The organism is Cupriavidus sp. 05N39 (assembly GCF_056397325.1).
The window spans coordinates 1-47,231 of sequence record NZ_JBFTNE010000101.1 but is presented as its reverse complement, the minus strand read 5'-3'; the positions used below and the strand labels follow the sequence as shown (position 1 = coordinate 47,231).

The 47,231-nt window shown below is 67.3% G+C and carries 33 protein-coding genes; 14 read left to right on the top strand and 19 right to left on the bottom strand.

Annotation, left to right across the window (positions count from 1 at the left end; translation table 11 throughout):
- The first annotated feature begins 119 nt into the window (after positions 1-119).
- Both AC1DN0_RS33140 and AC1DN0_RS33135 read left to right on the top strand, forming a co-directional pair.
- Positions 120-13,760: a filamentous haemagglutinin family protein gene (locus AC1DN0_RS33140; RefSeq protein WP_477146317.1), complete on the top strand. Its 13,641-nt coding sequence runs from the start codon at positions 120-122 to the stop codon at positions 13,758-13,760.
- Positions 13,761-13,923: 163 nt separating this feature from the next.
- On the top strand, positions 13,924-14,355 hold the full coding sequence (locus tag AC1DN0_RS33135; RefSeq protein WP_441626934.1) for a hypothetical protein: 432 nt from the start codon (positions 13,924-13,926) through the stop codon (positions 14,353-14,355).
- Here AC1DN0_RS33135 and AC1DN0_RS33130 read toward each other — a convergent pair.
- From AC1DN0_RS33130 to AC1DN0_RS33120, 3 genes are all read right to left on the bottom strand, one after another.
- The gene (locus AC1DN0_RS33130; protein ID WP_441626932.1) at positions 14,352-14,897 is read right to left on the bottom strand and encodes a GNAT family N-acetyltransferase; all 546 of its coding nucleotides are present in this window, start codon (positions 14,895-14,897) and stop codon (positions 14,352-14,354) included. The genes AC1DN0_RS33135 and AC1DN0_RS33130 overlap by 4 nt on opposite strands.
- 70 nt (positions 14,898-14,967) lie before the next feature.
- The gene (locus AC1DN0_RS33125; protein ID WP_160172222.1) at positions 14,968-15,117 is read right to left on the bottom strand and encodes a hypothetical protein; all 150 of its coding nucleotides are present in this window, start codon (positions 15,115-15,117) and stop codon (positions 14,968-14,970) included.
- Between the two features lie 128 nt (positions 15,118-15,245).
- Positions 15,246-16,040 carry an IclR family transcriptional regulator domain-containing protein gene (locus AC1DN0_RS33120; RefSeq protein ID WP_477146316.1) on the bottom strand — a complete coding sequence of 265 codons (795 nt, stop codon included), beginning with the start codon at positions 16,038-16,040 and terminating at the stop codon, positions 15,246-15,248.
- A 161-nt stretch (positions 16,041-16,201) separates the two neighbouring features.
- On the opposite strand from AC1DN0_RS33120, the gene AC1DN0_RS33115 reads away from it, so the two are divergent.
- Positions 16,202-17,830, top strand: a complete 1,629-nt coding sequence (locus tag AC1DN0_RS33115) for an acyl CoA:acetate/3-ketoacid CoA transferase (RefSeq protein ID WP_441626928.1) — start codon at positions 16,202-16,204, stop codon at positions 17,828-17,830.
- A 165-nt stretch (positions 17,831-17,995) separates the two neighbouring features.
- Complete coding sequence (locus AC1DN0_RS33110; protein ID WP_441626926.1) at positions 17,996-18,994, top strand: Bug family tripartite tricarboxylate transporter substrate binding protein; 999 nt, start codon at positions 17,996-17,998, stop codon at positions 18,992-18,994.
- Positions 18,995-19,088: 94 nt separating this feature from the next.
- Here AC1DN0_RS33110 and AC1DN0_RS33105 read toward each other — a convergent pair whose 3' ends face one another.
- A complete protein-coding gene (locus AC1DN0_RS33105) occupies positions 19,089-20,057 on the bottom strand; it encodes a LysR family transcriptional regulator (protein ID WP_441626924.1) in 969 nt (322 codons plus the stop codon).
- A 107-nt stretch (positions 20,058-20,164) separates the two neighbouring features.
- Here AC1DN0_RS33105 and AC1DN0_RS33100 point away from each other — a divergent pair, with 107 nt between their 5' ends.
- Positions 20,165-21,142: a Bug family tripartite tricarboxylate transporter substrate binding protein gene (locus tag AC1DN0_RS33100; RefSeq protein ID WP_477102277.1), complete on the top strand. Its 978-nt coding sequence runs from the start codon at positions 20,165-20,167 to the stop codon at positions 21,140-21,142.
- 76 nt (positions 21,143-21,218) lie between these two features.
- Here the strand turns inward: AC1DN0_RS33100 and AC1DN0_RS33095 are convergent, their stop codons facing one another.
- The 4 genes from AC1DN0_RS33095 to AC1DN0_RS33080 form a co-directional block, all read right to left on the bottom strand.
- Positions 21,219-22,985: a flotillin family protein gene (locus tag AC1DN0_RS33095; RefSeq protein ID WP_477111516.1), complete on the bottom strand. Its 1,767-nt coding sequence runs from the start codon at positions 22,983-22,985 to the stop codon at positions 21,219-21,221.
- 80 nt (positions 22,986-23,065) lie between these two features.
- Positions 23,066-23,725: an OB-fold-containig protein gene (locus AC1DN0_RS33090; RefSeq protein WP_441626918.1), complete on the bottom strand. Its 660-nt coding sequence runs from the start codon at positions 23,723-23,725 to the stop codon at positions 23,066-23,068.
- A 52-nt stretch (positions 23,726-23,777) separates the two neighbouring features.
- Positions 23,778-24,470: a PspA/IM30 family protein gene (locus tag AC1DN0_RS33085; RefSeq protein ID WP_477111515.1), complete on the bottom strand. Its 693-nt coding sequence runs from the start codon at positions 24,468-24,470 to the stop codon at positions 23,778-23,780.
- A 64-nt stretch (positions 24,471-24,534) separates the two neighbouring features.
- Complete coding sequence (locus AC1DN0_RS33080; RefSeq protein ID WP_441626914.1) at positions 24,535-25,029, bottom strand: hypothetical protein; 495 nt, start codon at positions 25,027-25,029, stop codon at positions 24,535-24,537.
- Between the two features lie 525 nt (positions 25,030-25,554).
- Between AC1DN0_RS33080 and AC1DN0_RS33075 the strand changes: the two genes are divergently transcribed.
- The gene (locus AC1DN0_RS33075) at positions 25,555-27,048 is read left to right on the top strand and encodes a DEAD/DEAH box helicase (RefSeq protein ID WP_441626912.1); all 1,494 of its coding nucleotides are present in this window, start codon (positions 25,555-25,557) and stop codon (positions 27,046-27,048) included.
- 166 nt (positions 27,049-27,214) lie between these two features.
- Here the strand turns inward: AC1DN0_RS33075 and gluQRS are convergent, their stop codons facing one another.
- Positions 27,215-28,147 (bottom strand): tRNA glutamyl-Q(34) synthetase GluQRS, encoded by a 933-nt coding sequence (gene gluQRS, locus AC1DN0_RS33070; RefSeq protein ID WP_477146315.1) that lies wholly within the window; start codon positions 28,145-28,147, stop codon positions 27,215-27,217.
- Between the two features lie 12 nt (positions 28,148-28,159).
- The gene (locus AC1DN0_RS33065) at positions 28,160-29,083 is read right to left on the bottom strand and encodes a LysR family transcriptional regulator (RefSeq protein ID WP_035869784.1); all 924 of its coding nucleotides are present in this window, start codon (positions 29,081-29,083) and stop codon (positions 28,160-28,162) included.
- 151 nt (positions 29,084-29,234) lie between these two features.
- On the opposite strand from AC1DN0_RS33065, the gene AC1DN0_RS33060 reads away from it, so the two are divergent.
- The gene (locus AC1DN0_RS33060; RefSeq protein WP_477111514.1) at positions 29,235-29,933 is read left to right on the top strand and encodes a pirin family protein; all 699 of its coding nucleotides are present in this window, start codon (positions 29,235-29,237) and stop codon (positions 29,931-29,933) included.
- Positions 29,934-30,092: 159 nt separating this feature from the next.
- A complete protein-coding gene (locus tag AC1DN0_RS33055) occupies positions 30,093-31,085 on the top strand; it encodes a CobD/CbiB family protein (protein ID WP_441626906.1) in 993 nt (330 codons plus the stop codon).
- A gap of 94 nt (positions 31,086-31,179) precedes the next feature.
- Here the strand turns inward: AC1DN0_RS33055 and AC1DN0_RS33050 are convergent, their stop codons facing one another.
- The 3 genes from AC1DN0_RS33050 to AC1DN0_RS33040 are packed head-to-tail and all read right to left on the bottom strand — an operon-like array spanning position 31,180 to position 33,790.
- Entirely contained in the window at positions 31,180-31,488 is a 309-nt protein-coding gene (locus AC1DN0_RS33050) for a putative signal transducing protein (protein WP_441626904.1), read from the bottom strand.
- 38 nt (positions 31,489-31,526) lie between these two features.
- Positions 31,527-32,546 (bottom strand): ribosome small subunit-dependent GTPase A, encoded by a 1,020-nt coding sequence (rsgA, locus tag AC1DN0_RS33045; protein WP_441626902.1) that lies wholly within the window; start codon positions 32,544-32,546, stop codon positions 31,527-31,529.
- The gene (locus AC1DN0_RS33040) at positions 32,543-33,790 is read right to left on the bottom strand and encodes a M48 family metallopeptidase (RefSeq protein ID WP_441626900.1); all 1,248 of its coding nucleotides are present in this window, start codon (positions 33,788-33,790) and stop codon (positions 32,543-32,545) included. The genes rsgA and AC1DN0_RS33040 overlap by 4 nt, the downstream gene beginning before the upstream one ends.
- A 196-nt stretch (positions 33,791-33,986) precedes the next feature.
- Here AC1DN0_RS33040 and orn point away from each other — a divergent pair, with 196 nt between their 5' ends.
- Entirely contained in the window at positions 33,987-34,640 is a 654-nt protein-coding gene (gene orn, locus AC1DN0_RS33035; protein WP_441626898.1) for an oligoribonuclease, read from the top strand.
- 66 nt (positions 34,641-34,706) lie between these two features.
- A complete protein-coding gene (locus AC1DN0_RS33030) occupies positions 34,707-35,588 on the top strand; it encodes an AEC family transporter (protein ID WP_477102271.1) in 882 nt (293 codons plus the stop codon).
- Between the two features lie 18 nt (positions 35,589-35,606).
- Here AC1DN0_RS33030 and mog read toward each other — a convergent pair whose 3' ends face one another.
- Both mog and yjgA read right to left on the bottom strand, forming a co-directional pair.
- Positions 35,607-36,260: a molybdopterin adenylyltransferase gene (gene mog / locus AC1DN0_RS33025; RefSeq protein WP_441626894.1), complete on the bottom strand. Its 654-nt coding sequence runs from the start codon at positions 36,258-36,260 to the stop codon at positions 35,607-35,609.
- Between the two features lie 28 nt (positions 36,261-36,288).
- Positions 36,289-36,906, bottom strand: a complete 618-nt coding sequence (gene yjgA, locus AC1DN0_RS33020) for a ribosome biogenesis factor YjgA (RefSeq protein WP_414629473.1) — start codon at positions 36,904-36,906, stop codon at positions 36,289-36,291.
- 57 nt (positions 36,907-36,963) lie between these two features.
- Between yjgA and pmbA the strand changes: the two genes are divergently transcribed.
- Positions 36,964-38,331: a metalloprotease PmbA gene (pmbA, locus tag AC1DN0_RS33015; RefSeq protein ID WP_441626942.1), complete on the top strand. Its 1,368-nt coding sequence runs from the start codon at positions 36,964-36,966 to the stop codon at positions 38,329-38,331.
- Between the two features lie 55 nt (positions 38,332-38,386).
- Here the strand turns inward: pmbA and AC1DN0_RS33010 are convergent, their stop codons facing one another.
- The 3 genes from AC1DN0_RS33010 to AC1DN0_RS33000 form a co-directional block, all read right to left on the bottom strand.
- Complete coding sequence (locus AC1DN0_RS33010) at positions 38,387-38,887, bottom strand: dihydrofolate reductase (protein WP_441626892.1); 501 nt, start codon at positions 38,885-38,887, stop codon at positions 38,387-38,389.
- Positions 38,884-39,678, bottom strand: a complete 795-nt coding sequence (locus AC1DN0_RS33005) for a thymidylate synthase (protein WP_477146314.1) — start codon at positions 39,676-39,678, stop codon at positions 38,884-38,886. Before AC1DN0_RS33005 ends, AC1DN0_RS33010 begins: the two co-directional genes overlap by 4 nt.
- 174 nt (positions 39,679-39,852) lie before the next feature.
- Positions 39,853-40,551: a TerC family protein gene (locus tag AC1DN0_RS33000; protein WP_045239580.1), complete on the bottom strand. Its 699-nt coding sequence runs from the start codon at positions 40,549-40,551 to the stop codon at positions 39,853-39,855.
- Positions 40,552-41,184: 633 nt separating this feature from the next.
- Between AC1DN0_RS33000 and egtD the strand changes: the two genes are divergently transcribed.
- Positions 41,185-42,276, top strand: coding sequence for an L-histidine N(alpha)-methyltransferase (gene egtD, locus AC1DN0_RS32995; RefSeq protein WP_441626888.1), 1,092 nt, complete (start codon positions 41,185-41,187; stop codon positions 42,274-42,276).
- 141 nt (positions 42,277-42,417) lie between these two features.
- Positions 42,418-43,677, top strand: a complete 1,260-nt coding sequence (locus tag AC1DN0_RS32990) for an SUMF1/EgtB/PvdO family nonheme iron enzyme (RefSeq protein ID WP_441626886.1) — start codon at positions 42,418-42,420, stop codon at positions 43,675-43,677.
- Between the two features lie 122 nt (positions 43,678-43,799).
- On the opposite strand, the gene AC1DN0_RS32985 is transcribed toward AC1DN0_RS32990, so the two are convergent.
- Positions 43,800-45,743 carry a DEAD/DEAH box helicase gene (locus tag AC1DN0_RS32985; protein WP_276286664.1) on the bottom strand — a complete coding sequence of 648 codons (1,944 nt, stop codon included), beginning with the start codon at positions 45,741-45,743 and terminating at the stop codon, positions 43,800-43,802.
- 992 nt (positions 45,744-46,735) lie between these two features.
- Here AC1DN0_RS32985 and AC1DN0_RS32980 point away from each other — a divergent pair.
- Positions 46,736-47,122 (top strand): YXWGXW repeat-containing protein, encoded by a 387-nt coding sequence (locus AC1DN0_RS32980; protein ID WP_441626884.1) that lies wholly within the window; start codon positions 46,736-46,738, stop codon positions 47,120-47,122.
- The last annotated feature ends 109 nt before the right edge of the window (positions 47,123-47,231 follow it).

The following is a 47,231-nucleotide window of genomic DNA, read 5'->3' as shown; positions in this document are numbered from 1 at the left end:
GTCTAGATCCCAGGAGCATCGACAGCAAACCGTCGGTGGACACAATCGCAGGACCGGTTCGCCAGGCAATACACGCGAGCGGGACTCGCCGAATTTGCTTGACGGGGATGAAAGCCAGAATGGATAAGCGCGTTCACTACAAGAAGATGCCTTCGCGACAGACGGAGCGATTCAGCAGGACGGTACTCACGATCAGGCCCGTGGCCCACGCCATCGCACTGCTCGTGGCGGCGGGCGGGACAATACACAGCGCGCATGCGCAACAGGCGTTCAGCCGCGCCTGGATGGCGCAGAAGAACATGATGCAGGACACGGCCGCTGCAACCGGCCGCCTGCCCAACGGCCAGCCGGCAGCATCGCTGACCAACCCCCTCGCACAGCAGCAACGCGCCAACGAACAACTGCGGCACTCCATCGATAACCTGAATGCGGCGGCGCGCGGCATCGCCGCCATGCAGGCGACGCAGGCGGCGGCACGCCAGGCTGCGATGAATGACCCATCGGTCCCCGACGGCCTGGCAGAAGGCGGCCTGRAGGTGGACACCAACAGCCTCACCGCGGGCTGGATCAATGCGCGGCCGCTGGACAAGGAAACCGGGCAGAAGGTCGTCGACGGCAGGACGCAGGTTGCCGTCCAGCAGACCGCCGACAAGGCTATCCTGAACTGGGAGACGTTCAACGTCGGCAAGAGCACCACCTTGCGCTTCGAGCAGCAGCCGAGCTGGGCGGTGCTCAACCGCGTCAACGATCCGCACGCGCGTCCCAGCCAGATCCAGGGGCAGATCAAGGCTGACGGCACGGTAATGATCGTCAACCGCAACGGCATCGTGTTCTCGGGCAGCAGCCAGGTCAATACGCGCAACCTGATGGCCGCAGCGGTGGGCATGACCGATTCGCAGTTCCGCAAGGGGCTCTACAGCGACGCATTGGGCGCGTCCTATGTGCCGACGCTCGCCAACGACCTGGTCGTGGGCACTGCGACTTCCTCGCATGGCAATGCCACAGGCGACGTGGTTGTGGAAGCCGGCGCGCGGATCGAAACGCGCAAGCCGCAATCGGTGACGGAAGGCGGCGGCTACGTCCTGCTGGCCGGGCGCGAGACGCATAACCGCGGCACCATCGTGACGCCCGGCGGCCAGACCACGCTGGCGGCCGGCGACAGCTTTATCATCCGCAAGGGCGTGGGCACGGACGCCAACCAGGATTCGAGCACGCGCGGCAACGAAGTCGATGTGCGGCGCAATGCCGGCAACCTGGCCGGGCTCGTCAGCAACAGCGGCTGGATCCAGGCCGCGACCGGCGACATCACCCTGACCGGCGGCAACGTGGAGCAGAAGGGCGTCGCTCTCGCGAGCACCTCGGTCAACACGCGCGGCACGCTGCACCTGAAGGCCACGGGCGACACCGGGAGCCGCGTGACACTGGCGCCCAACAGCGTCAGCGCCATCCTGCTCGACGACAGCAACGCCACGGCCCTGGATGCGCAGCGCGACGCGCTGGTCAAGGATTCCACCCGGCTTAGCGACAGCGCCTACAACCGGCGCGACCAGTCGCTCGTGAAGATCGATTCCAGCGGCGACGTCGACTTCCAGTCCGATTCCATGACGCTCGCCACCGGCGGCCAGGTGATGGTGGGAGCCGTGCGCCGCACGCGCGTGGCGGACCGCGCCGCGATCGACGTGGCCGGCGCCGTGGGCGTCAGCGTGGCGATGGAATCCAACAACGTCATGGTCAACGTGCAGGGCAACGAGCAGCGGGACTCGCCGCTCAACCGCGACAGCAAGCTGCTCAATAACGCCAATATCTGGATCGACCGCCGCACCCTGGTGCGCGTCGCCGCGGGCACCAACGGCTATGCCACCGAGCGCATGTACACGGGCGGCGGCCTGCTGGAAGTCAGCGGCTACCTGAGCACCGGCGGCCACAGCATCGGCGAATGGGCCGCGCAGGGCGGTACGGTGGGCTTCAGCGGCGGCGAGCTGGTCACGCAGGCGGGGTCCGGCATCAACGTCTCCGGCGGTTCGCTGAACGTGCAGAGCGGCACCATCAGGCAGACCTGGCTCAAGGGAGTGGACGGGCGCCTGTACAACCTGGCCACGGCGCCCGCGGACAATCTCTACACCGGGCTGTATCGCGGCTTCGAGGACACGCACGCGCGCTGGGGCAAGAACACCACGGAATACTTCCTCAGTCCGCTGATCGCGCCGGCCGAGCGGCTGGAGAACGGCTACACGGTCGGGCGCGATGCCGGGCGGGTGGTCGTCGGTACGCGGTCGGCCGTGCTGGAGGGCAATATCGACGCCACCGTATTCCAGGGCGACCGCCAGCGCAATGCGCCCGACAGCGGCCTGGACGGGTACAGGCAATCCCAGGCCGCCGCGCCGCGTGCCGGCCAGTTGATCATCGGCCAGGTCATGCCGGTCTACGACAGCAAGGGCGGTACGCTGCGCGACAGTCCGCAAGCCGTGGCGAAGCAGGTGGATATCGGCGCCGTGCAACGCATTGCGTCCGGGCTGGCCCTGACGGACGCGCTGCCGGAAGACCTGCAAGGCACGATCCGGTTGGATGCCGGCTGGCTCAACGGGCTTGGCCTGGGCGCACTGAGAGTCTATGGCATGGATGGCATCGCAGTGAGCGGCGACGTGCAGGTGGCAACGGGCGGCAGCATCGCGCTGCACGCCACGCAGGTTGACGTCAAGGCGGGCCTCACGGCGCGCGGCGGTGGCATCGCGCTGGGCAACATGATCAACCGGTTCACGAGCGACGCCGGCGGCGGCTGGCTGGCTGTCCCGGTAGCCGTGCCGACGGAAAAGGGCTATGTGCCGGGTGTCACAGTCGGACCGGGCGTCAAGCTGGACGCGCGCGGCCTGTGGACCAATCTCAAGCAGGATCCCACCGATATCCACGGGCTGCCGTACGTGAACGGCGGCACGGTCACGATCAGCAGTAGCGGCGATGTCGCGCTCGGCGCGGGCAGCCTGGCCGACGTGTCCTCGGGCGCGGCGCTGCTGCGGGGCGGCAAGCTCCAGGGCGGGCGCGGCGGCAGCATCACCTTGATGTCCAACCAGAACGACACCGCTGGCAAGGGCTCCGGCGCCTTGCGGATGGATGGCGAGCTGCGCGGCCACGGCGTCAGGGGCGGCGGCACGCTCACCATCGATACCGGCATCGGCGTTGCCATCGGCGGCGGCTTGCTGGCCGACAGCGGCTTGCTGCCGGCGGGTGAATCGGTGTCGGTCAACCTGACCCTGGCGCAGGCCGTCACCCTGGCTGCCGGGACGGTGCTCGCCAGCGATTTCACGTTCGCGTCCGATATCGTCGCGCCAGGGGAGGCGATGGCCGGCAACCCGGGCTTCAGCGCGTCGCGCCCGTACACCCTGAAGGCAGCATGGACCGTGCCGCGCGGAACCAACGGTACTTTCTTCATTCAGGACACCAGGGGCAACTTCTACGCCAACGGTAACGTGATCCCCGCGGGTACGGTACTGAACCGCGTGTCCGGCAGCATGGCGCCAGGCTACGTGGTGCCCGCGGACGCGTTTCCGGACGGCATGCCCGTGCCGGAGTTCAACATCACGCTGGCGGCCGGTACGCCGCTGCCAAGGCAAGTGGTGCTGGCCGAAGGCACCAGGCTGCTGGCAGGCACGAAGCTGCCGGATGCCGTGGCGGTCAAACCGTTGCTGGTGCTCGACAGCGGCTTGTTCCAGAGTGGCTTCTCACGCTATGCCGTGGGCAGCCACCAGGGCGTGCAGGTGGCCAGGGGCGCCGCGCTGGATGTACTGATGCCGGTGCTGCGCTTTGATGTTGCCGCGGGCCACGCCCTGGCAACCGGTGCCGATCCCGCGGGGGCTCTGGAACGCTGGCTCCCCCCGCTGTGGCAGGAGGACGCGGCCAAGGCCAGGCTGACGCAACGCGGCGGCGCGGACCTCGCGCTTTCCGCGGGTTCCGTCTTCACGCGGGCGCCGCTCGTCATCGGAGAGGGCGCGACCGTCAGCGTCGATCCGGGCCATGCGCTGACATTGCAGGGCAATGGCCAGATCACGATCGATGGCCGACTCAACGCCTGGGGCGGCAACATCGCCGTGCTGCCCGGCGCGCTGGGCACCGGCAGCGACGCGGGCCGTCCCAACGGCATCGCCGATACGATGTCGATCTGGATCGGCAACGGCGCCGTGCTCGATGCCGCGGGCCGCGCCGTTACCGCCGTCGATGCACGCGGGCGCGTCTACGGCCATGTCGGCCAGGGCGGCAAGATCGAGGTTGGCGCGCGCCATGACCTCGACGCCACCCAGGTGGACGCCGCCGATGCCTTCGTCGTGGTGCGCCCCGGCGCGCGCCTGGATGCCTCCGGCACCTCGGCCGTGCTGGACCTGCCCGGCCTTGGCGCCACCACGGTGGCGAGCGACGGTGGCGTCATTGCGCTGAGTTCCTACCGCGGGCTGTTCCTGGACGGCAGCCTGCGCGCGGCGTCCGGCGGCCACGGCGCTGCCGGCGGCACGCTGGCGCTGAGCCTGGAGACGCCCAATTACGGCCCGGTGGCCAACCTGACCGAGAAGGGCCCCGGGGTCGAAGACGCGGTGCGCCTGCCGCGCGAACTGGTGCTGGCGCAAGCGCAGGGCGGCAGTGCCCTGGCGGACGGCTTGCAAGCCGGAGACCGCGACGCGGCCCTCGCTTACGGTACCGCGCGCATCGGCGTGGACCGCATCGATGCCGGCGGCTTCGGCAATGTGGCGCTGCTGGCCAACGGGCTCATCAGCTTCGACGGCAATGTGAACCTGGCACTGGCGCAGAGCCTGCGCCTGACGGCCAGCGCCATCGGCCTCGCGGAGCATGCTGGCGCCGCCTCCGCGGTCAGCATGGCCGCGCCCTATGTGCGCCTGGCCGGCGTTTCCCGCGGCCAGCTCGACAACAGCATCATGCCGAACCCCGCAAGGCTCGCGGGGAAGGTGGCGCCGGTGGCGCAAGGGTCCGCGCTGCGGGTCGAGGCGGACTTGCTGGACCTGGCCGGCACGCTCAGTGCCGGCGTGCGTGGCACCATCAATCGCAATGCGGACACGCCGCTGGAGGTGGAGCGCAACGGCTTCGACGACATGACGCTGCGCAGCCGCGGCGATATCCGCATGTACCGCGCGGCATCCCTGACCGTGCCGGGCAACCTGACGCTGGCGGCCGCGCAGATCTATCCGGGCATGGGCGACAGCGGCACGGTGGTGGTCGGGCAGCGCAACTATGTGAACGAGTGGGGCACTCTGCTGCGCGAGTTCGACCCCGCGCGCCATCTCGATATCCAGCGCGTGGGCGATACGCTGCCGGAGGCGCCGTACTCCGTCTTCGGCCGGCTCAGCCTGAGCGCGGCCACGGTGAACCAGGGCGGCGTGCTGCGCGCGCCGCTGGGCGAGATCAATGTGGGTTCCACGGGCACGGGTACGGTCACCGGGCTGGTCAACCTGCTGCCGGGCAGCGTCACCTCGGTGAGCGCCAGCGGGCTGGTCATGCCCTATGGCGGTTCGCTCGACGGGCTCAGCTATATCCATGACGGCAAGGACGTGGAGTTCAAGGGCGTGGGCAACACCCCGGCCATCACCCTGGCTGGCCATGCCATCGATGTGCGGCAAGGGGCGGTGCTGGACATGACGGGCGGCGGCACGCTGACCGGCGCGGCCTTCCTGGCCGGGCGCGGCGGCTCCGTCGATGCGCGCATGAATCCGCTGGTGCAGGTGGGCGCGCAGGGCGGCTTCACCTTGCCAGACCTGGCGACCAACCCGGTCTACGCCATCGTGCCCGGCGCGCAGGCGGGCTACGCGCCGGTCGTCGCCGAGAAGGGGGCCAGCAACCCCTCCATCGGCCGGCAGATCACCATCGGCGCCGGCGTTCCCGGCCTGCCCGCCGGCACCTATACGCTGCTGCCTTCCACTTTTGCCTTGCTGCCGGGCGCATTCCGCGTCGAACTGAACGGCATGGCCGCGGGCGCGATGCCGGCGGGCAGCACCATTGCCATGCGCAATGGCTCGTACACCACGGCCGCGCAGATGGGCATTGCCGGCACCGGCATCCGCAATGCCATGCCCACGCAGGTCTTCCTGACGCCGGCCGATGTGCTGCGCGCCTACTCGCAGTACAACGAGACCAGCTACGCTGCATTCGCGCAGGCCGAGGCGGTGCGCAACGGCGTGCCGCGCGCCCTGCTGGAGCGCGATGCCAAGACGCTGCGCTTCGACTTCGCCTTGCCTGTGAGAGAAGGCTCGCTTGGCGATGCGCCTGCCTTGCGTTTCGCGGGCAGCACGCTGTACACGCCGGGCGAAGGCGGCTTCGGCGGCAGCGCGCTGATGCTCGGCAACAACGGCGTCGACTACGAAATCCTGGCCGCCGGCACGGCGCCGACGCCGGGCTTCAGGGGCATCTCGCTGCACGCCGCGGACATCAATGCCATCGGCGCGTCGCGTATCGGCATCGGCGGCCTGCCCTCGGTCCGCTACCTCGATCCCATCACGGGCACGCCGCAGCGCGCCAACATCGCCACGTTCGACACCGGCGCCGGGAACATTGTCCTGCGCACTGGCGCTGTGCTGAAGGCCGCCGAAGTCTTCCTCGTGACCAACACCAAGGCCGGCGGCATCGTGGTGGAGCAGGGGGCCGGCATCAACACGCTGGGGCAGGGCAAGGCCGCCTGGGATTCCACCCACGGCTTCATCTACCAGCCCGATGCGCTGAGCGTGCTGGCGGTGTCCAACGGGTGGCTGGACATGCTGGCGCCGGGCTACAGCACCGATCCCACCCGCGGCGCCGGGTTCATCGACATTGGCGCCTGCGCGCCAGGTGCGGCTTGCAGCGGCGTGACGCAGCTCTACTCCGAAGGCACGATCGCCGCTTCCACGGACCAGAGCTTCAACCTGCGAGACGCGGCCCGCTACGGCACGCGCAATCTGGTGCTGTCGGTCGGGGGCGTCAACGCCGGCAGCGAAGCCTCGCTCGCGGCCGTCGCCGCGCGCAACGCGCTGCCCGCGGGCCTGACGCTGAACCAGGGCATCCTGGACCGCCTGCTGAAGGGCGACACCAGCCAGGGCGCACCGGCGCTGGAAAACCTGGTGTTGAACGTGCGCGATGCAGTGCGCTTCTACGATTCGGTGGAACTGTCCACCATCGACCCGGCCACCGGCAAGTCGTCGCTGGAACGGCTGGTGCTGGGCACGCCGGCGATCTTTGGCTATGGCAATGCCGATGCGCTGGCGCGTATTCATACCGATGTCCTGGTGTGGAACGGCTCGACCAATGCGCCGGGACTTGTGGCGGCCAATGGCGCCGGCACCGGCAGCGGCCGGCTGCAGGCCGATGCCCGGCAGATCGAATTCGGCTACGGACCTGGCAGCCGCCCCGACACCATCCACAGCCTGGACCGGCTGATCCTGGGCTTTGGCAACGTCGACCTGAACGCCAGCGAGCGCATCACCGCCAACCACAGGGGCTCGCTCGCGGTCTACCAGTCGCAAGGCGCATGGGACGACGCGCGCAAGGGCTACGCCTATAGTGGCGGCAATCTCCGTCTCAACACGCCGCTGCTGACCGGCCACGCCGGATCGGTGAACAAGATCACCGCCGGCGGCGATATCCGCGTGGCAGCGCCCGCCGGTGCGGCCCCGGTGGCGCTGACCGGCAAGACCCTTGCCGACGCGCTGGGTGCGGAGATCGCGCTCGATGGCGGCAGCGTGACGCTGGACAGCACGGTCTTGCTGCCCAGCGGCAAGCTCACCGTGTCCGCCGAGCGCGACGTGGTGCTGGGCGATGGCGCAAGGCTCGACCTGGCCGGCCGCAAGATCGACTTCTACGACGTCAGCAAATACAGCTGGGGCGGCGATGTCGTGCTGGAAAGCCGCAACGGCGACGTGCGCCAGTCGGCCGGTTCCCGCATCGACCTCTCCGCCGTGGAGAACCGCGCCGGCAAACTGACCGCGCTTGCGCTGGGCGCGGGTGCGGGCACCGTCGACCTGGGTGGCAGCATCCTGGGTGGCAGCAGTGGCCACTACGATGCCGGCGGCACGCTGGTGCCGTTCGCGGCCGGCGGCGCGGATATCCGCGGCCAGCATATCGCCGGCTTCACCGGACTGAACCAGCGCCTTAACGACGGCAAGCTCTTCGGTAGCCGCAGCTTCCAGCTCAAACAGGGCGACCTGACGGTGGGCAGTGAAATCAAGGCCCGCGAAGTCAGCGTATCGGTGGACGGCGGCAAGCTCACCGTGGCCGGCACCATCGATGCCAGTGGCGAACAGGTCGGCAGCATCCGCCTGGCGGGGCGCCAAGGCGTCACCATTGCAGGCGGCGCGGTGCTCGACGCCCACGGCACGGTGCTGCGCGTGGACAGCTATGGCCAGATCATCGAAGCGCCCAACCGCGCGACCATCGAAATCAATGCCGGCACCGGCCGGCTCACCCTGGAAAGCGGCGCGCGCATGGACCTGCGCGCCGGCGCCAACGCGCAGACGCTCGGCACGGTAGACCTCAATGCCCGGCGCCTGGGTGGCGCGACCGGCAACGATATCGACATCGACGCCAGCGGCGCGGTGCGCGTCGACGGCGCCCGGTCGATCTCCGTCAACGGCTTCTGGACGTACCGGGACGCGGACGCCGGCACCGACCTGGCGGCGGATGGCCGTCCTTACCAGGTGATCGACCAGGCCTACCTGGACCGCAAGCACGACGACAGCCTGAAGTTCATGGGCAAGGCGCTGGCCAACGGCGACCTGATGAACCGCAAGCTCGCCGGCCTGCGTGGCTATGCGGACGCCTTCCACCTGCGTCCCGGCGTGGAGATCGTCAGCGCCACGCCCGATGGCGACCTGCATATCGATGGCGACATCGATCTGTCGCGCTACCGCTACGCCAGCGTCAATCCGCACACGCAGCAGACCGGCGTCTACGGCTCGGGAGAATCCGGCGCGCTGGTGCTGCGCGCGGGCGGCAAGCTCAATATCTACGGCAGCCTGACCGATGGCTTCGATGCCTCGGTCCTGCCAGTCACGCCGGACGACCAGGGCTGGGTGCTGGTGAAGGGGCGCGTGCCCTGGGGCGGCGATGTGGTGGTGCCGCACGGCGATCTGGTGACATTGGCGGAAGACACCTTCTTCCAGTCGGGCCGCACGCTCAACTACGACTTGCCGATGAAGGCCATGAGCCTGCGGGCCGGCACGGTGCTGGCGGCACGCGCCACGCTGGCGGCGGACCTGGTGCTGCCGGCGGGCAGCGTGCTGGGCGGCGCCGTGCGCGACGCGCAGGGCAATGTCATCCATGCCGCCGGCACGGTGCTGGCCAGGGACGTGCCGCTGGCCGGCGGCATGCAGCTCGATGCCGGCAACCGCCTGCCGGTCGCGGCCAGCGTGGCCGCCATGACCTGGCCTGCCGGCGTGCCGCTGCCGTTCCCCAATGGCACCATCAAGGACTCGGCGGATCCTGCCTTCAACGGCGTGGTCCTTGCGAGCGCGCTCATGCTGCGCAAGGGCGCGGTGGTGCCGAGCGAAACCGTGGTGAAGCTGCCCGGCGGCGCCACCATGGTGGCGCTGCGAACCGGCGACGCGAGCGGCAACCAGGGCCGCAACTGGGCGCTGGCGCCGATGCTGGCCGAGGGCTCGCAGTCGTGGTCGATACGGCTGGTGAGCGGCGCGGACACGCAGGCCGCGGACACGCGCGCCTTGCAGACCCGCAGCAAGCACGCGGGCATGCTGCTGGCCGACACGCACTACGGGCTGATGCCGGGCAAAGCGCTGGTGCCTGGAACGGGCCTGCCATCCGAGTGGGTGTGGGGTCCCGACGTCGTGAATTATGGGTGGGGCGTGCCGGGCGAGCCCGTCGAGGGCTTTGGCGTTGGCGACGCGATCGGCGACCTGAACAACATTGGCTTGGGCGAACTGGTCGTCAAGGTCAAGGACGGCACCCCTGCCGTGTACAAGGATGAGATGCTGCCGGCCCGCCAGCAGATGTTCAGCGTGCTGCGCACCGGCACGGGCGACCTGGACCTGATCTCCGGCGGCGATTTCACCATGACCTCGCCCTTCGGTGTTTATACCGCCGGGACCCAGTCCGCAAATGTGGGCGCAGCCTACAACCTGCCGCGCGCCAAGGACGTGCCACTCCCCAGCGCGCAGGACGGTACGTTGCTGGGCGCGGACGGTGCGGCGTTCGTGCCGTTCGTCGATGGCGGCGGCCAGAGCATGTACCGCGCCTGGTACCCGGAGCGCGGTGGCAATGTGCTGGTACGGGCCCAGGGCGACGTCAAGGGTGACCTGATCGGCAGCGGTACCAGCCAGCAACGCGACGATGCGATCGGCACGATCCGCGCCCACTACGACAACAGCGCCGTAGGCAACTGGCTGTGGCGCCAGGGTACGGGCAGTGCCGTGGCGGGCAGCGAAGGCGTGCCTACCGCCTGGTGGGTCAACTTTGGCAGCTATGTCGCCGGCCCGCGCTCGGCTTATGAACTGTTCGGGAGCGCGCCGTTCCTGGTCGGGTTCACCGGCATCGGCACGCTCGGTGGCGGCAACCTGGTGCTGGAGACCGGCGGCGACGCCGGCATGCTGTCGCCGCGCATGGATGCGACCGGCATCTATCTGTCGCGCAGCCAGGGCCTGAACCTGGCCGTTGCCAGCACGGGCCGGGTCTCGGCCGATGGCAGGCAGCTCACGCTGACCGGCGGCGGCGACCTGGACATCCGCATCGGCGGCGGCCTGAATCCCGTGGCGGAAGTGCGCGCCTTCGCGTCCCCTTCCGGCGAAATTACCCCGCTGACCCGCTACCAGGGCGTGCGCAGCGACCTCAACAGCACCTTCGTCAACCTGCGCGGCGCGTTGCGCGTGGAGGCCGGCTCGGTGGGCGGCATCGAGTTGCGCTTCGACCGCGCCGACCCGGAAGAGTCGCGTGCCTACGACGTCTACAAGGCCACGTCGTCCATCGCCGGCGGCGGGCCGGTGCTGGTGCCGGGCGACGCCGGCGTACGTATCGATACGCGAGGCGACCTGGTGCTGGGCGGGGTCGGCGACGCTGGCCGGATGACATTGAATACCAATGGCACGCCATTTACCGCCAACGGCATCCGCTACAACGGCGAGGGCTGGAGCTGGTTCTCGCTGTGGACACCGGCCACCGGCATCGACCTGTTCAGCGCGGGCGGCAATATGACGCCGTCCACCGCCGCGGCGGATGACCGGCGCGACAGCAACCACTCGGCCACCGACGGGCGCTTCGTCATGCCGTCGATGCTGCGCGCGGTGGCGGCCAGCGGCAGTCTCTACTACGGCAACGCAAGCACCGGCGCAATTGACGGCACGAACAAGCCGGTACAGTCCGCCACCGCGGTGATACTCGCGCCGTCGCCGGTGGGTCCGCAGTATGCCCGCACCGGCGCGGGCCAGCTGGAGCTGCTGGCGGCCGATTCCATCTATGCCGCCGGCTATGCGGTCACGCAGTCGGGCGCCGATCCCAGGGCCTTGCCCAATCCGTTCAACCCGGCCTTCGTGGGCAGCACCGAGAAGATCCACTACGGGACGCTGAAGATCAGCAACATCAGCCCGGACGGGTTGCCGTCCAGCGCGTTCCTGGCGAACATGACGGCCGCGGGCAGCGGGCAGATCTACCCGCTGTTCAGCCTCACGTCGCCGACAGCCTCGGGCTATGTGGCCGAAGGCCGCCAGCCGGCCCGCTTCTACGCGGTGGAGGGCGATATCATCGGCCTGCGCACCGGGACGATCGTCTATCGCGGAAACAACCTTGGCGCACCAGGCCCGTACAGCACCTGGTATGAAGGCGGGGGGCCGGTGGCGATCCACGCGGGACGCGATCTCGTCAATGCCGGGACCTCGCTGGGCGAGTACGAACTGGCGCCGGAGGGGGCACGCGGATGGTACATGCCGGCCCGCCGCGGAGACGGCACGTTCGCTGAAAAACCCACTGCGGTCTTAGGCGGCAGCGCGCGCGGCAACCTGATCGTGCATGACAACGCGGACGATGTATCGGTGGTCTCCGCCGGCCGCGACATCCGCTACAGCAGCTTCTACGTGGCCGGGCCCGGCTTGCTGGAAGTCAGCGCCGGGCGCGACCTGTACATGGCGGACCGGGCCGAGCTCAAGAGCATCGGGCCGGTCGCAGGCAACGTGACGCCGGGCGACCGCAGCAGCGGTGCCGGCATCGCGGTGGCCGCGGGCGTGGGGCGCAACGGGCCGGACTTCAACGCCTTCGCCGCGCGCTACCTGGACCCGGCCAACCTGGCCGATCCGGGCCGGGCGTTCGCTGGTCAGCCGGGCAAGGCGGTGACTATCTACAGCGGTGAACTGAAGCTGATTGACTGGCTGCGCGCGCAGTTCGGCTACGCCGGCGACGAGGCAGGCGCGCCAGCCTGGCTGCAAGCCAAGCAGGCGGAACTCGACCGCGCGCGCCAGCAAGCGGCAGCCAGCGGCGAGCCCGCCGCCAGGCGCGACCTGCAGCGCGAGTACGGGCTGGCCGGTCAGCTACACCTGGTTAACTGGCTGCGCGACCGTTTCGGCGGCCACAACGGCCTGGGGCTGCATTTCGACGCGGCGAGCATGGACGCGCGTCAGTTCTTCGCCGCGCTGCCGCCGGAACAGCAGCGCGCCTACCTGCGCAATGTGTACTACGCCGAGCTCAAGGCATCCGGCCGCGAATACAACCAGGCGGGCGGCCCGCGCGAAGGCAGCTACCTGCGCGGCCGCGAAGCCATCGCCACGCTGTTCCCGACGCATGACGCGCAAGGCAACGCGCTCGCCTACCAGGGCGACCTGACCATGTTCAGCAGCGCCAACTACTACGCCGACCCGACCTATGCCCCCGCGACCAAGCGGCCGCTGAAGGGCGTCACCTACCTGCGGCGCGACGAGCACAACGCAGCCGGCAGGCCCGCCACCATCGGCGTGTACGACCTGCTGGACGCCGGCATCCACACCGATTTCGGCGGCGACATCAACATCATGACGCCGGGTGGCCGCACGCTGGTCGGCGTGGATGGCGGTTTCGTCCCCGGCGAAGGCTCGGGCGTGCTGACGCAGGGGGCGGGCGAGATCCAGATCTACGCCAATGGCAGCATCCTGCTGGGGCAGAGCCGCATTTTCACCACCTTCGGCGGCAACATCCTGGCGTGGTCGGCGCAGGGCGATATCAACGCCGGGCGCGGTTCCAAGTCCACCGTGGTCTACACGCCGCAGCGGCGTGTGTACGACGGCATCGGCCTGGTCAGCCTGTCGCCGACCACGCCGAACACCGGCGCGGGCATTGCCACGCTCAATCCCATCCCCGAGGTGCCGCAGGGCGACATCGACCTGATCGCGCCGCTGGGCACCATCGATGCCGGCGAAGCGGGCATCCGCGTGTCCGGCAACGTCAACCTGGCCGCGCTGCGGGTGGTCAATGCGGAGAACATCCAGGTGCAGGGCAAGGCGACCGGCATTCCCGTGCTGGCCGCGGTGAACGTCGGCGCGCTGAGCAACGCCAGCGCGGTAGCATCGCAGGCGGTGAGCGCCGCGCAGGACGCGATGCAGCGCGAGCGCACCGCGGCGCGCCAGGGATTGCCGTCGATCTTCACCGTGCGCGTGCTCGGCTTTGGGACGGATGGGGACGATGCCACGCCCAAGGCCAGGGAAGGGGCCAGGGCAGCGCCGGCCAGCTACGACCCCAACGGGGTGGTGCAGGTGCTGGGCCAGATGGAGCTGAGCGAAGCGCAGCTCAGCCAGCTGACCGCCACGGAGCGCCGCAATCTCCGGCGTTGACGCGGGGCGGGGCCCATCCGGATGCGGTGCGCGGGTGGGCCTCGATATGGGCGGGGATACAGGGATGGAGCGACTCGCGCGTAGCGCTGCCGCCGGCCGCGAGCTATCGCCCGGCCTGCTCTGGCGCAGGCCGTGGTGGGCGTGGCAAGCCTTGTCCTGCTGCATGGCGACCCTGGCCGCGCCGACGTTCCTCACCATCGGCGTCCTGCTGATGCGCGACGCCCGCAGCGATCATCCGGTCTTCTGGCCGTCGCTGATGGTCATCGTGGCGCTCGCCAATGCCGTGGCGATCCTGCGGATCAACCAGCTGCATCGGCGGGCCGCCTTCGCGCGGCGCGGGATGCTGGCCGTGCGGTACTTGTCTTCGGGCATGTCGGCCGGCTGCGCCATGCTCCTGATCCTGGGCTGGAGCACGGGCGCGCTGCCGGAAATGGTGGCGCCGGTGGTGGCCACGGCCGATGCCTCCGCGCCCGGGATCGAGGCCGCGCTGTGGAGCATAGGTATTGCCCTCGCATTCGGCATCGCTTCGTTCGCGCATGCTGGTGTCTTGCATGCCTGGATCGGCTTTCGCCATGCGCCGCGGCACGGTGCCTAGCCAGCGTTCTTCCGCACCACGGGCCGGGTGAAGATCAGCGCCGTCTCCGTGCCTGCGGTGTCAGGGTCGTACAGATCCCAGTCCAGCCCGCACAGCGAGAATCCCAGCGCGCGGTAAAAGCCGATGGCGGGATAGTTCGTATTCTGCGTTTCCGCGCGCAGGCAGCGGGCTGGCGTAGCTTGCAGCAGGCGGTTGATTTCCCCGAGCAGCACGCGGCCGATGCCGGTACCGCGGAATGACGGGGCGACGAAGATCGCGCTCAGCATGGCCGACCGGTTCCATCGCTCGAGCCTGACGGTGGCAAAGCCGCAGATGGCGCCGTTGGCGCTTTCGAAGACGAGCGCGTGATCCGCCCGCGCGCAATCCTGCTCGAAGCCCGACGCGTCATAGTGGTTGAGTACGGGCTGCCCCAGGATTTGTTCCACCAGCCAGATGCCGAGCGGGCCGCTTCTTACCGCGTAGATGCGATCGGTCCGGTAGCTGGTGTCGAGATTCAGGATGCCGGCGCCGTCGCGCGCCCAGTCGATCGATCTGATAGTCATGCGGGTGGTACGGTCAAACACGGTCCGTGCCGGCCCGGCGGGCCGGCGGCAGGCAATGGCTTCGCGGCGGTCAGCCCCGGCGGTGCGTGAGCCGGTGCCACCAGTACTGGAGGGGGTGGGTGTGCGTGGGGTAGACCACCGACTTGCGGAAGAAAACTGCCCTTACGGCAAACACATAGAGCAGCAGGACGGCTAAAGTCAGCACGATCGAGGCAATCATGGCGCGCTCCTGTGGCAATGAACTGGCCCGCTTTCCATTCTAGGCCGTGCGCGCCTGTCTCGCCTCAGGCTCGGGCAAAGCGTGGTCAATGTGGCTTACGCGCCAGTCCGGCGGCCCGCCGGCGCTATTCAGCGCGTGCGCAGCAGTGCTTCGATTTCCTCCGCGGCGCGCCTGAGGGGCGGCAGGTGGTGGCGTAGCAGGTGCGCCGCGTCGCGGCTGCCCAGCACCATGCTGAAGCCCAGCCCGGCCACCACTTTGCCGGAGGCCGCGCGCAGCGGCACCGAGATGCCCGCGTAGCCGTCCACCAGTTCGCTGACCAGCGTGCAGTAGCCATCGCTGCGTACCTGCCTGAGCGTGCGCGCCAGCGCCGTGCGCGAACTGACCGTGAACGGCGTGAGCTTGCGCAATTGCGCCGTCGCGAGATAGACATCGAGCGCCGCGTCGTCCAGCCCCGCCAGCAGCACGCGGCCGAGCGAGTGCGCGTATGCCGGCATGCGGCGGCCAACTCCCATGTCGACGCGCAGCATCTGCTGCGGCTCCTCGCGGGCCACCAGCGTCACCGATTCGCCGTCGAGCACGCCCAGCGAACACGTCTCCCCGGCTTCCACCGCGAGCGCCTTCAGGTAGGGCCCGGCCAGCCGCGGCAGGTCCATCGAGGCAAAGTAGGCAAAGCCCAGGTCCATCACGCGCGGCGTGATGGAAAAGTCGCGGCCGTCCTGCGCCACGTATCCGTTGTGCTGCAGCGTCAGCAACAGGCGCCGCGCGGCTGCCCGGGTGACGTCGAGTTGCTCCGCCACTTCCTGCATGGTGAGGCTGCCCGTGCAGGAGGCGAACAGCSGGAGCAGCGCCAGGCCGTTGGTCAGCGAATCGAGCAGCTCTTCCTTTTTTTGCGGGCTTGCGTGGGGGTTGTCGGGGCTGATCATGGAATGGCGAGAGCGAAATAGCGGGATTTTAGTGCGCTAAGCGCACTTGCGCGAAGCCGGCATGACTCCGTATGATATGCGTTTTGCGAACAAATGTTCGCAAAACGCGGTCCGACTCACAACGAGAGACGACCGGCAAGAAGAACACGATGGAGACAGCCATGAAGGTGATCAGCGCGCAGCAGGCTGCTGCGCTCGTGCAATCCCAGTGGACCGTGGCCAGTGCCGGCTTCGTGGGCGCCGGCCATGCCGAAGCGGTGACGGACGCGCTGGAGCGGCGTTTCCTGGAAGCCGGCTTGCCGCGCGACCTGACGCTGGTGTATTCGGCGGGGCAGGGCGATCGCGGCGCGCGCGGGGTGAACCACTTCGGCAATGCCGGCATGACCGGCCGCATCGTCGGTGGCCACTGGCGCTCCGCCACGCGGCTGGCGGCGCTTGCGATGGCCGAGGAGTGCGAAGGCTACAACCTGCCGCAGGGCGTGCTGACGCACCTGTACCGCGCCATCGCCGGCGGCAAGCCCGGCGTGATGACCAAGATCGGCCTGCACACCTTCGTCGATCCGCGTACGGCGCGGGACAGCCGCTACCATGGCGGCGCCGTCAACCGCAGCGCACAGCAGGCGATTGCCGAAGGACGCGCGAACTGGGTCGAGGCGATCGATTTCCGCGGCGACGAATACCTGTTCTATCCGAGCTTCCCGATCCACTGCGCGCTGATCCGCTGCACCGCCGCCGACACCCGCGGCAACCTGAGCACGCACCGCGAGGCCTTCCACCACGAACTGCTGGCGCTGGCGCAGGCCGCCCACAACTCCGGCGGCATCGTGATCGCGCAGGTGGAATCGCTGGTGGATCACCACGACAACCTGCAGGCCATTCATGTGCCCGGCATCCTGGTCGATTACGTGGTGGTGAGTGAGGAGCCGGCGCATCACCAGATGACGTTCGCGGAGTCGTTCAATCCGGCTTACGTCACACCGTGGCAAGGCGAGGCGGCAAGCGCCGCCAGCGCGCCCGCGCCGGCGGCGCCAACCGTGCTCGACGCCCGCACCATCGTGCAGCGGCGCGCGGTGCTGGAACTGGCGCGCCGGCAGCCGCGCGTGGTCAACCTCGGCGTCGGCATGCCGGCAGCGGTCGGCATGCTGGCGGTGGAGGCCGGCGTCGACGGCTTCACGCTCACGGTGGAAGCCGGCCCGATCGGCGGCACGCCGGCGGACGGCCTCAGTTTCGGCGCCTCTGCCTATCCGGAGGCGGTGGTCGACCAGCCTGCGCAGTTTGATTTCTACGAGGGCGGCGGCATCGACCTGGCCATCCTCGGGCTGGCCGAGCTGGACGGGCATGGCAACGTCAACGTCAGCAAGTTCGGCGAAGGCAGCGAAGCTCTGATCGCCGGGGTCGGCGGCTTTATCAACATCACGCAGAGCGCCAAGGCAGTGGTCTTCGTCGGCACGCTCACCGCCGGCGGCCTGGAAGTCCGCGCCGAAGACGGCGCCTTGCGCATCGTGCGCGAAGGCCGCGTGAAGAAGATCGTGCCGCAGGTCTCGCACCTGAGCTTCAACGGCCCTTATGTGGCCTCGCTCGGCATCCCCGTGCTCTACATCACCGAGCGCGCTGTCTTTGAGATGCGCCCCGACGCCATCGGCGCGGAGCACCTGACCCTGATCGAGATCGCGCCGGGCATCGACCTGCAGCGCGATGTGCTGGACCAGTGCGCCACCGCGGTCGCCGTGGCGCCCGACCTGCGCACCATGGATGCGCGGCTGTTCCGCGCCGGTCCGCTGAGGCTCTGAGGCCGCTGGGTAGCTGCCCGATAACTAACGGCCGGCCATGACCGGTCATGGAGGAGGCCATCGAAGCTTTGTCCTGTCTTTCCCGTTGGTTTTGCCGGATCGCCGACGCGCGCGCAGGCTGTGAAGCCGGCACGCGTCATTGCTGGATTACGTTTCATACACATCATGCAGAAGACAAGCCGTCGTATTTTCTCGCGCCGCCTGGGCGCGGCCATCCTGGGCGTTTCGCTGCCGCTGTGCGCGCCGCAGGCCTTCGCGCAAGCCTATCCGTCCAAACCGATCCGCCTGGTGGTGCCGTTCCCGCCGGGCGGCCCGACCGATACCGCCGCGCGCATCATCGGCCAGAAGATGGGCGAATCGCTCAAGCAGACGGTGCTGGTGGACAACCGCCCGGGCGCTTCCGGCACGATCGGCGCGGAAGCCGTCGCCAAGAGCGCGCCGGATGGCTACACGCTGATGGTGCTGGCCACGCCCACGCTGCTGGCTCCGCACCTGATCAGCCGCAAGGGCTACGACATCTTCAAGGATTTCACGCCGATCGGTTCCGCCTACGACCTGCCCATCGTCATGGTGGTCAACCCGCAGGCCATGCCCGAAGTGACCGACCTGCAGCAATACATCGCCCGCGCCAAGGCCAAGCCCGGCGCGCTCAACTACACCAGCGCCGGCAATGGCAGCTTTGGCCACCTGTCCACCGAACTGCTCAAGAGCACCGGGCATTTCGACGTGCAGCACGTGCCGTACAAAGGCAGCGCGCCGGCGATCTCCGATCTGCTGGCGGGCCAGGTGCCGATGATGTTCTCCGACATGATCGCGGCGCTGCCGCACATCAAGGCCGGCAAGCTGCGGCCCATCGCCGTGGGCTCGGCCAGGCGCGTTAGCTTCACGCCCGATGTGAAGACGGTGGCGGAGCAGGGCTTCCCCGGCTTCGAGGCAACCGCCTGGGGCGGCCTGCTGGCCCCGGCCGGCACGCCCAAGGATGTGATTGCCAGGCTGTCGGCCGAACTGAAGGCCGCGCTGGCTGATCCGGTGGTGCAGGAAAAGCTGCTGGGCGCGGGCACGGTCGCGGCCTACCAGCCGCCCGAGCAACTGGCGGCGCGCATCCGTAACGACTACAAGAAGTGGGGCAAGGTGATCCAGGACAACGGCATCAGGGGTGACTGAGGCGACTGAGGTTAGTCTCCTGCAGCCGCCGGCCGGATCGGGTCGGTAGGGAAGGAAAGGCCGGGCACGCGGGGGTTGTCCGGCCTTTTTCTTTTCACTGCGCCGAAGGCCGGGACGGCACGGGTTTGTCCGCGCGCGGCTCGTCATCCAGGGCCGGATGGCCGGGCAGTATCTGGTGCACGAGCGCAACCAGCGCCTGCGCCGCTGGCGAGAGCGAACGCCCGGCCAGCGAGACCAGGCCATAGGCGGCCTTGAGATCGATGGCGGGCGTCACCTGCAGCGGCACCAGCGTGCCGCTTGCCTCCTCGGCGCTCATCATGGCCCGCGGTACCAGGCCGACCGCATCGGTGTTGAGGATCAGCGTGCGCAGCGTGTGCATGTCGTCGCAGGTCACGGTGAGCAGTTCGCGCGCGTCTTCGCCGGCTTCGGCGTGGATGCGGCCGCGGAAGAACTCCGCCACCCGCGCCGGGATGCGTGGCCCCGCCACGGGAAACGCCAGCAGCTCGGTCAGCGCGATCGCGCCGCACGCTGCCAGCGCATGGTCCCTGCGCACAAAGAAGCTGGTTTCGAGCGCGCGCAGCCGCTCGATGCGCAACTGGGGCTGCTCTTTCAGGCTCTGGCTTTCACCGACGAAGAAGTCCAGTTGCTCGGCTTTGAGCTTCTGCGCCATCGAGGGCGTGTCCGCGATCTCGATATCGATGCGCAGCTTTGGATAGCGTGCCAGCAGCGCCGTCAGCACCGGCTCCATCAGGAAGGCCGCGGCAAACGGCCCGAATCCCACGCTAACTTCACCCATCTCCACATCGCGCAGCAGATCGAGATCCCGCCGCAGTTCCCGGCCCTCGCGCAGCATGCGGCGCGCGCGCTCCAGCACGATGCTGCCGGAAGCCGTGGGCCGCGCCTTGCCGTAGCTGCGGTCCAGCAACTGGCTGCCGAACTCCGCTTCCAGGCCCTGGATGCTGCGCGACAGCGCCGGTTGCGACAGGTGCAGCACGGTGGCGGCACGCGCAAAGCTGCCTTGTTCGATCAGCGTGACGAAATGATGCAGGCGGCGCAGGCCCATGATTTTGCTTTTAATGCATGGAAAACTGAAAAATATTGCATTGGACGTATTTTCTCAAGTCGGTAAGCATGTCCCTCACCATTAAAAGAAGATTTCAGGAGACACAGATGATTCGACGCGCTTTTCTCGCGCTGGCCCTTGGCGGCACGTCCCTCATGACCTCCCATGCGATGGCGGACGCCTATCCGGTCAAGCCGCTGCGCGTGGTGGTGCCGTACGCGGCCGGCGGCGGCAGCGACATCGTGGCGCGTGCGTTAGGCGAAAAACTGAGCAAGAAGCTCGGCCAGCCCATCATTGTGGATAACAAGGCCGGTGCCTCCGGCATCATCGGCACCGATGCGGTGGCCAAGGCGGCGCCGGACGGCTACACGCTCCTGGTCACGATCACGCAATCGGTGCTGACCAACCAGTTCCTCTACAACAGGCTGCCCTACGACCCGCGCAAGGACCTGACCCTGGTCAATGTGATCGCCGATGCGCCGCTGGTGCTGGTCACCACACCGTCGCTGCCGGTCAGGTCGGTCAAGGAACTGGCTGATTACGGCCGCGCCCACAAGGGCAAGGTCAGCTACGCGTCCTGGGGCGTGGGCTCCTATCCGCACCTGGCTGGCGCCTACTTCAGCAAGGTCACGCACGGGGAGATGGTGCACGTGCCGTACAAGGGCGAAGCGCCCATGCTGCAGGACTTGCTGGGTGGCCAGGTGCAGTGGGCCGTGGCCAGCGTGCTGTCGGCCAAGCCTTACATCCAGAGCGGCAAGCTCAAGGCGATCGCGGTGACCGGTACGCAGCGCAGCCAGGTGCTGCCGGACCTGCCGACCTTCGCGGAAGCCGGCATGGACGACAACGCCTTCAAGGTGCTGGGCTGGATCGGCTTGCTGGCGCCGGTCGGCACGCCCGCGCCGGTGGTGGCGCGACTGGATGAAGAGGTGCGGGCGCTGATCCAGACGCCGGACATGCAGGCGCGCTTCTCCGCGCTTGGATTGCGTCCGGTGGGCAGCACGCCTGCCCAGTCGCAGGCCATCTTTGCGCGCGAGTGGCCGGTGTGGAAGACGCTGGTGGCGGAGTCGGGCGCGAAGCTGGACTGAGCAAGAAGGCAAAAAAAAGCGGGCCGCATGCGGTCAATGCATGCGGCCCGTTTTCAGCGGCGTAGCCGGCCAGCCGTCAGTTGCTGGCGGCGTTGCCCGGTTCGATCCTTGGCCCGCCGGCGGCGTGGCTGGCGTGCGTCAGCGGCAATACCTGTGCATCCTCCTGGTGCGCCGCGGCTGCCGCGAGGCCGGGGACCAGTCCCTGCAGCGAGCCGCCGGTCAGGCCCACCTCCTTCAGCAGCGAATCGATCAGCGGCGCATGCGCACGGTAGGACAGCGCGGCGGACATCGCCTGCTCGGCGAGATTGCCGTTGCCATTTCCATTCCCATTGCCTGCGTCGCCGGTGCCCGCCACGGCGCCGCCGCGGTTGAGGCCGTCGACTTGGATGATCTTGATGCCGTCGATCGCCTTCATCGGCTCCACGGTCTGCTGGATCACGCCCGGCAGCGCCTGCAGCAGCGCCAGCTTGAACTTCAGGCTGGTCTGGTCCGACGACAGCGCGTTGATGGCGTCGTTGAGCGCGCGCTGTGCCTCGGCTTCGGCCAGCCCCTTCTTGCGCGCCGCCTCGGCCAGTTCGACGATGGCGGTGGCCTGCATCTGCGCCGCCTCGCGCTCGGCGCGCGCCTGCGTGGTGACGTGCACGGCCTGGGTTTCGGCCTCCTGCGCGGCTTCGATCAGGGCCACCTGCTTGGCCCGGTCGGCTTCGGCGGTACGCCGCGTGGTCTCCACCATCTGCTCGGCCTTGACCGCTTCAGCCAGCGCCTCGTTGGCGCGGCCCTGCGCCTGCGATTGCGCTTCCGATTTGGCGGCGATCACGATGGCCTTTTCCTGCTCGGCGATCTCCGTTACCTTGGCCTGCTCGATGGCCGCCATCTGGGTAACGCGCTGCTGTTCGATCTCCTTGACCCGCACATCGCGCTCGGCCTCAACCTTGCGCGTGCGCACGGCCTGCTCGCGCTGGATCTCGGACTCCTGCACCTGGCGCTCGGCGGTGATGCGGCTTTGCTCGGCTTCCTGGCGGCGCTCCGCTTCGTAGGAGGCGATGCGCGCGTTCTGCTCGGCGGTGCGGGTTTTCACCTGCTGTTCCTGTTCGAGCTTCATGAACGATTCCTGCTGCTCGATCTCCAGCTTTTTGGCCAGCGCATCGCGGTTCTTCTCGCGCACCGAGACTTCGGTGTCCTGCTCGACTTCGTTGCGCTCCTTGCGGCGGCGCTCGGTTTCCTGCGTGAGCTTGGTCAGGCCCTCCGCGTCGAAAGCGTTGTTGGGGTCGAAGAACTCCTTCGAGGTCTGGTTGAAGTTGGTCAGCGACACGCTCTCCAGCTCCAGTCCGTTCTTGGTCAGGTCTTCGGCGACGGTGTTCTGCACCCCCTGCACGAACTGCTCGCGCGCGTCCTGCAGGTCCTGCATGCTCATCTGCGCCGCGGTGGAGCGCAGCGCATCAACGAACTTGTCGTCCACCAGCGCGCGCAGGCTCTCCGGCGCCAGCGTACGCTGGCCCAGCGTCTGGGCGGCGGTGGAGACGCCCTCCACGGTGGGTTTGACGCGCACAAAGAAGGCCACCACCACGTCGACCCGCATGCGGTCCTTGGTGATCAGGCTGTCGCGCGAGGCGCGGCTGACCTCCAGCTTGAGGGTGTTCATATTGATCGGGATGATTTCATGGAACACCGGCAGCACGATGGCGCCGCCGCTCATGATCACCTTTTGCCCGCCCAGGCCGGTACGCACGAAGGCGCGTTCGGCGGAGGCGCGCGTGTACAGGCGCGAGAAGATCAGGCCGATGATGCACAGGCCGATTACGCCGGCCAGGCCGACGACACCCCAGAAGATGATGGAATCCATATTGATTCAGACGCTCCTTGAAAACTTGGAAGAGACCGTGGAAAGACAAAGACGGCTGGCTGGCCGCACCCGCGGTGCCGCTACAGCAGGTCGGGCCGCGGGTTGACGATGGCGCGATACAAGGTGCCCGATGCGCGCGCGACGATCAGTACRGTTTCACCGCGTGGAAAGCGCTGGCCCGGCACATCCGGTTCGACCCGGATGTAATGCGGCTGGCCATACTCGTCCACCAGGCGCGCTTCCGCCGGATTGCCGCTGGAAGCCTCGCCGACGGTGACCTGCGCCACACGCCCGACGAAGTCGAGCTCGGAAACGGCGGACGACTCGTCCTGCGGGAAGTACTGCCCCACCAGGCCACCGGTCATGCGGACGAAGGGCAGGGCGCCCAGCGTGGCCAGCACGACCGCCACCGGCACCGGCAGCAGATGGCCGGCCGCCGCGGCCAGCACCCATTGCAGGACCAGGCCGACGATGGCGAAGCCCATCAGGAACAGGACCACCAGCATCAGCAGCGGCACGCGTCCCACATGCAGCCAGCCGAGGAACTGGCCGATCGCGCCCGCATCGGCCGCGCTGGCGTCGCTGTGGTCGATGGCGAAATGCGTGACGAGGAAGCTGTCGGCCTGCTGCGACAGGCCGAGGCCCAGCAGCAGGGCCAGCGCCTCCAGCACGCCGATCAATACCATCAGGCCAATCGCCACCACGAACGGGGCATTGCCCGGCAATAACAGCTGATTCATTTGGGTTCTTTTTGTGCTGAATCGGTCGGGATCGGCGTTTGTTGTCCGGTGCTCAGGAGCGGGTACCGTCGCGCCCGGCCTTCAGGCGCTCAAGCCGTTCGTTGATGCGCTGTTCCTTGTGCAGCGTTTCCAGCCGCTTCAGCAGGGTGGCGTCGGCGCCTGAACTGCCGACGCCGAGGCCGGCGACGCCCGTGGCGGCGGTCATGGCGCGGTTGAAACCTTGTTCGAGCTGCTCGGCGCGGACACCCGCGCCGGCCCCGGCAGGCGCGCTGCCGCTGCCGCCAGCGCGTTCGGCCACGGCGCGCGCGGCCACCATCCCGGCCAGCGCCTGTTCCATCTCGGCGCGCTTGGCGCGCAGGCCCAGCAGGTCGGTCTCGGTCGCCACGGACTTTTCCACCGCTTCCTGCAAACTGGCGTTGAGCGTGCCGAGCTGGTCCTCCAGGTCGATCTGGCGCTCGGTCCCCGCGCGCGCCGCGTCGTCGTCGCCGTGGTTGAGCGCAATCGTCACCTGCTCGTCGAGCCGCTCGATCTCGTTGTTGAGCCGCGCGATGGCCTTGGCGGCCTGGTGCTTGGCCGCCTCGTGCTGGCCGAGCCCGACCCGCGCCTGCGCGATCACCTCGTCGAACTCGCGCAGGTACTGCTCCAGCACAGCTTGCGGCGTACGGCTTTCCAGCGAGCTGACCAACGCGTGCACATTGGCGGTCAGCAGTCGTTTCACGCGGTTACCCAGGCCTTCTGTCGTCATGATGTGATTCCTCGGTGCAACGTTAAGACGCCGCGCAGCAAAGGCGGCGCAACAAGAAACGCGTTCAGTCAGGCTGCCGTGCGCTATGTATCAGTTTTGCCAGTTCTAACACTTCCGGTACGTAAGCGTCCAGTACGGCGGGATCATAGGCCGGGGTGCGCTGGGTCACCGCGAGGCGCAACAGGCCGAGCAGCATGCGCATGGCGCGGGCAGTGAGGCGAGCCTCCAGCTCCCTTGCCTGCGCCGGTGCCCGGTCGCCGGACGGCACGCCCGCGATCAGGCTGGCCATCAGTTCGGGCAATTGCATGGCCAGCATCGGGACGATTTCCGAGTGCTGCTGGTGCTCATGCTCCAGGGTTTGGGTGGCGTCGAGCAGGGGACGCAGCTGTTCGCGCAGGAGCGCGACGCAGCCGATGTAGTCGGACGAGCCGTCCGCGCGCCGGCGCGCGTCGGCCAGCAGGGCACGGATCTTGTCGCTGGGACTGCTGGCGCCCGGCAACTCGATGCCGGCCAGCCAGGCGAGGTCTTCTTCGGGAATGCGGACGGAGACGGTTTGCATCTGGTTCTGCCTGGTTCGGATCACTGGAACCAAGCATAGGTCACTCGCCACTCTTTGTATACGTTTGTAAACAAAAAATGACATTTCACCGGTCCAGCGTGGCGAGCGGCGGCGGCAGGCAGGACCTCAAGCGCGAGCGGCGGCGAATCGCTCGCCGCCACGCCGCAAAGCCAGGCCCGGTGCGACTCTTGGGCAAACCAGCCTTGCAAAGGCCGGGTTTGGGGGTGCCGTGCCCGCGTGACACGAAATTGAAATCCGCCCGGCCGAAACTGGCGTAGCCGCCACACTCGCACTACCCTTATCAGGGCTGCAAATGCTACAATCTAAGTCTTTGATTTACATGAGCTATTGATCTCGCGGCGGAATCGCCCTGCAGAGGCAAGGACAGACGACGGTTCGCGGCGGTCGCGCCAGCAGGGCGCGCACCATGCGGCCGGGCCTTAAATCCATGCGCAGATCTCCCCCGCTCGGTTCAAGACGCGTGTCCGTTGGCGCCGGGTTCGCCTCCTGCAAGACACGGAAACCATGACGACTACGACCACCGACCAGACCACCCCCGAGATCACCTTCGACAGCTTCGGCCTGGACGCCCGCATCCAGCGCGCATTGTCCGAGCAGGGCTACACCAAGCCCACGCCCATCCAGGAGCAGGCGATCCCCGTGGTCTTGCTCGGCAAGGACGTGATGGGCGCGGCGCAAACCGGCACCGGCAAGACCGCCGGCTTCGCGCTGCCGATCATCCAGCGGCTGCTGCCGATGGCCAATGCCAGCGCCTCGCCGGCGCGCCACCCGGTGCGTGCCCTGATGCTGACCCCCACGCGCGAACTGGCCGACCAGGTCTACGACAACGTGGCCCGCTACGCGCGCTTCACCGATCTGCGCAGCACGGTGGTGTTCGGCGGGGTCGACATGAACCCGCAAACCGATGCCTTGCGCCGCGGCGTGGAAATCCTGGTGGCCACCCCGGGCCGGCTGCTCGATCACGTGCAGCAGAAATCGGTGAACCTGTCGCAAGTGCAGATGCTGGTGCTGGACGAGGCCGACCGCATGCTCGACATGGGCTTCCTGCCCGACCTGCAGCGCATCATCAACCTGCTGCCGGCACAGCGCCAGACGCTGCTGTTCTCGGCCACCTTCTCGAACGAAATCAAGCGGCTGGCCGCCAGCTACCTGCGCGAGCCGGTCACCATCGAAGTGGCGCGCAGCAACTCGGCCAACGAGAACGTGCGCCAGACCGTGTTCCAGGTCGAAGACGGCCACAAGCAGGCCGCCGTGGTGCATCTGCTGAAGAAGCGCGCCGCCGAAGGCCTGTCGCGCCAGTGCATCGTCTTCGTCAACAGCAAGATCGGCTGCTCGCGCCTGGCGCGCCACCTGGAGCGCGAGGGCATCAACGCCGCCGCCATCCATGGCGACAAGACCCAGACCGAGCGCATGCAGACGCTCGATGGCTTCAAGCAAGGCAGTATCGATGCCCTGGTCGCCACCGACGTGGCGGCGCGCGGCCTCGATATTCCCGACATGCCGTGCGTGATCAACTTCGACCTGCCGTACAGCGCTGAAGACTACGTTCACCGTATCGGCCGTACCGGCCGTGCCGGCGCGAGCGGCGACGCGCTGTCGATTTACGTGCCGGGCGACGAGCGCCTGTTGGTCGATATCGAGAAGCTGCTCAAGCGCAGCATCCCGCGCACGCCGCTGGAGGGTTTCGATCCCACCGGTGCCAGCGCCCGTGCCGAGGAAGGCGACCGCCGCCGCGCACGCAGCAGCGACGTGCGCCGCCCGCGCGGCAATGGCGAGAGCGAGGAACCGCGTCCGCGCCGGAACGATCCGGCCAGCTCGCGCAACGCGTTCCGTCCGTCCGACGACTCTTTCTTCTCGCGTCCTTACGAGCCGAGCAGCAGCGCGATTGCCGCCCAGCCCGACGTGACGGATAGCAACGCCGCCGCCTTTGGCCGTGGCCGTCCGGCGCCCAAGCGGCAACTGGCGGCGCTGCTTGGCGGCGTGCCGCGCAAGTCCTGAGCCGGCCGGCGCGAAGCGTTTTGCCGCAGCCAACAAAAAAGCGCCCGAGGGCGCTTTTTTGTTGGCTGGACGTCAGGCTTGCACGGTGTGCGGTTGCGCGAAGCTCCGCCGGATTCAAGGCGCTGGAAGGCATACAGCTGGCCTTTACCTTTACGCAGGGGCAGGGTCAAACGCCAGTCTTGTATTCCTGCACGGTACCCGCCGCCAGGTTCCGCGGCAGCGCGGCCCAGCCCGCCGTGGCATCGCTCAGCCAGCTGTCCACCGATTGCGCGTGGCYCGCCAGCCCCAGGTGCGCGCCGGCCGTGCGCAGCGCCGCCAGCGGATCGAGCTCGTCGATGGCCTGCGCRCCGCTTTGCTTGCTGAGTTTCTCGCCGAGCGCGTTGGTCACCACCGGCACGTGCAGGTACGACGGTGTCGGCAGCCCCAGCAGATGCTGCAGGTGGATCTGCCGCGGCGTGGAATCGAGCAGGTCGGCGCCGCGCACGATATGCGTGATGCCCTGATGGCCATCGTCGACCACCACGGCCAGCTGGTAGGCCCACAAGCCGTCGGCGCGGCGCAGCACGAAGTCGCCAAGCTCGGTCGCCAGGTTCTGGCATTGTCGGCCTTGCCAGCGATCGTCGAAGCAGATCAGCGCGGCATCGCCGTCCGGCACCCGCACCCRCCAGGCGCGCGGCAGCTTGCCATGCAGGCCATCGCGGCAGGTGCCGGGATAGGCCAGGGTCTGGCGCCGTTCGCGCGCATGCAATAGCGAGTCCGCGATTTCCTTGCGCGAACAGCCGCAGGGATAAATCCGATGATCGGCGTCCAGCTTGCGTAGCGCCTCGGCATAGCGCGCCTCGTGCCGGCTCTGCCACTGCGGCGGCTCGTCCGGATGCAGGCTGAGGCGGGCCAGCGCCTGCAGGATCTGCAGGTCGGCGCCGCGCACGCAGCGGGGATAGTCGATGTCTTCGACGCGCACCAGCCAGCTCCCGCGATGGGCGCGGGCGTCAAGCCAGCTGGCCAGCGCGGTGACGAGCGACCCCATATGCAGCGGGCCGGTGGGGGAGGGGGCAAAACGGCCCCGGTAGCCGGGCACCGGGCTCGGGTGGGCGGACATGGCGGCGGCGCGTTAGTCGGGCTGGCCCGGCTGTTGTTGGAGCAGGGCTTGCGCCAGGCGCGGATCTTCCAGCTTGTTGGCCCACCATTGCAGCGCCTTGCCGCGCGTGCTGGTGCGCCAGGCCACCTTGAAATTGCCTGGGTTGCGCACTTCGAGGGTTTCGCGCGCCAGCAGCACGCCGCTCTCGATGAAGGGCTGCGCCATCGGCGCCGGCAGCCAGCCGCAGCCCAGCCCGCGGATCTGCGCCTCGAGCTTGTCGCGCATGGTGGGCACCACCAGCACGTCCTGTCCGGCGAGCACGCCATGGGTGCGGGCCGGCAGGTTGCGCGAGGTATCGCCCACCGCCACGATGCGATGCTTGGCGATCTGCAGGGTGGTCAGCGGACCCGGTTCGTTCGCCAGCGGATGATGCGCGGCCACAGCGAAGACAAAGGGCATGGTGCCCAGCGGGCGTACCTGGAAACCCTGGGTGCTCGGCGCATCGTAGGCGCCGCCGATCACCAGGTCGGCGCGGCTGCTGACCAGCGCATCCCAGGCACCGCCCAGCACCTCCTTGGCAAAGCGCAGCCGGGTGGCGGTGTTCTCGGTGTAGAAGTCGTGGATGACCGGCAGCAGGGCACGGAAGTTGATCAGGTCGTCCACCACGATGGTCAGCGTGGCTTCCCAGCCGGTGGCCAGCCGCTTGACGCGGCGGGCCAGGTCGTCCGCGGCGTGCAGCAGGTGGCGGCCCTCGTCCAGCAGGGCGCGTCCGGCGGGGGTGAGTTCGGCGCGGTGGCGGCGGCGGTCGAACAGCAGGACGTCCAGGTCCTCCTCCAGCTTGCGTACCACATAGGTAAGCGCCGAAGGCACTTTGCCCATCTCGTGCGCGGCGGCGGCAAAGCTGCCTTTGCGCTCGATGGCATCGAGAACTTCCAGGGATTCGAGAGAGAGTGCCATGTTCAGAAATTCTGAATGAATACTTCTAAGATCGTCCCGCCAAATATACGCCTGCCACCCTAAACTGCCTAGTATTGAAACGTAGTGCAAGGCCAGAGCTAGGTTTTAACCCAGCTGCTGCGCCGACAAGGCCTGAAGGAGGGCCGTCAAAATGATTGAAATCAGAAAGGCGGGCGAACGCGGTTTCGCGGATCATGGCTGGCTCAAGTCTTATCACACCTTTTCCTTCGCGGACTACTACGATCCCAAGCACGTCCAGTTCGGGCCGCTGCGCGTCATCAATGAGGACCGCGTCGCACCGGGCATGGGTTTCGGCACCCACGGCCACCGCGACATGGAAATCATCAGTTATGTGCTGGAAGGCGAACTGGCCCACAAGGACAGCATGGGCAACGGCAGCGTGATCCGCCCCGGCGATGTGCAGCGCATGAGCGCGGGGACCGGCGTGCGCCACTCGGAGTACAACCACGCCGCGCACGACACCACGCACTTCCTCCAGATCTGGATCCTGCCGGAGAAGGCCGATCTCGAGCCCGGCTACGAGGAAAGGCGCTTCGAGCCCGCGGAAAAGCGCGGCCGTCTGCGCCTGGTCGGCAGCCGGGACGGCGCCGAGGGCTCGGTGGTGATCCATCAGGACATGCGCCTGTATGCCGGCCTGTTCGACGGCGATGAATCCGCCACGCTGGCCCTGGCGCCAAAGCGGCGTGCCTACGTGCATGTGGCGCGCGGGCGCGTCACCGTCAACGGCAAGGCACTGGAGGCGGGCGATGCCGCGCAGCTGGAAGGGGCAGACGCGGTGGCCCTGACCCATGGCGATGGTGCCGAAGTGCTGGTGTTTGACCTGCCCTGAAGCGCCGCTTGAAGAGCACGCAGCCCGCCCGCCATGCCGGCGGGCTGCGGCGCTTTCTCTGGGCGGGTTTGCCGTGTGCTATCGTCTCGCTATAGATAAGCGACCGGGCCGGCACACGTGCCGCCTGGCGTGCCCTGGCCTTCGACATCCACTCCAGAGATGACTTTTGTATCTGTCCTCCTCGCGCTGATCGCCGAGCAGTTCCGCGCCCTGGGCCGCAACAATCCGATCTACGACATCGTGCGCGTGCTGGCCGAGCGGGCGGAGCACGCCTTCGACACCGGGCGCCCGCGCGATACGGCGCTGGCCTGGTTCACGGTGGTGCTGCCGCTGACGCTGACCGCCATGGTGGTGCACTACCTGCTGGCCTCCATCAGCGTGGCGCTCACGCTCGCCTGGAACGTCCTGCTGCTCTACCTGACCCTCGGTTTCCGGCAATTCAGCCACTTCTTCACCGATATCCACGAAGCGCTCAATCGCGACGATCTGCCGCGCGCCCGCGCGCTGCTGCACCAGTGGACCGGTCTCGAAACCCTTGAAATGCCTGTCACCGAGATCGTGCGGCATACGCTGGAAGCCGCCATCGTGGCGGTCCACCGGCATGTGTTCGGCGTGTTCTTCTGGTTCCTGGTGCCGATCGGCCCGGGTGGTGTCATCTTGTACCGCATCGCCGAATACCTCGCGCGCCACTGGAACCTGCCTTCCACCGAGCGCAGCCCCGCGCTGGGGCGGTTTGCCGCGCGGGCCTTCTACCTGCTGGACTGGATCCCCTCGCGGCTGACCGCGGTCGGTTTTGCCATCGTCGGTAATTTCGAGGATGCGGTCTATGCCTGGCGCAACCACGCGCGCAAGTGGAACGATGCCGTCAACGGCATCCTGCTCGCCAGTGGCGGCGGCGCGCTTGGCGTGCGCCTGGGCGCGCCGCTGGCCGAGGAGGATTCCACCGTGGTGCTGCGCACCAGCCTGGCCGGCCCGGCCATCGACTATGCGCCCGGCATGGAAGACGACAGCGAGCCTGAGCCGGCCGCGCCTGAATTCGGCATGGAGCCGAACGTGCGTACGCTGCAATCGGCGATTGGGCTGGTGTGGCGTGCCGTGGTGCTGTGGATGCTGCTGCTGGCGATGCTGTCGCTGGCGCTCTGGGTCGGCTGAGCCGGATTGCCATCCCGCTATCGCCAACGCCCGCGCTTGCCGCGGGCGTTTTGTTGGGTGCGCTCTTTTGTGCGCCTATGTACTCTTATGCGCGCTAAGGCTGCCGCGGCGCCCCGCATTGCCAGCACGAATTGAACTGCGCTTCGTGCCATTCCCCGCATGACAGGCATTGCCACCGTGGCCCCGGCTCCGGATTGGCCGCCGCGCGCAATACCGCCCAGGCCTGGGTTTCCATTTCGTCATCGATCAGCCAGACCTGCGGTGCGCTCTCGCGAAACGGGATATCGCCCATCGCGCCGGCCAGCCAGGTATTGCGCATTTCGGCACGGATGCCAGCGGCTTCCAGCAAGTTCTGGCAGTGTGCCGCATGGACTAGGGAAGGGGTCGAGAGCAGTAGTTTCATGGGGATCGGGCATGCCGTTGCAGGCACGCCCGATCACCTTACCACGGCTTTTGCTGGCGGGATTCGTGCAGCAGTTGCGTGTAGAGCTGGTGGCGCCGTCCGGAGATCTCGCCCGCCTTCATCGATTCCAGCACGCCGCAGCCGGGCTCGTTGATGTGATGGCAGTTGTAGAAGCGGCACTCGGTCAGGCGCGGACGGAATTCCGGGAAGGCACGCTCCAGCATGCCTTCGCTCAGGTGATGCAGGCCGAATTCCTGGAAGCCCGGCGAATCGATCAGGCAGCCACGCTGGCGGGCCTGGGGATCATTGCTTTCGCCATCCATGGTTGCGTCGCCATCCACGCTGGCCGGCAGGTGGTAGAGGCGGGTAAAGGTGGTGGTGTGCTTGCCCGAATCCAGCTTGGCCGAGATTTCCCGCGTCTGCGCTTCCACGCCGGGGATCAGCAGGTTCAGCAGCGAGGACTTGCCCATGCCCGACTGGCCGATCAGGATGCTGGCGCGGTGCGCCAGTTGCGGGCGCAGTTGCGCCAGCGTATCTTCCGGCGAGCCGTGCACGGACAGGAACAGCGTCTCGTAGCCCAGCTCCTGGTATAGCGCCAGCCGGCCGCGGGCTTCTTCCAGCCGCTCGGTCAGGTCGATCTTGTTGAGGATGATCAGCGGCCGGATGCCGAGCGCCTCGGCCGACACCAGCGCACGCCCGAGCAGGTCTTCCGAGAAGCCCGGCTCGGTCGCCAGCACGATGACCACCTGGTCGATATTGGCCGCCAGCAGCTTGGACTTGAACTGGTCGGAGCGGTGCAGCAGGTTCTTGCGCGGCTTGAAGCCGGTGATCACGCACTGGTCGGAGGCGGCGCGCTCGATGGTGACGCGGTCGCCCACCGCGCACTCGCTGCGCTTGCCGCGCGGGAAGCCGTGCAGGCGGCTGCCGTCGTCCAGCTCGATCACATAGTGGCGGCCGTGCGCGGCGACGATCAGCGCCTCTTCGGCGGCGGCGCCATTGGCGTTGGCTTTGGCAGCGCTTGCGGCGCGCTGCGGGCCTCCCCGGGCGGCGCGGCTCATGCCTGCGCCAGCAGGCGGTCGATCCGCTGTGCCGCTGGTGGGTGCGAGTAGTAGAACGCGCTGTAGATCGGGTCGGGCGTCAAGGTGGAGGCGTTGTCCTTGTAGAGCTTGACCAGTGCCGAGACCAGGTGGCCGGCATCGGTCTGGCCGGCGGCGAAGGCATCGGCCTCGAACTCGTGGCGGCGCGAGGTCTGGCTGGCCAGCGGCCCCAGCAGGAAGGTGAAAACAGGCAGCGTCAGGAAGAACAGCACCAGGGCAAGCGCATGGTTGGTGGTGCCGAGATTGGGCAGCACGCCCAGGCCCGTGTAGAACCAGGTACGGCTGGCCAGCCAGCCCAGCGCGGCCAGGAAGGCCAGGCTCAGCGCGAAGCTCACCAGCATGCCCTTGAGGATATGGCGGCGCTTGAAGTGGCCGAGCTCGTGCGCGAGCACGGCTTCGATCTCGTCGTCGGCCAGGCGCTCCATCAGGGTGTCGAAGAAGACGATGCGCTTGGCGGCGCCGAAACCGGTGAAGTACGCGTTACCGTGCGCGCTGCGCTTGCTGCCGTCCATCACAAACAGGCCACGGCTGCGGAAGCCGCATTTTTCCAGCAGGCGCTTGATGCGCGCTTCCAGCGTGGCGTTGGCGAGCGGCTCGAAGCGGTTGAACATGGGCATGATCACCGAGGGCGCAATCATCTGCACGAAGATCGTGAAGGCGATCCACGTCAGCCACGTCCATACCCACCAGTATTGCCCCATATGTTCCATGAGCCACAGGACGGCAAGCAACAGCGGCAGGCCCAGCGCGCAGCCGACGACGGCCATCTTGGCCAGGTCGGCCAGGTAGAGCTTCCAGCTCATGCGGTTGAAGCCAAAGCGCTGCTCGATGCCGAACTGGCCATAGAGCGAGAAGGGCAGGTCGACCAGCCCGCCGATCACGGCCACGCTGCCGACCAGCGCCACGCTGTAGGCATAGCCCGGGCCGAAGGTGCCGAGCCAGAACTGGTTGATCCACTGCAGCCCGCCCAGCATGGTCAGGACGATCAGCAGGCCGGCGCCGGCCAGCACTTCCAGCATCGACAGCCGGGTGCGGGCGATGGTGTAGTCGGCCGCCTTCTGGTGCGAGGACAGCGTGATGCTGTCGGCAAAGCGGCTGGGTACCGCATGACGGTGTTGCGCCACATGGCGCACCTGGCGGGCTGCCAGCCAGAGCTTGGTCAGCACCATCAGCATCAGGGCGGCTAGGAACAGAAACGTGAACATCGGGCAGAGCCTTGTCGTGTAAAGCCGTCGCGTACGCGGGGGCGGCCGGATCGCCGGAGCGGGTGCCGGACCGCTTTGGAACCGGGAGCGGCAGCGGATATGCGAGAATTATAAGTTGTTCGCGCCCTCCGACCGTGTTTGTCATCGGGAACTCGGGCGCGCCTTCTTCTTTGCCTCTCCTTCGATTGCAGTCCAGATGACCAGCCAAAATACCCACGTGCCCAGCGGCGCCAAATCCGTCAAGAGCGAAAACAACCTGATCTGGCTGGACATGGAGATGACCGGCCTGATGCCGGACACGGACCGCATCATCGAGATTGCCATCGTCGTGACCGACTCCGAGCTCAATATCCTGGCCGAAGGCCCGGTGCTGGTGATCCACCAGGAAGATGCCGTGCTCGACGGCATGGACAACTGGAACAAGGGCACCCATGGCCGCTCGGGCCTGATCGACAAGGTCAAGGCCTCGACCCTGACCGAAGCCCAGGCCGAGGCCGAGCTGCTGGCCTTCCTCAAGCGCTGGGTGCCGGCCGGCAAGTCGCCCATGTGCGGCAACTCGATCTGCCAGGACCGCCGCTTCATGGCGCGCTACATGCCCAAGCTGGAGGCGTTCTTCCACTACCGCAACCTCGACGTGTCCACGCTGAAGGAACTGTGCAAGCGCTGGGAGCCGGCCATCCACAAGGGTTTCGTCAAGCGCCAACTGCACACCGCGCTGGCCGATATCCTGGAGTCGGTGGAAGAGCTGCGTTACTACCGCACCCACTTTATCCGCCATTCCGCGCCGGCGGCAGCGGCAGCGGGCGAAGCGCCCGCCGCGCCCGAGGCTCCGGCCGCTCCGGCCGCCTGATCCGCACCATCCAACGTCACTTCCGAGGCGCCCCGAGGGGCGCCTCGGTCCAACTGCCGCCCTCCCATGCTCGCGCGCATCGTCTCGATTATCACGCCGGTCATCCTGATCATCCTGGTGGGCTGGCTTTACGGGCGCCGCGCGCATCCGGACATGTCGGGCATCAACCGGGCCACGCTCGACGTGATCGCGCCGCTGCTGGTGGTGTCGGCCTTTGTCAGCAAGGAATTCGTGCTGGCCGACCAGCTTGTGCTGCTGGGTTGCGCGGTGGCCGTGGTGCTGGGTTCCGGGCTGCTGGCCTGGCTGGCCGCGCGGCTGCTGCGGGTGGATCCGCGTACCTTCGTGCCGCCGATGATGTTCAACAACTGCGGCAATATGGGCTTGCCGCTATCGGTGTTCGCCTTCGGCCCGGTCGGCCTGGCGCCGGCGGTGGCGTTGTTCGCCGCGTCCAACCTGATGCACTTCACCATCGGCATGAAGATCGTCAACCGGCATGCGTCGGTCACGCAGATCGCGCGCAATCCGATGGTGCTGGCGACGGTGCTGGGGGTGGCCTTGTCGCTGGCGCGGCCGTGGTTCGCGCTGCCTGAGCCGGTGTTCCAGTCGATCAAGCTGCTGGGCGATGCGACCGTGCCCTTGATGCTGTTCGCGCTGGGCGTGCGCATGAAGGACGTGAGCCTGCGCAACTGGGGCATGGGCGCGATCGGCGCCGTGGCCTGTCCGCTGACCGGCATCGCCTGCGCCTTGCTGCTGGCGCAACTGGTGCCGCTGACCCAGCTCCAGCGCGGGCTGCTGTTTGTGTTCGCGTCGCTGCCGCCGGCCGTGCTCAACTTTCTCGTGGCCGATCATTTCCGGCAGGAGCCGGATCAGGTGGCTTCGATCGTGCTGCTGGGCAATGTCGCCGCAGTGGTGTTCGTGCCGCTGGGGCTGTATCTGGGGCTGCGCTGAGGCAGCCCCGCCGGTGATTCAGGCCGCCGGCCGGGTGCGAATTGCGTGCTTGGGACGCCACGCCTTGGCCACGGCATCGTCGGTCTCGATGTAAGGGCCGCCGATCAGGTCGACGCAGTAGGGCACGGCGGCAAAGATGCCTTGCACGATGGCTTTGCCGTCTTCGCCGCGCAGGCCTTCCAGGGTTTCGCGGATGGCGCGCGGCTGGCCCGGCAGGTTGATGATCAGGGCGGCGCGGCTGGCGGTTTCGCGGATCACCGCCACCTGCCGCGACAGGATGGCCGTGGGCACGAAGTGCAGGCTGACTTGGCGCATCTGCTCGCCGAAGCCGGGCATTTCCTTGGTGCCCACCGCAAGCGTGGCCTCGGGCGTGACGTCGCGCCGCGCCGGGCCGGTGCCGCCGGTGGTCAGCACCAGGTCGCAGCCGGCCACGTCGACCAGTTCGATCAGCGTGCGGGAGATGACTGCCTGTTCGTCGGGGATAAGGCGTTCCACGCCCTGCCAGGGCGAGGTCAGGGCGTGCCCGAACCACTCGCGCAGGGCCGGGATCCCTTCGTCCTGGTAGGTGCCGGCCGAGGCGCGGTCGGAGATCGAGACAAAGCCGACCAGCAATTCGTCCGGATGGTTGCGGGCAATGGGATGAACCATCGCGTGCGTCGTGGTTTGCGTCATCTTGTCCCCAATGGGTTTGGCGTCCTGGTTATTCTTCGGCGTCCGGCTCGGCTTGCGGCTCGTCGGATGCCGCCGCCTTCTTGCTCTCCAGCGCATTCTTGATGGCCTGGAACAGTTCGCGGAAATAGCGCGGCGGCTTGTTCATCTCGTGCTCTTTGCGCGCATTGCGGATGATGTTGCGCAGCGCCTGCACATCGATGGCCGGGTGTTCGGCCAGGAACTTGGTCAGGGCGGCGTCGTCCGCCAGCAACAGTTCGCGCCAGCGCTCCACCAGGTGCAGCTTGGCCGTCTCGGCCTTGCTGGCGCCCTTGAAGCCTTCCAGTACGCGCTGGATGGCTTCGACCTCGTCGTCGTCCAGCTTGCGCATGACCTTGCCCACGAACTGCATCTGGCGGCGTTTTCCTTCGTGGTTGGTGATGCGCCGCGCGTCGCGGATGGCGTCGGCCAGCGCTTCGGGCATGGGCACGCGCGCCAGCCGGTCCTTGGGCAGCGCTTCGAGTTCCACGCCCAGGTCCTGCAGGGCGAGCATATCGCGTTTTTTCTGGGACTTGCTCTTGGGCAGGTCGTCGTCGTCGGCCGGTTCGGGGGCGAACTGGCCGGGGAAGCCGGAGGCGTTCCGGGGGGAGGTGCGGGAGTTTCGCGTCATGGGTGGCATTTTATCTTGCTATGATTCTTGTTTGGACTTTTGATGACCGCGCCCACAATGGATCAATCCGCCGACCAGACCGCCCATTTCACTTATACCCAGGCCCAGCTTAGCGAGATGGCCGCCGATGTGCTGCGGGTGGCACGCGAACTGGGCGCCACCGACGCGGCAACCGAGATTTCCGAGGGCAGCGGCCTGTCGGTCTCGGTGCGCAAGGGCCAGGTGGAAACCATCGAGCAGAACCGCGACAAGGTGGTGGGCGTCACGGTCATGATCGGCAAGCGGCGCGGCAACGCCAGCACCTCGGATTTCTCGCCCGCGGCGCTGCGGGCCACGGCGGAGGCGGCCTACAACATTGCCCGCTTTACCGCCGAAGACGATTGCGCGGGTCTGGCCGAAGAGGAGTTGCTTGAACGCAACCCGCAGGATCTCGACCTGTTCCACCCGTGGAATATCGACGCCGAACAGGCCATCGAGATCGCGCGCCGCGCCGAAGCCGCCGCCTTCGCGGTCTCGCCGCGCATTCGCAACAGCGACGGCGCCAGCGTGTCGGCCCAGCATTCGCAGTTCGTGCTGGCCACCTCGCGCGGCTTCACGGGCGGTTATCCGTACTCCCGCCACTTTATTTCCTGCGCGCCGATCGCCGGCACCGGCAGCGGCATGCAGCGCGACGACTGGTACTCGTCCAAGCGCGCGCCCGACGCACTGGCCGCGCCCGAGGACATCGGCCGCTATGCCGCCGAACGCTCGCTGGCCCGCCTGAACTCGCGCAAGCTGTCCACGCGCCGTTGCCCGGTGCTGTTTGAGGCACCGCTGGCGGCGGGCTTGCTCGGCGCCTTCGTGCAGGCCGTGTCCGGCGGCGCGCTGTACCGCAAGTCGACGTTCCTGTACGACACGCTGGGCAAGGCGGTGTTCGCGCCGCACATCCACATCCACGAACAGCCCCACCTGCCGGGCGCCATGGGCAGCGCCCCCTTCGACGAAGAAGGCGTGAAGACCCACGCGCGCGACGTGGTTCGCGCCGGCGTGGTGGAAGGCTATTTCCTCTCCACCTACTCGGCCCGCAAGCTGGGCATGAAAACCACCGGCAATGCCGGCGGCTCGCATAACCTGACGTTGTCCAGCTCGCTGACCGCGCCGGACGACGACTTCGCCGGCATGTTGCGCAAGCTCGGCACCGGCCTGCTGGTGACGGAACTGATGGGGCAGGGCGTGAACTACGTGACGGGCGATTACTCGCGCGGCGCCTCGGGCTACTGGGTCGAGAACGGCGTGATCCAGTTTCCGGTGGAAGAGATCACCATTGCCGGCAATATGGTGGAGATGTTCCGCCAGATCGTGGCGATTGGCGCCGATTCGCTGGTACGCGGCACCAAGGAAACCGGCTCGATCCTGATCGAGCAGATGACGATCGCGGGCAACTAAAGCCACGGCGGCGGCCTGGTTCCCGGGCCGCCGCGCGTTTCACGCCGGCAATGTCTTATTCCTCGCCGGACGGCGGGCGCTCGTAGGTAACGAAGGCGTAGTCGAAGCCATTCGCTTCCGAGTGATGCGATTCGCGCGCGGTGGTGATCCACTGCTGCGGGTCGATGGGGGGAAACACCGCATCGCCTTCGACATCCGCATCGATCTCCGTCACCACCAGCCGGTCCGCGCTGGGCAGCGCCTCGGCATACAGTTGCGCACCGCCGATCAGGAAGATCTGCTCGACGCCGACGCATAGCCGCTGCGCTTCCTCGAGCGAGTTCGCCACGTCGCAGCCTTCGATGCGCAGGCCGCGGTTGCGGCTCACCACGATATTGCGCCGGCCCGGCAGCGGCCGGCCGATCGATTCCCAGGTCTTGCGGCCCATCACGATGGGCGCGCCCATCGTGGTGCGCTTGAAGTGCGCCAGGTCCTCGGGCAAGCGCCAGGGCAGGGTGTTGTCGCGGCCGATCACGCCGTTGCGGGCCTTCGCCACGATCAGGGTCAACAGCGTCATACGGCCACCGGTGCCTTGATGGCCGGATGCGACTCGTAACCCACCAGTTCGAAGTCTTCGTACTTGTAGTCGAAGAGGCTGTCCGGCTTGCGCAGTATCTTCAGTTGCGGCAGCGCCATCGGCTCGCGCGCCAGTTGCGTTGCCACCTGTCCGGCGTGATTGCTGTAGATATGGCAATCACCGCCGGTCCAGATAAAGTCGCCCACTTCCAGTCCGGTCTGTTGGGCGATCATGTGCGTCAGCAGCGCGTAGCTGGCGATATTGAACGGCACGCCCAGGAAGATATCGGCGCTGCGCTGGTACAACTGGCAGGACAGGCGGCCTTCGGCCACATAGAACTGGAAGAAGGCGTGGCAGGGCGGCAGCTTCATCTGCGGAATCTCGCCCACGTTCCAGGCCGACACGATCAGCCGGCGGGAGTCCGGGTTGCTGCGGATCTGCGCCACCAGTTCGCTGATCTGGTCGATGTGCCGGCCGTCCGGCGTCGGCCAGGCGCGCCACTGCGAGCCGTAGACAGGTCCCAGTTCACCGTTTTCATCTGCCCATTCGTCCCAGATGCTGACGCCGTTGTCCTTCAGGTACCTGATGTTGGTCGAGCCTTGCAGGAACCACAGCAGTTCGTGAATGATCGACTTCATGTGCAGCTTCTTGGTGGTCACCACCGGGAAGCCTTCGCGCAGGTCGAAGCGCATCTGGTAGCCGAACACCGAGCGCGTGCCGGTGCCGGTGCGGTCGGCCTTKTCGGTGCCATGCTCTTRCACATGGCGCATGAAGTCGAGGTACTGTTTCATCGGCGCGGGTGTTGGGGAAAGTGACGCGACAGCGTTGTGCGCGTAATGGGGCAATCTGCCCGGAGGTCGGCAAATTGCTAAAGGCCTAGCATTTTATCGCAAAGCAAAAAGGGCCGCCTCGCGGCGGCCCTCCTTTCATGGTCCGGCGTCCTCAGGTGCCGGCGCCATCGTGCATTACTGCGCCGCCGTGGTCGGAGCCCGGCGCTTCTGCACCAGGTAGCCACCGCCCAGCACGCCGCCGATGACCAGCACGAACAAGCCGTAGTAAGCCAGGGCGTTGGTGTTGAAGAACTCCTTCACCAGCGGCTCGCTGACGATCATCTTGACTGCCGTGAAGGCCAGCACGCCGGCGCCCACGAAGATGACCGACGGGAAGCGCGACATCAGCTTGAGCACCAGGCTCGAGCCCCACACCACGATGGGGATGCTGATCAGCAGGCCGAGCACCACCAGCAGGAAGCTGCCGTGCGCCGCGCCTGCCACTGCCAGCACGTTGTCCACGCCCATCACCGCGTCGGCGATGATGATGGTCTTCATCGCGCCCACCAGGGTGGTCGCGCCCGCGCCATGTTCGTCRCCATTGCCGTCGTCGGACAGCAGCTTGTAGGCGATCCACACCAGGGCCACGCCGCCGACCAGCAGCAGGCCAGGAATCTTGAGCAGCCAGACCACACCGATCGTCATGGCCGAACGGACCACGACTGCGCCGACCGTACCCCAGACGATGGCCTTCTTCTGCAGGTGGGGCGGCAGGTTGCGCGCGGCAAGCGCGATCACGATGGCATTGTCGCCGGCAAGCACCAGGTCAATGACGACGATGGACAGCAGTGCCGTCAGGAACTGCATCGTGAACAGATCGGTAAACCATTCCATAAAATCTCCTCGAAACAACGATAGCCAAAAGCCGTGCGCAAACACCGGGTTAGCCTGGAGACATGTTGGTTGGGAGCTGTGGGGGCGCCTTTGCAAACCATGAAACCAGGTTGCAAAGGTCTTGCTCGACCGCCATATGGTTGTTGGCGCGGTCAGCACAACCGGAGGCTATTTGTGATCAGCCTCGGAATGACGATTGTGCTAAGGGCAGGGCCCCGGAGCTACTCCCCTTTGAGGGACGAATCCGTTCGGATCAGGCCGAAGCGGAAGCGCTGAGGCGGATTATAAACGAAGCCACATGCTTTGTGCTGTTGTGAATGTTTGATAAGGCGCACTTTACGTCGGATATCGCGATGCCATCGACGGGCAGAGACTCTTCCCTGGGCGCCGGCAGGACGATATACGGAACCGATGGCGCTTTCCGTGTCATTCTTAGTGAAGATTACGGCGCCCGGAAGGGTTTGTGCATTGCGGTAAGCACACTCCGCGCGCGCCAGCTATTCTGAGTAGACTGGCTTTTGGCCGATGCGCCCCAGACGTCACCGGAGGCGCATCCCTTGCCAGCCCCGCGCATGCGTGACGTGCGGGCACCTGGGGGTTTCATGCATTGCCATCGACCAACAAGGAAACGTCATGCCGGCCGTCCCGACCCCGTTGAACCCACGCCACAGCCATTCCCAATCCAACCGCAACGCCACTTCGGCCCTGCAACCCAACGGCAGCCAGGCCAGCACTGCCGTCATCGCCAACGGACACGCGCTGCCGAATCCGGTACCGCGGCTGGATTTCATCCAGCAGTACCATGAGGACAGCGGTGCCCTGCGCGGCGAGATCACGCGCGGCCTGCTGGCCCCCGCCGCCAGCATCAGCCCCAAGTTCTTCTATGATGTACTTGGCTCCCGCCTGTTCGAGGCCATCACCGATCTGCCCGAGTATTACCCCACGCGTACGGAGGCCGCGGTCTTCTCCGCGTTCGCGCCCGCTATGGCCGCGCGTGCCGGCAGCGGCTGCGTGCTGATCGACCTTGGCGCGGGCAATTGCCAGAAAGCGGCGCGGCTCTTCGGCAGCCTGCAGCCGGCGCAATACGTCGCACTCGACATTTCGGTGGAGTTCCTGCGCGGCACCTTGTTCTGCCTGCAGCAGCAGCATCCGCAGATTCCCATGCTCGGCCTTGGCGCCGACTTGTGCGTGCCGCTCGACCTGCCGCCGGAAGTCAGGCGCGGGCGCCGGCTGTTCTTCTATCCGGGATCCAGCATCGGCAACTTCGCGCCGGAGCAGGCGCGGGCCTTGCTGCAGCGTCTGCGGGCGGCCGCGGGGAGGGGGGATGGCGTGCTGATCGGCGTCGACCTGCTCAAGGACGAGCAGGCGCTGGTGGCCGCCTATGACGACCCGCTAGGCGTTACCGCCGCCTTCAACCGCAATGTGCTGCGTAACCTGAACCGCATCGTCGGCAGCGATTTCCAGCTCGACGACTGGCGGCACGCGGCCAGCTTCGACCTCGAGAACTCGCGCATCCAGATGCACCTGCGGGCCGGGCGGGACGTCACCGTGCGCTGGCCGGAAGGCAGCCGCGCCTTTCGCGCCGGCGAGCGGATTCACACCGAGGATTCCTATAAGTACCGGCCGGCCGATTTCGCCACACTCCTTGCGGCTGCGGGCTTCGACGATCCGGTCTGGTGGACCGATCCGCGCGGCTGGTTCGCAGTGTTCCATGCGCGCGCCTGAGCAGGGCGGCAGGCGCTGCGCGGGCGGGGATGGTGCTGGTGTCATAATGCCCGCATCCCTCCTTGGGGGCGCGGCGCATGAGGCGCGCCGCCCGCCGGGCAAACCAACCGTGGGCCATCCCATTCACCGTCAGGGTTCTTGATGAGCGGCTTTTCCATGCTTCCCGACCTTCATTTCAATGGTGGCAAGACCGTCTGGACGGACGCCCGGAGGCTGCCCCGCGAGGGCCTGGCGCAGGCGCTGGTGGAAGCGCGCAACCGCACCCTGGCCTGGCTTGCCGCGTTCGGCCAGACGCGGCGCGGCTGGGAGGTGCCGCGGCAGGATTTTGCGAACCCGCCGCTCTGGACGCTGGGCCATGTCGCCTGGCATGCCGAATGGTGGTGCCTGCGCGATGTGCGCACGCTGGAGCGCGATGGCCTGCCGTTGCGGGCCGCCGGGGTTCCTTCGTTGCTGGCCGGCGCGGACGAATGGTTCGATCCCGAACGCATCGATCCCGATGCCCGCTGGGAGGCCACGCTGCCCGACGTAGCGGTGGTCAAACGCTATGCCGCCGAGGTGCTCGAAGCCACCTTGCGCCGGCTGGCGGCGCAACCGGACGATAGCGATGCGGCGCTCTACGCATGGCGTCGCGCGCTGTTTCACGAAGACAGCCAGGGCGAGGCCCTGGCTGCGCTGCTGCAGGCCGTGGGCATGGCGCCGGTGGAGCCGGCCGTGGCGCTGCCTTCCGTGTCGGTACCGCACGCCGGCACCTTGCAGTTTCCCGGTGGGCGGTTCATCCAGGGCTGGAATGAGCCGGATGGCTTCGCGCTGCCCGACGAACTGCCGCCGCAGCCGACCTATGTGCCAGCCTTCGAGATGGATGCCGCGCCGGTCAGCAATGCGCAGTTTCTCGATTTCGTCGAGGACGGTGGTTATGAGCGCGCGGCATGGTGGACGGTGGCGGGGCACCAGTGGCTGATGATGCAGGACCGTTCCGCGCCGCGTTACTGGGCCAGGCATCCGGAGTCCCGGGCGTGGATGGCGTTGCGCTTCGGCAGCCTGCGCACCTTGAATCCTGACGAGGCGGTACGCCACGTCAGCCTGTTCGAGGCGCAGGCCTGGTGCGCCTGGGCGGACCGGCGCCTGCCTACGGAAGCGGAATGGGAGCTGGCGGCGGTGCAGGCGCGCGGCGGCTTGCGCTGGGGCATGGTTCGCGAGTGGACGGCGACGCCCTATGAGCCCTATGCCGGTTTTGTCGCTGGCCCGGCCGATGTGGAGTTCGTTGACTGCTTCGCCACGCACCAGGTGGTGCGCGGTGCCTCTTTCGCCGGCGTGGCGCGCCAGCGCCATGCGCGCGCGCGCATGGCGCTGCTGCCGGAGGACGATTTCGCGTTCGTGGGCTTTCGCAGCTGTTCCATATAGAGAGGGCCGGCTGGCCCCTTCGTCTGACGTCTCACGCCAAATGAAAAAAGCACCCGAAGGTGCTTTTTTCATTTGTTGCGATGGAGCGCCGCATAGGCGACGCATCCATTCAACCGCGCGAATTAACGCTCGAAACGCGAGCGGCCACCGGTGTTGCCGTTGCCGTTGCGCTGGCCGCCGAAGCCGCCGCGGTTGCCGTCGCCGAAGCTGCGGGGCGCGCCGTCGCGGTTGCCATCGCGGTTGCCAAAGCTGCGGCCTTCGCCGCCGCGGTAGCCACCGTTGCCGCCGTTGCCTGCGCCACGGTTGCCGTCGGCGAAGCTGCGGGGAGCCGCGCCATCACGGTTGCCGAAGCCACGGTTGTCGCCGCCGCGGTAGCCGCCTTCGTTGCCGAAGCTGCGCTGGCCGCCGGTCGCGCCCTGGCCGCGATAGCCGGTGCTGTTGCCATTGGCGTTGCCGAAGCCGCCACGGTCGCCAAAACCACGGTTGCCGTCGCGATCGCCGAACGGGCGGTCGCCTGCGGGACGCGGGGCCCCGTCACGGCTGCCGAAGCCGCGGCTTTCGCCGCCGCCGAACTTGCGGTCGCCAAAGCTGCGGTTCTCACCGCCGCGATAGCCGCCGCCATTGCTGTTGCCACGGTAGCCACCGCGGTCACCGCCCGGCTTGCCGCCGAAGCCGGAGCGCGGCTTGGGCGAGCGGCGCGGTTCCAGGCCTTCGATCACCGAAGCGTCGACGCGGTTGTTGGTGAAGCGCTCGATGCGCTTCCACTGGAACATGTCGCCATGGTTCACGAGGTTGATGGCGACGCCCGAGCGGCCGGCACGGCCGGTTCGGCCGATACGGTGCACGTAGTCTTCGGCTTGCTTGGGCAGGTCGAAGTTGACCACGTGGGTGATGTCCGGCACGTCGATGCCGCGTGCGGCGACATCGGTTGCCACCAGGATGCGCAGGTTGCCGCGGCGCAGCGACGTCAGGGTGCGGTTACGCGCGCCCTGGGTCATGTCGCCGTGCAGCGCGCCGGCTGCGAAACCGGTATCCGACAGGCGCTCGGCCAGCGAATCGGCATCGCGCTTGGTCGCGGTGAAGACGATGGCTTGCTTGAGCGTGGCGTCGCGCAGCAGGTGGTCGAGCAGCTTTTCCTTGTGCGACATGTCATCGGTGAAGTGCAGGCGCTGTTCGATATTGCTCTGGTCGGCGCGGGTCGCGGCGATCTCGATGCGTTGCGGGTCGCGCAGCTGGCGCGAAGCCAGTTGGGCGATGCGGCCGTCCAGCGTGGCCGAGAACATCAGCGTCTGGCGGGTGGCCGGGGTAGCGGCAACGATGGCGTCGATATCGTCGGCGAAGCCCATGTCGAGCATACGGTCGGCTTCGTCGAACACCAGCATGTCCAGCGCGGACAGGTCGATGCGGCCGGCTTCGACGTGGTCGAGCAGGCGGCCAGGCGTTGCCACCAGGATGTCAGGCATCTTCGACAGCGCGGCGAGCTGCTTCGGATAGGGCATGCCGCCCAGGATGCTGGCGCACACGATGCGGCGCAGGTGGCGGCCATACTTGGCGGTGGCTTCGGTCACCTGCAGGGCCAGTTCGCGCGTGGGGGTCAGCACCAGCAGCGCGGGTTGCGCCGGCGACGGACGGGGGCGCTTGCCCTTCATGCGCTTGACCGGATCATCGGAACGCGGGCGATTCGGCGAAGCCTTTTCGCTGATGCGCTGGATGGCCGGCAGGATGAAGGCGCCGGTCTTGCCCGAGCCGGTCTGGCTGGACACCAGCAGGTCGCGGCCAGCCAGGAAGGCGGGAATCGCTTGTGCCTGCACCGGGGTCGGCGTGGTGTAGTTCAGTTCAACGAGGGCGCGCAGGATTGCTTCTTCGAGGCCAAGCTTGGCAAAGCCGTTCTCGGCATTGACGTTGGCGGCGGCGGCAGGCGCAACGGCTTCCGGGCTGAGCATGGCGTCGAGCTTGTCGAGCGGGCTCGGTTCCTGGATAGCGGGCGTGGCGATGGCGGCGGCTTCGGTCGATGCGTCGGCGGCGGAGGCAAAAGCTTGCTCCGCACGAATGTCGTGCTGGGTCATGTCGTAGTTTTCTTTAAATGCATGGCACCCCATGCCGAACTAGCGAACAGGGGCGGGCGCAGTGCAAAGTCTTAAAAAGGCTTCGGCGCCAATCGGTGAGGCCGTTACGACAGACACAGCTGACAGTACGGCGGCAGGCAGGGCGACACCGGGCACAAGGCCGGGCGCGCGGTCCCTGGCAGGCAAACAGCTCTGTAGAGCTATTCAACAGGATCGGAGACGAGGCGACGTCGGTGAGAAATGCGTTCTGTCGGGTATCACCACTTGGCCTTGATTCAACAACTTTAAGGCAGGCCAGCCGGCGGGACCGGGGAGCAGAGCTTGAGAGCGGGGGCGGTATCGCCTGCCGGAAGAGACCGGTAGACGTGTTGCACAACTCACAGTGCGAACTCACGGCGCGAATTATAGCAGAAACAAAAGTAAGTTTGTTGCACTGCGATAGGAATTACTTTGAGGTGCCGAACGGCGATTTTTGAGGCTCATTGGGCGCTTTTCATGGGGGTTTGCCGATCCCGCATTCGATATTGCATCCGCAGGCCGCCTGCCTATACTGAATCCGTCGGGCGCATCGATGCCCGGCAAGGTGGCGGACCGATGAGAACCCGCTGACCTTCCTCGGCGCTTTGCTTTAAGTGCCGCTAGCCGCTGATATCGCGGCAGTCGGCGTCATTGCCAGCTTTCCTTTGGCTCTCCGGGTGGTCCGGAGGGACGTCCGCGTCATGGGCGGAATCATGGGAAAACCTGCTTGCACGGCTGTTGCCGCGATAGCGCCGGCGTTGACCTGGATGGTCCGGACCGTCCGCAACCAGCCCGCCAGTGTACTGGCGGGCTTTTTCGTTCGTGCTCCGGGTTTGGGGTACCGCAAGCGCTACTTCCGGCTTCCGTTAAGCTGACCCATATGTTGCACGGGTAATCCATTGATACCTTTGCTAACAGCCGGAAGTCTCGCGTCAAGTTATTCTCGGGCCTGAAACTGGCAAAACGAGATAGCGATGACGAGAAGGATTCTTTTGTGCGCGGCGGCTGTAACTGGCTTGATGGGCGCACTGGGCATGGCGCCTGCGGCACATGCGCAGGTATCGGTCAATGTGTTGATCGGCGTGCCGCCGCCGGCTCCCGTCTATGAAGTTGTTCCCGTGGCGCGCCCTGGCTACGTCTGGGCGCCCGGCTACTGGGACTGGGATGATCGCGGCCACAAGCACAAGTGGAAGAAGGGCAAGTGGGAGCGCGAGCGCGCGGGCTATGTCTACGAGGCGCCGCGCTGGGTGCAGGCGCGCGATGGCTGGGTGCTGGTGCCCGAGCGCTGGGATGGCAGGCCGGGCAAGAAAGACAAGGGTTATCACTGCCCGCCGGGACACGCCAAGAAGGGCGAGTGCTGAGCAGGGGAGCGTGGCTGGTGAGGTTTTGATATACTCCGGGCCTGCTCCCGGATCCGCGCCGCCAAGGCGCACCAACATGTCCACGGAGTCTGTCCTCTCGCCGTAGTTC

Coding starts and splice junctions, on each gene's coding strand:
- AC1DN0_RS33135 (WP_441626934.1), top strand. CDS start 13,924: ATGGCGACCCTGGCCGCGCCGACGTTCCTCACCATCGGCGTCCTGCTG.
- orn (WP_441626898.1), top strand. CDS start 33,987: ATGACCAGCCAAAATACCCACGTGCCCAGCGGCGCCAAATCCGTCAAG.
- AC1DN0_RS32985 (WP_276286664.1), bottom strand. CDS start 45,743: ATGACCCAGCACGACATTCGTGCGGAGCAAGCTTTTGCCTCCGCCGCC.
- pmbA (WP_441626942.1), top strand. CDS start 36,964: ATGGATCAATCCGCCGACCAGACCGCCCATTTCACTTATACCCAGGCC.
- AC1DN0_RS33100 (WP_477102277.1), top strand. CDS start 20,165: ATGATTCGACGCGCTTTTCTCGCGCTGGCCCTTGGCGGCACGTCCCTC.
- AC1DN0_RS33105 (WP_441626924.1), bottom strand. CDS start 20,057: ATGGGCCTGCGCCGCCTGCATCATTTCGTCACGCTGATCGAACAAGGC.
- AC1DN0_RS33095 (WP_477111516.1), bottom strand. CDS start 22,985: ATGGATTCCATCATCTTCTGGGGTGTCGTCGGCCTGGCCGGCGTAATC.
- AC1DN0_RS32990 (WP_441626886.1), top strand. CDS start 42,418: ATGAGCGGCTTTTCCATGCTTCCCGACCTTCATTTCAATGGTGGCAAG.
- egtD (WP_441626888.1), top strand. CDS start 41,185: ATGCCGGCCGTCCCGACCCCGTTGAACCCACGCCACAGCCATTCCCAA.
- AC1DN0_RS33040 (WP_441626900.1), bottom strand. CDS start 33,790: ATGTTCACGTTTCTGTTCCTAGCCGCCCTGATGCTGATGGTGCTGACC.
- AC1DN0_RS33125 (WP_160172222.1), bottom strand. CDS start 15,117: ATGATTGCCTCGATCGTGCTGACTTTAGCCGTCCTGCTGCTCTATGTG.
- AC1DN0_RS33130 (WP_441626932.1), bottom strand. CDS start 14,897: ATGACTATCAGATCGATCGACTGGGCGCGCGACGGCGCCGGCATCCTG.
- yjgA (WP_414629473.1), bottom strand. CDS start 36,906: ATGACGCGAAACTCCCGCACCTCCCCCCGGAACGCCTCCGGCTTCCCC.
- AC1DN0_RS33115 (WP_441626928.1), top strand. CDS start 16,202: ATGAAGGTGATCAGCGCGCAGCAGGCTGCTGCGCTCGTGCAATCCCAG.
- AC1DN0_RS33085 (WP_477111515.1), bottom strand. CDS start 24,470: ATGACGACAGAAGGCCTGGGTAACCGCGTGAAACGACTGCTGACCGCC.
- AC1DN0_RS33110 (WP_441626926.1), top strand. CDS start 17,996: ATGCAGAAGACAAGCCGTCGTATTTTCTCGCGCCGCCTGGGCGCGGCC.
- AC1DN0_RS33010 (WP_441626892.1), bottom strand. CDS start 38,887: ATGACGCTGTTGACCCTGATCGTGGCGAAGGCCCGCAACGGCGTGATC.
- AC1DN0_RS33065 (WP_035869784.1), bottom strand. CDS start 29,083: ATGGCACTCTCTCTCGAATCCCTGGAAGTTCTCGATGCCATCGAGCGC.
- AC1DN0_RS33060 (WP_477111514.1), top strand. CDS start 29,235: ATGATTGAAATCAGAAAGGCGGGCGAACGCGGTTTCGCGGATCATGGC.
- mog (WP_441626894.1), bottom strand. CDS start 36,260: ATGACGCAAACCACGACGCACGCGATGGTTCATCCCATTGCCCGCAAC.
- AC1DN0_RS32980 (WP_441626884.1), top strand. CDS start 46,736: ATGACGAGAAGGATTCTTTTGTGCGCGGCGGCTGTAACTGGCTTGATG.
- rsgA (WP_441626902.1), bottom strand. CDS start 32,546: ATGAGCCGCGCCGCCCGGGGAGGCCCGCAGCGCGCCGCAAGCGCTGCC.
- AC1DN0_RS33080 (WP_441626914.1), bottom strand. CDS start 25,029: ATGCAAACCGTCTCCGTCCGCATTCCCGAAGAAGACCTCGCCTGGCTG.
- AC1DN0_RS33075 (WP_441626912.1), top strand. CDS start 25,555: ATGACGACTACGACCACCGACCAGACCACCCCCGAGATCACCTTCGAC.
- AC1DN0_RS33055 (WP_441626906.1), top strand. CDS start 30,093: ATGACTTTTGTATCTGTCCTCCTCGCGCTGATCGCCGAGCAGTTCCGC.
- AC1DN0_RS33050 (WP_441626904.1), bottom strand. CDS start 31,488: ATGAAACTACTGCTCTCGACCCCTTCCCTAGTCCATGCGGCACACTGC.
- AC1DN0_RS33030 (WP_477102271.1), top strand. CDS start 34,707: ATGCTCGCGCGCATCGTCTCGATTATCACGCCGGTCATCCTGATCATC.